41 protein-coding genes and 3 pseudogenes are annotated in these 45,565 nt (G+C 46.9%); 11 read left to right on the top strand and 33 right to left on the bottom strand.

The window, feature by feature from the left end:
• Nucleotides 1-481 precede the first annotated feature (481 nt).
• The 3 genes from L691_RS0114935 to L691_RS0114925 form a co-directional block, all read right to left on the bottom strand.
• Entirely contained in the window at nt 482-1,966 is a 1,485-nt protein-coding gene (locus L691_RS0114935) for an Lsa family ABC-F type ribosomal protection protein (RefSeq protein ID WP_025691285.1), read from the bottom strand.
• Between the two features lie 586 nt (nt 1,967-2,552).
• Nucleotides 2,553-3,320 (bottom strand): SDR family oxidoreductase, encoded by a 768-nt coding sequence (locus tag L691_RS0114930; RefSeq protein ID WP_025691284.1) that lies wholly within the window; start codon nt 3,318-3,320, stop codon nt 2,553-2,555.
• A 61-nt stretch (nt 3,321-3,381) separates the two neighbouring features.
• Nucleotides 3,382-4,821: an aldehyde dehydrogenase family protein gene (locus L691_RS0114925; RefSeq protein ID WP_036737162.1), complete on the bottom strand. Its 1,440-nt coding sequence runs from the start codon at nt 4,819-4,821 to the stop codon at nt 3,382-3,384.
• A gap of 211 nt (nt 4,822-5,032) precedes the next feature.
• Here L691_RS0114925 and L691_RS0114920 point away from each other — a divergent pair, with 211 nt between their 5' ends.
• Nucleotides 5,033-5,473 (top strand): MerR family transcriptional regulator, encoded by a 441-nt coding sequence (locus L691_RS0114920; protein WP_025691282.1) that lies wholly within the window; start codon nt 5,033-5,035, stop codon nt 5,471-5,473.
• An 83-nt stretch (nt 5,474-5,556) separates the two neighbouring features.
• On the opposite strand, the gene L691_RS0114915 is transcribed toward L691_RS0114920, so the two are convergent.
• The 17 genes and pseudogenes from L691_RS0114915 to L691_RS0114845 all read right to left on the bottom strand — a co-directional run bounded on the left by L691_RS0114915 (nt 5,557) and on the right by L691_RS0114845 (nt 22,031).
• A complete protein-coding gene (locus L691_RS0114915) occupies nt 5,557-6,495 on the bottom strand; it encodes a hypothetical protein (RefSeq protein ID WP_025691281.1) in 939 nt (312 codons plus the stop codon).
• A 124-nt stretch (nt 6,496-6,619) separates the two neighbouring features.
• Complete coding sequence (locus L691_RS0114910) at nt 6,620-7,369, bottom strand: ABC transporter permease (RefSeq protein ID WP_025691280.1); 750 nt, start codon at nt 7,367-7,369, stop codon at nt 6,620-6,622.
• Entirely contained in the window at nt 7,344-8,099 is a 756-nt protein-coding gene (locus L691_RS0114905; protein ID WP_025691279.1) for an ABC transporter ATP-binding protein, read from the bottom strand. The genes L691_RS0114910 and L691_RS0114905 overlap by 26 nt, the downstream gene beginning before the upstream one ends.
• Nucleotides 8,100-8,177: 78 nt before the next feature.
• Complete coding sequence (locus L691_RS0114900) at nt 8,178-8,867, bottom strand: response regulator transcription factor (protein ID WP_025691278.1); 690 nt, start codon at nt 8,865-8,867, stop codon at nt 8,178-8,180.
• A 2-nt stretch (nt 8,868-8,869) separates the two neighbouring features.
• Nucleotides 8,870-9,808 (bottom strand): sensor histidine kinase, encoded by a 939-nt coding sequence (locus L691_RS33600; protein WP_232229195.1) that lies wholly within the window; start codon nt 9,806-9,808, stop codon nt 8,870-8,872.
• 958 nt (nt 9,809-10,766) lie between these two features.
• The gene (locus L691_RS33595) at nt 10,767-11,147 is read right to left on the bottom strand and encodes a hypothetical protein (protein ID WP_232229194.1); all 381 of its coding nucleotides are present in this window, start codon (nt 11,145-11,147) and stop codon (nt 10,767-10,769) included.
• Complete coding sequence (locus L691_RS33590; protein ID WP_232229193.1) at nt 11,113-11,685, bottom strand: hypothetical protein; 573 nt, start codon at nt 11,683-11,685, stop codon at nt 11,113-11,115. Before L691_RS33590 ends, L691_RS33595 begins: the two co-directional genes overlap by 35 nt.
• Nucleotides 11,682-12,452, bottom strand: a complete 771-nt coding sequence (gene murI / locus L691_RS0114885) for a glutamate racemase (RefSeq protein WP_025691276.1) — start codon at nt 12,450-12,452, stop codon at nt 11,682-11,684. Before murI ends, L691_RS33590 begins: the two co-directional genes overlap by 4 nt.
• A gap of 217 nt (nt 12,453-12,669) precedes the next feature.
• Nucleotides 12,670-13,245, bottom strand: a complete 576-nt coding sequence (locus L691_RS0114880) for an NAD(P)H-dependent oxidoreductase (RefSeq protein ID WP_025691275.1) — start codon at nt 13,243-13,245, stop codon at nt 12,670-12,672.
• A gap of 219 nt (nt 13,246-13,464) precedes the next feature.
• Nucleotides 13,465-13,767, bottom strand: a complete 303-nt coding sequence (locus tag L691_RS0114875) for an ArsR/SmtB family transcription factor (protein ID WP_036639383.1) — start codon at nt 13,765-13,767, stop codon at nt 13,465-13,467.
• Between the two features lie 17 nt (nt 13,768-13,784).
• On the bottom strand, nt 13,785-14,720 hold the full coding sequence (locus tag L691_RS0114870; RefSeq protein ID WP_198023047.1) for a bile acid:sodium symporter family protein: 936 nt from the start codon (nt 14,718-14,720) through the stop codon (nt 13,785-13,787).
• A 246-nt stretch (nt 14,721-14,966) separates the two neighbouring features.
• Nucleotides 14,967-15,698: a Stf0 family sulfotransferase gene (locus tag L691_RS0114865; protein ID WP_025691272.1), complete on the bottom strand. Its 732-nt coding sequence runs from the start codon at nt 15,696-15,698 to the stop codon at nt 14,967-14,969.
• The gene (gene cysC / locus L691_RS0114860) at nt 15,698-16,315 is read right to left on the bottom strand and encodes an adenylyl-sulfate kinase (protein WP_036737160.1); all 618 of its coding nucleotides are present in this window, start codon (nt 16,313-16,315) and stop codon (nt 15,698-15,700) included. The genes L691_RS0114865 and cysC overlap by 1 nt, the downstream gene beginning before the upstream one ends.
• A 111-nt stretch (nt 16,316-16,426) precedes the next feature.
• Nucleotides 16,427-16,688, bottom strand: a pseudogene (locus tag L691_RS32845) (CD3324 family protein).
• A 206-nt stretch (nt 16,689-16,894) separates the two neighbouring features.
• Nucleotides 16,895-17,236 carry a hypothetical protein gene (locus L691_RS0114855; RefSeq protein WP_025691270.1) on the bottom strand — a complete coding sequence of 114 codons (342 nt, stop codon included), beginning with the start codon at nt 17,234-17,236 and terminating at the stop codon, nt 16,895-16,897.
• 202 nt (nt 17,237-17,438) lie between these two features.
• The gene (locus L691_RS0114850) at nt 17,439-19,832 is read right to left on the bottom strand and encodes a polyprenyl synthetase family protein (RefSeq protein ID WP_025691269.1); all 2,394 of its coding nucleotides are present in this window, start codon (nt 19,830-19,832) and stop codon (nt 17,439-17,441) included.
• 129 nt (nt 19,833-19,961) lie between these two features.
• The gene (locus tag L691_RS0114845) at nt 19,962-22,031 is read right to left on the bottom strand and encodes a serine hydrolase domain-containing protein (RefSeq protein WP_025691268.1); all 2,070 of its coding nucleotides are present in this window, start codon (nt 22,029-22,031) and stop codon (nt 19,962-19,964) included.
• A 182-nt stretch (nt 22,032-22,213) separates the two neighbouring features.
• Here L691_RS0114845 and L691_RS0114840 point away from each other — a divergent pair.
• A pseudogene (locus L691_RS0114840) lies at nt 22,214-22,777 on the top strand (cation diffusion facilitator family transporter); the annotation flags it as partial.
• A 136-nt stretch (nt 22,778-22,913) separates the two neighbouring features.
• On the opposite strand, the gene L691_RS0114835 reads toward L691_RS0114840, so the two are convergent.
• The 7 genes from L691_RS0114835 to L691_RS0114805 all read right to left on the bottom strand — a co-directional run bounded on the left by L691_RS0114835 (nt 22,914) and on the right by L691_RS0114805 (nt 30,096).
• Nucleotides 22,914-23,600 (bottom strand): transaldolase family protein, encoded by a 687-nt coding sequence (locus tag L691_RS0114835; protein WP_025691266.1) that lies wholly within the window; start codon nt 23,598-23,600, stop codon nt 22,914-22,916.
• 25 nt (nt 23,601-23,625) lie between these two features.
• Nucleotides 23,626-24,555: a glycyl-radical enzyme activating protein gene (locus L691_RS0114830; RefSeq protein WP_025691265.1), complete on the bottom strand. Its 930-nt coding sequence runs from the start codon at nt 24,553-24,555 to the stop codon at nt 23,626-23,628.
• Nucleotides 24,556-24,607: 52 nt separating this feature from the next.
• Nucleotides 24,608-26,974 carry a glycyl radical protein gene (locus L691_RS0114825; protein ID WP_025691264.1) on the bottom strand — a complete coding sequence of 789 codons (2,367 nt, stop codon included), beginning with the start codon at nt 26,972-26,974 and terminating at the stop codon, nt 24,608-24,610.
• A 70-nt stretch (nt 26,975-27,044) separates the two neighbouring features.
• The gene (locus tag L691_RS0114820; protein ID WP_025691263.1) at nt 27,045-28,004 is read right to left on the bottom strand and encodes a LacI family DNA-binding transcriptional regulator; all 960 of its coding nucleotides are present in this window, start codon (nt 28,002-28,004) and stop codon (nt 27,045-27,047) included.
• A 295-nt stretch (nt 28,005-28,299) separates the two neighbouring features.
• Nucleotides 28,300-28,692: a VanZ family protein gene (locus tag L691_RS33970; protein WP_025691262.1), complete on the bottom strand. Its 393-nt coding sequence runs from the start codon at nt 28,690-28,692 to the stop codon at nt 28,300-28,302.
• A 16-nt stretch (nt 28,693-28,708) separates the two neighbouring features.
• Nucleotides 28,709-29,836: a DUF4179 domain-containing protein gene (locus L691_RS29015; protein WP_036737158.1), complete on the bottom strand. Its 1,128-nt coding sequence runs from the start codon at nt 29,834-29,836 to the stop codon at nt 28,709-28,711.
• A complete protein-coding gene (locus L691_RS0114805) occupies nt 29,833-30,096 on the bottom strand; it encodes a sigma factor (RefSeq protein ID WP_025691261.1) in 264 nt (87 codons plus the stop codon). Before L691_RS0114805 ends, L691_RS29015 begins: the two co-directional genes overlap by 4 nt.
• 282 nt (nt 30,097-30,378) lie before the next feature.
• Here L691_RS0114805 and L691_RS0114800 point away from each other — a divergent pair, with 282 nt between their 5' ends.
• From L691_RS0114800 to L691_RS0114790, 3 genes are all read left to right on the top strand, one after another.
• Nucleotides 30,379-30,960, top strand: coding sequence for an RNA polymerase sigma factor (locus L691_RS0114800; RefSeq protein WP_025691260.1), 582 nt, complete (start codon nt 30,379-30,381; stop codon nt 30,958-30,960).
• Entirely contained in the window at nt 30,929-32,527 is a 1,599-nt protein-coding gene (locus L691_RS0114795) for a DUF4179 domain-containing protein (RefSeq protein ID WP_025691259.1), read from the top strand. The genes L691_RS0114800 and L691_RS0114795 overlap by 32 nt, the downstream gene beginning before the upstream one ends.
• Before the next feature lie 267 nt (nt 32,528-32,794).
• Nucleotides 32,795-33,655: an alkaline phosphatase family protein gene (locus L691_RS0114790; protein WP_025691258.1), complete on the top strand. Its 861-nt coding sequence runs from the start codon at nt 32,795-32,797 to the stop codon at nt 33,653-33,655.
• 98 nt (nt 33,656-33,753) lie between these two features.
• Here L691_RS0114790 and bacA read toward each other — a convergent pair whose 3' ends face one another.
• Complete coding sequence (bacA, locus tag L691_RS0114785; protein ID WP_025691257.1) at nt 33,754-34,572, bottom strand: undecaprenyl-diphosphate phosphatase; 819 nt, start codon at nt 34,570-34,572, stop codon at nt 33,754-33,756.
• Between the two features lie 477 nt (nt 34,573-35,049).
• Between bacA and L691_RS29010 the strand changes: the two are divergent.
• A pseudogene (locus tag L691_RS29010) lies at nt 35,050-35,544 on the top strand (C40 family peptidase); the annotation flags it as partial.
• Between the two features lie 185 nt (nt 35,545-35,729).
• On the opposite strand, the gene L691_RS0114775 reads toward L691_RS29010, so the two are convergent.
• Both L691_RS0114775 and L691_RS0114770 read right to left on the bottom strand, forming a co-directional pair.
• On the bottom strand, nt 35,730-37,094 hold the full coding sequence (locus tag L691_RS0114775) for a sensor histidine kinase (protein ID WP_025691255.1): 1,365 nt from the start codon (nt 37,092-37,094) through the stop codon (nt 35,730-35,732).
• Nucleotides 37,091-37,789, bottom strand: coding sequence for a response regulator transcription factor (locus tag L691_RS0114770; RefSeq protein ID WP_025691254.1), 699 nt, complete (start codon nt 37,787-37,789; stop codon nt 37,091-37,093). The genes L691_RS0114775 and L691_RS0114770 overlap by 4 nt, the downstream gene beginning before the upstream one ends.
• A 337-nt stretch (nt 37,790-38,126) precedes the next feature.
• Here L691_RS0114770 and L691_RS0114760 point away from each other — a divergent pair, with 337 nt between their 5' ends.
• Nucleotides 38,127-38,702, top strand: coding sequence for an undecaprenyl-diphosphatase (locus tag L691_RS0114760; RefSeq protein ID WP_025691253.1), 576 nt, complete (start codon nt 38,127-38,129; stop codon nt 38,700-38,702).
• Between the two features lie 467 nt (nt 38,703-39,169).
• On the opposite strand, the gene L691_RS0114755 is transcribed toward L691_RS0114760, so the two are convergent.
• Nucleotides 39,170-40,063 (bottom strand): cation diffusion facilitator family transporter, encoded by an 894-nt coding sequence (locus L691_RS0114755; RefSeq protein ID WP_036737155.1) that lies wholly within the window; start codon nt 40,061-40,063, stop codon nt 39,170-39,172.
• 229 nt (nt 40,064-40,292) lie between these two features.
• Here L691_RS0114755 and L691_RS31355 point away from each other — a divergent pair, with 229 nt between their 5' ends.
• The gene (locus tag L691_RS31355) at nt 40,293-40,679 is read left to right on the top strand and encodes a YmaF family protein (RefSeq protein ID WP_084654165.1); all 387 of its coding nucleotides are present in this window, start codon (nt 40,293-40,295) and stop codon (nt 40,677-40,679) included.
• 116 nt (nt 40,680-40,795) lie between these two features.
• Nucleotides 40,796-41,581 carry a polysaccharide deacetylase family protein gene (locus L691_RS0114750; protein ID WP_025691251.1) on the top strand — a complete coding sequence of 262 codons (786 nt, stop codon included), beginning with the start codon at nt 40,796-40,798 and terminating at the stop codon, nt 41,579-41,581.
• Between the two features lie 16 nt (nt 41,582-41,597).
• On the opposite strand, the gene L691_RS33580 is transcribed toward L691_RS0114750, so the two are convergent.
• Together L691_RS33580 and L691_RS0114740 are read right to left on the bottom strand one after the other, a co-directional pair.
• Nucleotides 41,598-41,702 carry a YjcZ family sporulation protein gene (locus tag L691_RS33580; protein WP_232229192.1) on the bottom strand — a complete coding sequence of 35 codons (105 nt, stop codon included), beginning with the start codon at nt 41,700-41,702 and terminating at the stop codon, nt 41,598-41,600.
• Between the two features lie 68 nt (nt 41,703-41,770).
• Nucleotides 41,771-42,937, bottom strand: coding sequence for a DUF116 domain-containing protein (locus L691_RS0114740; protein ID WP_036737164.1), 1,167 nt, complete (start codon nt 42,935-42,937; stop codon nt 41,771-41,773).
• A 535-nt stretch (nt 42,938-43,472) separates the two neighbouring features.
• Here L691_RS0114740 and L691_RS0114735 point away from each other — a divergent pair.
• The gene (locus L691_RS0114735) at nt 43,473-44,705 is read left to right on the top strand and encodes a nitrate/nitrite transporter (RefSeq protein ID WP_025691249.1); all 1,233 of its coding nucleotides are present in this window, start codon (nt 43,473-43,475) and stop codon (nt 44,703-44,705) included.
• 34 nt (nt 44,706-44,739) lie between these two features.
• On the top strand, nt 44,740-45,565 hold an 826-nt coding region (locus L691_RS29005; protein ID WP_036737154.1), incomplete at its 3' end, for a molybdopterin-dependent oxidoreductase.

Genomic DNA, 45,565 nt, shown 5'->3' with positions numbered 1-45,565 from the left:
GGTAACCGAAATAAGCGGAGCCACGAAAGTTCATTCATCTAAGGTCAGCAATCCTCATAATTTAATAACGCCTTATTTCGGATTAGACCGCTCCTCGGCTGGGGCGGTCTTATTCTATATCGCCTCAGACCGTACCCTTAGCTCCTTGTTGAATCACAAGGTCTATCGCCATCTTTGGCGCACTTAAAATAAAAAAGCCGCTTTTTTACACGGACTCGTACCGATTATATGTTGTTGTCCTTCGACAGAAATGTATATACAAAAAAGCAACAATCATCCGATGCTTTAATGCGTCATTAACCAACTACGCAGAAAAAACACGATGCGCTTGTTGGATGTAATCGCTACGTGCATCTGCCGATAGATTGGTAAACCTCCGGCAACAGATTTATTTTTTTGTGAACCGGGTCAACCGGTAAGAACCGGTTCACATAATCATCTACAACCTCAATAATCATCGCTTTCATCCTCCTAGAGTGAGTTAAATTTTCAGTTCCACAATTTTTGTTGCGATATGTTTGCAAAACTCGCTGTCGTGCTCCACAAAAAGGATAGTCGGCGAATGCTCCAGCAGCAGCTCTTCGATTTGCATCCTGGAAATGACGTCGACAAAATTGAGCGGTTCGTCCCAAACATGCAAATGAGCGCGTTCGCAGAGGCTTTTCGCGATCAGAACCTTCTTCTTCTGACCGCCGCTAAAAGAAGCGATGTCCTTTTCGAATTGCAAGCGCGAAAAATCGAGTTTTCTCAAAATCGCTTTGAACAAGCTTTCGTCAATCCCGCTGGATCTGGCGAATTCCGTCAAATTGCCCCGCAACTGCGAGGTGTCCTGTGAAACGTAGGAAATTTTCATCTGGCTCCCTTTTCGAATCACGCCGGAATAAGGTATCTCCTCGCCGCAAATCAGTTTGAGCAAACTGGATTTGCCTGAGCCGTTCGGACCGGAGAGCACGATACGGTCCCCTTGCTCGACAGTAAAGCTGATGTCGCGGCAAACGTTCTTATCGCCATAATGAATCGAAACGCGGTCAAGCTCGACCAATTGGTGTTTATGATAAGTCATCTGCGTTATTTTCAGGCTTTCCGAGCTATCGACGTTTTTCAGAAGCTGGGATCTTTCCTCGATCGTGGATTGCTGTCTTTGCTCGATCGACTTGGACCGCTTCATCATTTTGGCGGCCTTGTGACCGATGTACCCTTTGTCGACCTTGGAGCCGGAGTTACGGGTGCCGTTTTTCGTTTTTTCTACTTCGTGCGACCAGCTGCTCGTTCGCTTGGCCGCTTCGGACAGCCGTTTAATGTCCTTCCTCAGTTTATCGTTCTCGGCCAGTTCGAAATTGTCCTGTCGTTGTTTATTCTCCCACCAGTCTGAAAAATTTCCTTTCTGGATTTCGATATTGGTCTTATTGACCGAAATAATGTGGTCCACACAATTGTCGAGAAACGCCCGATCATGTGACACCAAAATAAACCCGTTCTTGTCATTCAAATAATCACTTACCAGCTTCCGAGCATGCAGATCCAGATGATTTGTCGGCTCGTCGATAAGCAAAAAGCTGTTTTCCTTCAAAAACAGGACCGCCAGCATCACCTTCGTTTGTTCTCCGCTCGACAACGAGTCGAACGGTCGGTACAACACATCTTCTGACAGCTTCAGCAGCGAAAACTCGCGCATGAGTTGCCAGTGCTCATAGTCCGGATAGATGTCGGCGACTACATCGAATGTATAGTTCTCCTTGTGTTCGACGTGGAACGGGAAATACTCGAAACTGACGTTAGAGGAAATCGTTCCGCTGTATTCATACCTGCCGAGCAGCAGATTGAGAAACGTAGTCTTGCCCCGGCCGTTCCTCCCCGTAAAGCCCAATTTCCAGTTGGTATCGATTTGTAAACTTACATGCTCAAAAATGTTGTCGTAACTGCCGTCATAGGCAAACGTCAGGTTAGTTACTTTGATCAATGACATTCCAGAAAACTCCTTTCTTCTCAAATAAAAAAGAGCTGCAAGAAAGTTGACCTTTCTTGTAGCTCAAAAAAATAAAGCAAATCCAACCCTGCGTAGAGTCAGATTAGGATATATTTTTTGAGTGAAAAGAATAAGGTAACTTTCTTGCAAATAAAGAATAAAACAGAGCAAACAGAACTTGTTTTATTCTTTAAACTTAAGCAAGAAATATTACATTATCCTCTTCAACTCCTATCGTCAGTGTTAGCGTAATCTTAACATACCCAATATTTTCATTGCAACCCCTGGTATTCTTGAATCGTGGGGTCACCTGAAACAGCATCATGAAGCCAAAACAGAGGCGCAGCACTTCTTGCGAGGTGCTGCGCCTCTGTTTTTTTAACGGGCTAGCGGTACACCGGTAGCCCGTGATGCTGTCTCAGGATTTTGCCGGACGCTGGCCGGCTGCTGGTCGAGAGGTACCGCCCACGCATACCGCTCCCCACTGGAGGTGCGGCTGGTCGGGCGTCTGGCGTCCCGCGCGGCAGTAATCCGCACACCGCCCGACCAGCCAGCAGGGGGCCTTCAGACCGTGAAGTTTTGCACATCACCAGGGCACTGGGCCGTTTACGTCGAAGAAACCGCCCGTCGGGGCTTCGTCGCCGACGGTGGCCCAGTGCACTGAGGCGCGTGCTCCCTCCTCCGTGGTGAGTACACCACGGAAACCGTTCAAGTCGGTTGCGACGTATCCGGGCGTCACAGCATTGATCTTCACATGCGCCAGCGCAGGGTCGTCGAGGAAGGCGTTGGCGTACTTGACGGTCAACATGTTCAATGCTACTTTCGACGCCGAGTAGGAGAACGATTCGTGGGAGCGGGCGAACATGGACCCCGTCTCTGTGGCCCTGGCGAACATGGCTGAGTCGCTGGAGACGTTGACGATCCTTGGCGACTTGGATTCGCGCAGCAGCGGAAGCATCGCGTGGATAACGCGGACCGTACCGAAGACGTTGGTCTCGAACTCCGTATGCATGCCCTCGGCGGTCACCTCGGTCGCCTGCTTGCGCACGATAACGCCCGCATTGTTCACGAGCACGTCCAAGCGCCCGAAAGTGCTGCGGACGTATTCGGCTGCGGTCGTGACTGAGGTGTCGTCCGTGATGTCGATCTGGAGGGGTTTCACCATGAGGCCGGCCTCGGCGAGTTCCTGGGCCGCGTCGGCGCCGAGCCGGGCGTCTCGGCTGCCGAGCAGGACGGTCATGCCTCGCTCGGCCAGCTGGCGCACCGTGGCCAGCCCCACCCCCTTGTTGCCCCCCGTGACCAGGGCGTACTTGGCATCATTCATCTTAGCATCATTCATCTTAGCGTCATTCATGGATGTCACTCCTCGTATTAGTAGAATAAGGAACCGTAAGTGTATTCACATCATACATTGCTTAATTAGAAATCATTATGGTTTTAGGCTCAAGATATTCTTCGAGGCCATATATGCCACCCTCACGCCCGATTCCAGATTGTTTAAAACCGCCATAGGGAGCTCTCATTTCGAAAATAACATCATTAATGAGAACTGTTCCGGCAATAAGCTGAGAAGCAATGCGGTTCGCTTTTTCTATATTAGAAGAACTGATATATGCACCTAATCCATACTCTGTGTCATTTGCAATTTCTACCGCTTCTTCCTCCGTTCGATACGTTAAAATAGATAGTACGGGTCCAAATATTTCTTCTCTGGCAATCGTCATATCTCTGGTTACATTTGCAAAAACGGTCGGTTTTACAAAATAACCCTTCTCTAAACCTTCAGGGTGTCCTTCTCCGCCAATTACTAATTCCGCACCTTCCTCCATACCCATTTTGATATATCGCTGAACTCTTTTGTATTGATTTTCATTCATCAGTGGGCCAATAAATGTGTCATTTTCCCATGGATAACCCACCTTGGTATTCTCAACCGCAACTTTGATGAGTTCTTTTACTTCATCTAGTCGATGCTCTGGTACCAATAATCTGCTGCCGGCAATGCACATCTGCCCGTGATTTCCAAAAGCACTCGTAACGGCACGAGGGATCGCTTTTGTAAAGTCTGCATCATCCAGAATGATATTTGCTGATTTGCCCCCCAATTCCAGAACGACTCTTTTCATTGTATCAACAGCACTATGCTGTATAGCCTTTGCAGTATTCGCAGAGCCTGTAAAAGAAATCATCGCGATATCCGGATTACGGGATAATTCAGCGCCAACTGAAGTTCCCAATCCATATACAATATTAACTACACCGGCAGGCAGTCCGGCGTCATGGAAGCACTCAGCCAATATTTGAGTCTGAATGGAGGAAAATTCACTAGCCTTTACAACGATCGTGCAGCCTGCTGATATGGCTGTAGCCACTTTTATAGCAATCTGGGAATTGTTTGCATTCCAAGGCGTAATCGCAGCAGCGACACCCAACGGTTCAAAAACAACCTTTGCTTTCCCAATATGCCTGGTAAATTCAAAAGCCTCCATTGCTTCTTTTGCTAAAAGGAAGCTATCAGCCGAAATCTGAGTTCTAATGTCTGCTGCCTTAGCTGTCGCACCATATTCCTCCATGCATGCCCGGTTTAAATCAGCAGCCCTTGACAGAATTGCATCATGTATCCGTTGCAGCATTTGACCCCGTTCTTGAATTGATGTTCGTGAGAAAGTTTTTAATGCTTCTTTCGCGGCTGCGATCGCCTTTCTGGTATCTGTTTCATTTCCCAACAGCACCTGCCCAATTAATTCTTCTGTCGACGGATTGATAATATCCATTCGCTCCGTTCCGTCCGGTTTTACAAATTCTCCATTGATATATACCTTGTCAATAAGTTTCATTTCTGCATTCCTGTTCATTCATTTGCCTCCTATGCGATATTTATGATTACTTGCTTCATGAATCACTATAATCAGTTCAAGTAACTTGAAGTCAAATATTATTAAAAATAATTTTTGTGGAAACGATCTATTTAACTCTAATGACCATGACTTGTTCTTCTTCCGCTCATATGTTATCGTAATTTTTATACATTCAAGTAACTTGAACAAAGTGATATAGGAGGGAACTATGGAAGAATTTATTTATGGAACCGAACCCAAATACACAATTAAGGAAGTATCAAAAATAACTAACCTACCCAAACCAACAATCCGCTATTATGAAGATATCGGTTTACTGCAAGATGTAGCGCGAGATAAGAATAACATCCGCGTGTTCTGTGATGATCAAATCATGAGATTGAGAATGATTCAATGTATGAGAAGCACAGGAATGGGAATTGACATGATTTTCCATTATATCGGCCTCTCAAGGGAAGATAAAATGGAACTGAAAGAGAAGTACTCCATCGTCTTAAACCAAGAAGAAATACTTTTAGCCAAAAAACACGAGATTGAGGCACAACTGGCTCTTATTGAGCACAAAAAAGCTAATTATGAAAAAGATTTAAATGAAGCAGAGAATGCAGTGCCAATAGGACTAGGAACGGCTTCTTTTTTGACAAAATGAAAAAGGGCGATCCCTAAGTCACGTGCGATGACTTTTGGGACTGCCCCGTTTGAAATTCATGCAAACTTCAATTTCCGCTTCGTTTATTCGTGATGTCTGCCTTCATGATCGTCCTTCAATTGCTGTACTTGTTTACCACTTAAGTCAATAGAATCAGGGGTTGTTCCATTAAAAGCAGACAACTGAACATCCAAGCTTGCAGTCAATGTATGGGCTACTCCCTGAGCATCTTGGCCGGTAAATGTGATATCGAATTGTTGGCTCTGAATTTCATTAGCTGGATTGACCACCGCATTCAAGCTGATGCTTTGAATTTGCACACCATCCGTCAGAGCAATATCCTTGGCGTTTAACAGACCTTGTTGAAACAGCTCTTCCGGATCGCTTCCCTCTGCTGCTGTCCCGCTGTCGCCAGGTCGATTCCATTCTGATTGATACGCTAGATGTTTGAAGGCGACTGGCGCGAGAGCTTGCACAACAGCCGGAATTTGTGCGCTCTCAAGCTGAAGCGAAATTTTCTTGGAGCCGTCACTTTCTGAGGTGGAAGTGAATTCATTCTTTAAATTTCCGATCAGCGCATCAATTACCGTCTCTTCCTGACTGCTAAGCCAAGCCGCATCCTTGGTCACCTTACCTGCTTCCTGATCATTCTTCTCTGCCTTATCCTGCTTCACATAGTAAATATCCGAAGCATCGCTTTTCCATACTAATCCTTCAGGCTGTCTGTAGAGGCTGATGTTCTGCGAACCAACCTTCCCGTTAATCTTGAGGGTTCCACTCACTGCTTCATTTTTCAGGCTTGCCTTCAAATTGCTCTGTGCCTGGCTAAGCAGGGTGCCGTTGTCCTTAAGAACTGCATCAGCCTGTACCGTAACACTTTCCAGATTCTGCGCCGTATTCTTAAGGGCAGCCTTGTAATCTTCATAACCTGAGGTTCCTGCAAACGCGGTAAGTCCGGTGGCTAACATAATAGCACCGCTAATTCCAATTGCGCTTCCACTCAACAGCCACTTCTTCTTCATCCTTGTATCTTCCCTTCACTCTAATTTTATCTTGCAAGCTAATCCTAAGTGATAATCCTAAATTCACCATGAAGAGACTATTAAATAAATCTTAATATTGTGCTTTGCCTGCGGCAATTCCCTGTTAAACCTCCTTCCGATCAAAGAGGATATAGCCTATCGTTAAAAACATAAGCAAACTAGACAGCAGGAACAGGGATGTGGTCACGAGTCTGCCTGTGGAGACGGTATGGCTTAACCATAGTGAATACCAGTCTGTATATGAAGTTATGGAAAAAAAGGAGAAGCCGTTTATAAAGTAAGGAACCGCTTTGGCCCCGGTGTATAACAGAATGGAAAATACCAGAAATCCGCCGGCGCTGCGAAAAAATTGAGCGATGAATATGAACAAGGCCGCAAGAGACAACATAGACAGGAAAGCTGCTGCGTAGGCTTTTAGCAATCCGAAGATGTCTAGGTTTCCTGTACCTGGTATTCCGAATAAAATATTGCACAGTGTGCTTACCGTCCCCAAGAGCAGCAGCAATATGCCGATTGCCACACCAAGGGCAAGAAATTTAGCCAAATAAGCACCTAATCTCGTGATAGGCCGCAGCAGCGCCAGTTTCAATGTGCGTGATGATATTTCCTGCGGAAATAAATCGGCAATCTCCACAAACATGAACAGGGGAATTAAGAATACCGTATAGATCTCCAGCATTTGAACCGGATAGGAAGGACTGACCGCAATCCGTCCCAGAATAGGGTGAAGAGCATGGAATAACAAGATGAACAGAACTGGAATTAAGACGGAAACTAGGAAAAAGAACATTGTTTTTTTGCGATAAATCATAAGCAGCAATTCGTTTTTAAGTCCTGCTCTCAAGCCGTCCATTTTCCATCAACTCCTTTCCTTTTTGTAGTTCAGCAATGTAATACTGCTCCAGGGATATATTGTCCGTCAGCAGTTCCTGCACGTTTCCTTCACGAATCAGAACGCCTTGATGCAAAATGCCTACTCTATTGCAAAGCTGCTCCAATTCATGAATCATGTGGCTGGAAATCAGGAAGGTGATCCCCTGGTCAGCGGATAATTGTTTAACCAGACTGCGAAAATGAACCACTCCTTCGACATCCAGTCCGTTTGTCGGCTCATCCCAGATCACGAGTTCCGGGTTATGCAGGATGGACGAGGCCATTGCTAGCTTTTGCTTCATGCCGGTGGAGTAGTGCCTAATTTTTTCTTTGGCAAAAGAGGCAAGACCAACCGCCTCAAGCACCTCAGCAATCCGCTGCGGCCGGATATCCGGATAAAAGTTGGCATTCAGCTTCAAATATTGGACCGCTGTGACATAATCATAAAAATCAGCCGATTCGATCATGCAGCCCACCTTCCTCATACTCGCTGAGAAAGATTGCTCAAGATTTTGCCCAAACAATGAAATGCTTCCAAAGCTCGGAGAAATCAGGCCGGTCAGCATTTTCAGAAGTGTTGTTTTGCCGGCACCGTTGGGTCCGAGCAACCCGTATATATCACCTTTTTGCAGCACCAAATTCACACCTCTGATGCCCCTGCCGTTTCGGAATTCTTTACTCACTCCAGTTAGCTTGGCTATACTCTCCATGCCTTCTCCCCCTTGGCGTTTACTTAAGACCTTTTTTACGGATCTTTCCTGCAATATTAGATTAATGGGTAAATCTATTCAGGAACGAAAACGATAGCCGGCTCCCCATAGAGTCTCGATATATATCGGATTGGCGGAATCCTCTTCGATTTTTTCCCGGAGCTTGCGGATGTGCACAGTTACCGTCTGAGTATCTCCCAAAGAGTCAATGCCCCATAACCGCTCAAAGAGCTGATCCTTGCTGAATACATGATTGGGATGCAGCGCCAGAAAATGAAGCAGATCAAATTCCTTGGTTGTCAGCGTAACCTCCTCATCCCTGACAAAAGCGCGGCGGGAGTCGGGGTTCAGCCTTAAACCCCTAATTTCCAGTTCATTCGTGGATGATCCGTGCCCCTTCAGACGGTCATAGCGGGACAAATGAGCTTTCACTCTGGCGACCAGTTCCGCAGGCTTGAAAGGTTTGGTCATATAATCATCCGCACCAAGACCCAGCCCGCGCACAATATCAATATCCTCCCGTCTGGCGGTGACCATAAGGATGGGAATATCCAACTCGTCGCGAATTCTTTTGCATACCTCGAAGCCATTCAGCTTAGGCAGCATGACATCCAGCACAATTAACTCGAATTTGCCGCTAAGACCAAGCTCCAAACCGTGTTCTCCGTCTATGGCGATTTCAGTTTGATATCCGTTCAACTCCAGGTAATCCCGCTGGAGCTCGGCTATCGAAGGCTCATCTTCTACAATCAGTATCGTTCGCTTCATTCTCATTCGGCTCCTCTCTCAATCGGTAATACAATACGAATCACCGTTCCCTCGCCTTCTTTGCTGTCCGCATAAATAGCTCCCCCATGCTCCTCAATAATCTGCTTGGCGATGGCAAGACCAAGGCCGCTGCCGCCGGTATTCGTATTTCTGGACTGCTCTGCCCGGTAAAATCGTTCGAAAATATGCCCGGCCGCTTCCGGAGGAATTCCTGGTCCGTTATCTCCGATGGCCAGAGTGAAGCTCTGCGCCTCTACCCAGGTGTGGACGGTGATTCTCTTTTCAGGCTTATCCATATACTTCAGGCTGTTCTGAATGATATTGCCAAGCACGCGTTTAAACGATTCGCGGTCTACAGATACCCGAGCTGCTTCCCCGCTATTCATCGCGATGTGCAGATCTACCTCCTGTTTTTCCAGATCCAACTTCAGCTCCTCCACCCAATCATTCAGGAAAGGCAGAATAGGTACAGACTCAAAAGAAAACGGCAGCTTCTGCATGTCCAGCTTCGAGTACAGAAACAATTCATCAATCAGGTGATCCATTTCACCGGCCTTAGCGGCAATCGTACGCATGTATTTTTCATTTTTTTCGGGCGAATCAGCCACGCCTTCCAATATCCCATCCACATAGCCTTTAATGGCAGTGATTGGCGTCTTTAAATCATGGGAAATATTCGTGATGAGCTCTTTTCGGTTCGTTTCATATTGCTGCTGGACAAGAATAGACTGCTGAAGTTTGGACCTCATCTCTTCAAAGGCCATCCCAAGCTGCCCCAGTTCATCTTTGCCGCTAATCTTCACCTGGAAATCCAAATCCCCCTCGGTCACCCGCTTCGCCGCTTTGCGCAGTTCAAGCAAAGGACGGATAATTGTTCTCGACATATAGGTAGTAAGCAGGATATGCGTCAGCAGGAGAACGACTACTGTGGACTGAGACAAAATTGGAAAAAAAGTCCTTAAGGAATAAACCAATGGATCAATTTTGCTCACTAGGAAAATACTAACCGGCTTTGAATTCTTGGATAATAAATCAAATTGGGCTATCTGATACCATTCATTGTTGTATTTCTTTTGAAAAGGTTCATTTTGAGATCCCGCTTGTTTGAAAGCCGGAAAATGATCGGTTAACCCATGTTTAAGCAGAAGATCGTCTGAGGCATATAGTGCCGTGTTCTCAGAACGAATATATAGAGAGATATTTTTTTTGAGCATATCTGCCGATAAATCGTTCAGAAAAACGGTATCCGTGAGTAGATCTGTATTTTGCATGAAGGTATGTTTGATGAGATTACGCGTTTCGCTATCTTCTAATCGTTCAAATTTACTCTCATAAATACTTCTAAGGCTTTGGACATCCCCCTGGTAGACGACTGTCATCAGCATGGCTGTTATAATAAGCAGAAACAATGGTACCACCAGCATTGCCGCGTACGACAGCAGAAATTTCAAACGAATGGACATATTTGATCAATCACCCTACCTCTTTTTGTTTCTCTGTCGGTAAGCCTCCTACTATCAACTTGGTCCGTCTACTCCAATGTAAGCCCCAAGTATAAACTGGTCATGAAACAATTCTTAACGAATTATTAATTTAGCATTACGCCGCCTCAAGTTAGAATAAGTAACATGCGGTAATTATCACTGATTGTCTTAAGATGTTCTGTATCGTAAGATACAGACATTTTTTACATGAGGGGGATACTCATGGGGAGAAGTAAATGGGTGAATGGATATGGCTGTGGGTGGATTTTCTGGGCACCCGGCCGTTTGTTGACAGGGATCGGATTGGTGCTATCGGGATTTGTGGCAGCAGGAGCTTTGTTATAGATTGCTCTAAGTTTTTTTCGTTGTCAACCAGATAGTTACCGGTATTCCATAGCCCCTTGCCTAGCCATTATCAATTTGCTTGATGACCTTTAAGTTGAGTCTCACGAGGAAGCTCGCCTGTTATCGCAATTGTTACCGGGTTAATAATGGCAATGATTGAGGTTAGTGTATTCATAGCCAACCGGACAAAGCCATCATCGGTCTGCAGTTGCCGCAGCTGCTCCTCGCGTGTAATTCCAAAAGGCAGAAAAGAAACCTCGCCGCCGAATTTCGTGTTCCCGGATAATATTCGTCCATCTACGATAAAACCCGCACCGGGAAAATGGTTTTTTGGAAAGTTAACGACGGCAAACGTTTTTTCTTCTTCAAAATTTTGCAAATGGTAAAAACCGTAGACTGTCAAGTTCATATCGTTTTCAATGATGACTGACACTTCGTTTTTTTTCTTCAAAATAAGGTCCTAACGATTTGCCTGCAAGGTCCGGAACATCGCAAACGCCGACTACTCCGTGATGGACAACGCCGGGTATTCCGATACCGATTGCCTGTACATTACCGTTTTCGCCTACAAGTTGTTCGATCAGCCGATCAATCGCATCGACGTCTATATGTTCAAGTTCTAGAATTGTCTCTTTGACGGTCTCGCTGACCAGATTCACGATACTGTAACGGATAGAGTGAATGTCTCCTTCCGTCTTTACAAGCAAACAAACGGCGCAGCCAAAATCGGCGTTATACTTATACTGTTTGGCGGGCCTGCCGCCGTTTGGTCCATCCGGCTCCATCTCGATAACTTCGCCGGCAGCGACAAGTTCGTTTAATATGGTACCGCATGTGGCTACGCTTAGCTCGGTTAGGCTTGAAATCGACGCTTTGGTTCCGATCGCCTGCGCTTTTAACGCGTTTTTTACTAGCTCTACGTTCATTTTTTTGACTTGAAAATAAGCAGTCGATCTCAGACCAGCTGCTTTCTTTCTTTTACTAATCATCCTTCTCCAAGTAAATTCAGCAAACGCCGATATTTGCTCAACTTGGGCTCGTCCAGAATAGGTCGACCGGACTCAAAGAACGTAATTGTGCCATTCCCTTCTTCGAGTCGGTTACCTAGTAAGCGCTGCAGTTGTTTTGCGGTACCGACGCTTCCGTCAATAAGTTCAGCCTGATTGCCGAAAACTTTACGAAGCGCGGCCCGGAAATATGGGAAATGCGTGCAACCCAAAACGACGGTTCCGTACTGCTTTACATCAATGTCTTCCAATTGCTCGCGCAAGTACGGCAGCACCACTTCGTCTGCGAACTCAAGCGTTTCCGCCAGCTCCACAAGTCCAGGAAGAGGCAAGCTTTCGACCATATTGCCGCTGTCATGACTTCTCACCAGGTTCCTATATTTTTCCTCCTGAAGTGTAAGGCGAGTAGCTAGAACCAAAACCTTCTTTTGCTGCTTCTTACTCTCCAGAATGGCGGGTTTCACAGCAGGTTCAATACCCAATATAGGAAAATTATACTTATGGCGCAGCTCCTCGATCACAATGCTGGTTGCAGTATTGCATGCAATAACTATCGCCTTCACGCCTTGTTGAGCAATAAATTCAACGGCTTCGGTTACATATTGTTTGACCTTTTCCTTCGGCTTCTCGCCGTATGGAACATGATCCGTATCCGCATAGAAAAGGTAATCCTCTTTCGGCATCAGCTCAAGAGCTTGATAAAGGACAGTAAGTCCACCTACCCCCGAATCGAAAAATCCAATTTTCACGATGTAAACACCATCCCTCGTTGCCAAACATAATCGAATATATATGTCTCCAATGTGTATGTACTTAGTTATAGGTACCTGGTCATTACTTATTGGCCCTATTTATTATAGCAAAAGAATTTGCTGGATGTGCAATTGACGAATCCAGCCCCTTCCGGCCGCTGTCTGCAGCAAGAAGGGGCTGGCGCGTTGTTGTCTTCGGTGTATGCGGCTGCGGTTAACCTCGCGTGCGAGAGAGGGCGGGCCGTCCCTCCACATAGTCGGCGTAATCCGCCGCATACTTCTCCAGCTGTTCATTGCTCACTTCGCGAATTCCGCTCACTACAAAGTGCGGACGATAGATCATTCCGGCCAGGTTGGCGGTCTGCTGGAACGGCCGCAGCAGCTCGCTGTAAGAGTAATTATGAAAGCCTCCGGCTTGGTACATGCTTTGCGCGCCTCCCGAAGAGGTGGCAATGAGCAGTTCCTTGCCATTCAGCTTATCGCCGCCTCTGCCGTGCGCGAAGCCGAGCTCGAATACTTCATCCATCCATTTCTTCAGCAAGGAAGGCGAGCTGTACCAGAAAAATGGGAATTGAAGCACGATGCGGTCATGAGACATCAACAGCGCCTGCTCGCGGGCGACGTCGATCTTTTCGTCCGGATACGTCTCGTACAGGCGGTGTACAGTAACATTGCCTCTTCGTTCAATCTCGGCCGTGAGGCGTTTGTTAATCCGGGACGTCTCCAAATCCGGATGCGCAACGATAACGAGCGTTGCGGCGCTGCCGGACGGGTTGGAAGGGTTGGACATGTGGAACAGCTCCTTTTTTAGGGCGAATTTAGGCTTGCACTTTCTGTACGGGTTTTCGCAAGCCGGGTCGATCAATCGAAAAAAATATCACCGCCTTCATTAATACAATTCGAGAAATGTCGATTCTTTGGGTAAAAAAATTAAGTTACAAATCTCGAATTATCGATTTGTTTTTTATATAAAAACTGAATTCAATGGTTTGAATCCAGTCTTTATGATTTAAAGGTCTTGCTGAATGTAGGAAGCAATTTGTTTAATTGCCTCTTCATCTCTTCTGTAATATGTCCATTTTCCCAGCCGAGTCGCATGGACAAGTCCCGCCCGCTGCAGGACGGACAAATATTGAGATGTTGTGGATTGGGTCATATTGAGTTTTGTTGTAATCTGGCTGACGCATACCCCAACCTCGATAAGATCAACGCCTCCCTGGGGTCCAAAATGGGCTTTAGGATCTTTTAACCACTCCAAGATTTGAAGACGCGCTTCATTAGACAGGGCCTTGAATACTTCAATGGGGTCTATTGGTTTCATGCAAACTATTATATCGATGTTTCTCGATATGTCAACCCATTGATGTCAGTCCATTTGCTTAGCACGCTGCTTACCATGGATGCCATCAATTGTTGTACAAGCATGGCGAGAACAACGGGCAGCGCCGCAGCAGCGGGCAGGAACGTAGTCGCAATTACCGCTCCCGCGCTTATATTTCGCATACCAACCGTATAAGTTAGCGAAATCGTGACTCCGGCTTCCTTCCTCCATCCCCATCGGCCTGTCGAATAGCCAAATAGGTAGGCGATGAGTGTCAGAAGAATCACGGTGGCGAGAATACCGACAAGCTTCCACTCAAAATGCAGGAAGAACGGGGCAACGAATGCCCCGTTCAGCGCAACAACTCCCCCGAGCGCGATCTTGGAAAATGGTGCGAGACGGGGCCTCCATACCCGCTCCGCCTCTCCCCGGCTCACATGATTGATGAACATGCCAAGCAGTGAAGGAAACACAATCATGAGCAAGAGCTTCCATACCATCCCCAGCGCATTGATGTGCACCTCTGAAGCGAACAGGAAAGACAGCATTCCTGGAACGACGAACGGGGCAAGAAGCGTATCCAGCAGGATGACCGCAATGGTCAAAGTCACGTCTCCCCCTTTGTGCGCTACCCAGAACAAGGTCGTAACGCCTGTCGGAATAGCGGTTCCGAGCACCAGGCCGGTAATTGTCTCAACATCCCCGCTAAAGAGCGCCTTCCCGAGCAGCCATGCAACGAGCGGCATGACAAAATGCAGAAGAATTAGAGCGCAAATCATCGGCGACGGTCTCCGGAACACACGGACGAAATCTCTGGAGCTCGTCCCCAAACTTCCTGCCAGCGTCATAAAGGCAAACAACCAGGTGGATAAAAAACCATAGGGCTTTAACCAAACGGTGAACAGCATACCGGTAATCAGACTTGTGGGGGTAATCCATGGCATGATTCGGTCAAACATCCGGTTTATGGTGGTTAGCATGGGTTCGTTCCGATTGTCATTATTTGTTGCCTCCTACCCTGCCGGGTGCGGATCACCCGGCTTACATCTCTTGGCTTATCCTAGTAGTACATTCTCTCATAATTGTAATGATATTTTCAATCCGAGATTTGGAAATAATGAGCGGCCGAGCGAGTACAATCGTATTTTTACCGCTGTATGTGACATAGCGGCATGAGTGCCCCTCCCCGATCACCATCTTCTGTTTTCCCATCCCCGCTGGCTCTCTTCCCGAAACCGCTGCACCCATTGCTCCGCAGTATCGTCTGCCAGTTTATCCAACGCTGGTGGAGCTACGCTAATGTTATCGGCCTGAATATCCAAAAACTCCAACACCTTCATAACCGTGCCTTCAAAGTCCTGAATAAAATCTTCGTAGACAATCGTCAGCGGGACGATACCGGACTCCGAGAAGAAGTCCTCAATTGCCGCTTCGCACATCGTGCTTTGAAGGAGCAGATATTGGATGGCTTCAAAATTATACTTATCCGAAATATCATGTTCCTGAGACTGTTCCCCGTAGTTTCGATGCCATTCTCCGGTAACGATCGCACGCCACCACGAGACAGCCAATCTAACTTTGTTGCGGCGCGTCATATAAATATGCTTGTAACAATTAGGGAAGGCGGCGCTCCACACCTCCGCCCGTGAAGCATTCTGCGGGAGCCCCGACATGGTGCGGAACGCGTCAATCCATCTCTGTTCAAACCCCGTTTTCACCCCGAAGACGCCATTAGGCGTTGTTCCACATTGCCATATTTGTTCCAGATCCTCACGCTTGAATGTGACGGGACTATTGTACTGAAAATGCAGCCACTCGCGGGGATCGCCCGCCACCCCTGTTGAGGCCAACGCATAATTGAGCAGTGTGCTTCCCGTCCGCTGCGAGAACCAGATCGTATAACTTAATTTAGGCCGTGTCATCAAGCTTCCTCTCTTTCTGACTTAATATCGAACTTTCGGATGATGAACTCAACAAGTTGCTGCGTACAGTTCTCGATAGAGGTGTCTTCCGTGTCTACAGTTAACTCAGGTAGTATTGGTGCTTCATAAAGGGAATCGACTCCTGTGAAATAACGGAGTTCACCCTTTCTGGCTTTCTGGTAAAGTCCTTTAGGGTCGCGTCTTTCACACATTTCGATTGAACATTTCACATAGACTTCTGCAAAATCCTTGGGATCAAAACGATGTCTAACCTTATCTCTAGCTTCTCTTGCGGGTGAAATCATCGGAACGAGAACGACAAAACCAACATTCAAGAACATGGCTGCCACTTCCGCAGCACGCCGCAAATTTTCCTCACGGTCTTCTTCAGAAAACCCGAGGTCGCGATTTAATCTAGCTCTAAGCTCATCTCCATCCAACACAACGCATTTGAAGCCCCGTTTGAACAAGGTTTCCTCGACATGTTGACTTAGCGTCGTTTTACCTGAACCGGACAACCCAGTGAACCATACGACTCCGCCCCGATGTCCGTTCATACGTTCAATAGCTTTTCTGCGGATCGCTGATCCCTCCCCTTTTATGCTTCCGAGGATCATTCTAACAACTGGAAACGCCTGGATATATAGAGCAAATACTTAGGAATTATTCTCTACATAAAAAAGCCACATCAGAAATGAATCCAATGTGACTTGAGGTATGGTAATGAATTATTTTAATTTCGAATAAACAATTTTCTTAATGCTTTCCAGCGAAAGAAAATATTGCTCCGAAAGCTGATCCATCGTCACGCCTTCCGAGAATCTTTGGCGGATTTCAAGATTTCGCTCCTAGATATATTTTCGACTGCCGGATTTTACGCCCCATCCCTCGCGTACTCCTTCAGGTTTAGGAACGTACACCATAGCACCACAAATGTTGTACTTCCTTTAGTAACTCCTCTGGTAAAATCTCAGCATTGACATATTTCATGATCACTCTACTCCTTAAAATAAATTTCATTTCAAGGCAGCAAAGTCTCATTATAAACGGATTTCACCATAAAAGGATGTAAGGCGGTCTGCCTTTATTCGCTCTACACAAACAACCGCCGTTGTTCATAATGTAGACTTTGCATAGAGCGGATTCTCTACTTGGTCATCATACATGGCTTGTGTCACCCCCCCGGCCACTAATGATTAATAAACCATCCAAATCCGTCCATTCTCATAGATCTGAACATCCTGGGACGAATGAATGAAGTCCGATCCGCTCACATATCCGGTCTCTTTCATCTTTCGCGTGCCCTCTTCCCAACCGGGGCGGTCATGGACAATGGTGTAACAATATACGATTTGATCGTCCTCTTCGTCTTCTTGCGATCCCAGGTATACCAAATCTTCGCCAAACAGCGATTTCAGATATTCCCTGGCATTCGCATGCGAGTGAAACCTCGGAAGCGCCTCTTCGAACTGCCGGGACAGCATCTTGCGTTTGCCCGAAAGGGTGTAATAGCGGTCTAACTCCTCTTTATTGATCACAACATTCGACTCCTTTACCAAGTATGGTTTTTAACAAAATATCACTTGGCGCTGCGGCGCGCAATCCATGAGCGCAGAATGTCGTTACAGCTCAATCACTTTTGTGGCAATATTGTTGCAAAATTCCCGGTCATGCTCCACAAAAGAAGGGTTGGCGAATGTTCAAGCATACCCTATCTGCAATCTCAACCATGTAACTTTTTTAACGGTCCCGGTTCACCAAATAATCCAGCAAATGCTTCAAAAACGCAGTATTCCGGGGAACCTCTCTCAAAGCCTCAGCAGCCAGGCAGTAGTGCTCCCACATCTCTTTTCTGGCGCCACCCAGTCCAAGGACGGATACAAAGGTTGAACTGTTGTTTTGGGTATCCTTTCGCGTAGGTTTGCCGAGCACGTGCCGATCGCCTTCCACATCAAGCAAATCATCCTTAATCTGAAAGGCAATGCCCGCATGATAGGCGAACTTCTTCAATGCCGCGATTTCATAATTCTCTACCTGAGCAAGAATAGCAGGCATCACCAGCGAGGCTTCAAAGGCGGCGCCGGTTTTGTAAAAGCACAGCAGGTTCAACTGCTCCTGTGTCAATGTTTTGCCTTTGGATTGCAGGTCCATCGCCTGCCCCCTGCAGATTTCTTCCGCCTTCCCGGCCGAATATTGCATCAAGGCAAGCACGGTCCTCGCGTCGAACCGGTCAAGCGACGCTTGCTCTTTGATCGCCCGCTGGATCAGAAACAGGCCGGTTAATTCCGCTGTTGCGCTGTCATACACCTCATGCAGGGTTGGACGCCCTCTGCGGGTGGACGCATTATCCTGGGACGGCAGATCGTCGAAGATCAGGGATGCGGTATGCATGTATTCGAGTGATCTCAACAGGGGCGTGATGGCTGAAGCGTTCAGTCCATATTCGTTAACGCCCATAACCCAGGTCAAAATCGGCCGCAGCCGCTTCCCGTCCCCTTCGAGACTGTAATTTGCGGCATCAATAAGCGGATCTTTCATCGGAAGGGTCCCGGTATTTGGGGGAATCTGCAATAGGTTGTTGATCTGCTCGCGGACTGTTTTGACCGTATTCTGGAAGTCTTCCTTTTCCTGCCGGTCATTTTTCAAAAAGGAATTCATCTGGTCCCGCAGCAGCTTATCGAAGAAATCCACGTCCTCTGCCTTTCGGACCATCTTTTGGATGAGACGATTGAATTCGGGATCGCCGGAAGCAAAAATATTCATAACTTCGTTATACTTATCATCGCCCAAGCGTTCTTTGCAGCGTTTCAGGACATTGATGGCGCGATCCAGAATCACCTCACGGGTCTTGGTGTCAGAGCGGTAGACGTTATGGATCAGATGGCTGATGACTGTCCAGTATAATTCATAAGGGTTGATCAGATCAGGACGCTGGTTATGGTACTTTAAATAATACGTATAAGGCGTTACCGCGCCGTCCCTCATATCGTCGAACATATCCGCAAAATCGTCGGCCAACTGGTTGTAAATGCCATAATAAAACGTACGATGATCAAAGCCATCATCCACGGAAGCATGGATTACGGAACGGACGATCAGCCTGGAGGATGCGGATTTTATAATGACGGGGATATACAGCTCTTCGTTGGTGTAATTGGCGCAGGACAGATCCTTTTCGCGGTCGATATCCTGGGATTGAAAAAACACATACGACTGCTCGAAAAATGTGCTCACCGTCTCCGGACGCTGAAGGCCCTTAATATATTCAAAAGCATCCCGGAGCTCGGAATGGACGTATCGAATGAATTCCACATTTTCTCCGGTCCACCCGCCAATCTCCGGCACGATCCCAGTGAGAAGCGCGGTCCTTATCATACGGGAATACCGTTCTTTCTCCCCGGTAGTCAAGAGCTGAGAATCGAGCAGATCGTCAATAAAAGGATAGGTCAGTCCGTAGGAAAACCCTAGCCGGATGGCTTCATCCAGTCTCCTTGAACGTTCCGCAGGCGGCGTTTCCTCCCCCATCTCATCAATCACATGCAGAACAACCCCGACAATAATTTTGATCAGTTTACGTTGGGCTTGCTCGGCATTCAGTTCTTTCGGAATATGGACCGCCATGTTCTTAAGTTTGTCGATTACCCAAATAGCGGCGGTCTCGACGCCTTCCTTCTGCGCCCATCGGTAAAACCCGGCCAGGCTCATATACTCGGGCGGGTCTCCCCGATTCGTTCCGGCTGAATGAAGCAAATGGTTTTTGATGCCGGCAACCACCTGCCGAATCCGCGCCTTCGTACCGGGGGAATCGAGAGCTTTGCCGAGATCTCTCATGTAAATGTAAGAAACGCTGCGATCCAGATAATCGTCCAGTTTGCCCGTATAATTCAGCCATCCGATATACCGGTGATAATCCCGGGTGCCCGGTTTTTGCTTTCCCCGCGAAAAATAAGACCACCACGACCGATGACGAACATGGTTTCGTTTCCATACTTCAATATCTTGGGTCAAGACAGGAACATACGTCTTCTCCTTCACCTGCCCGTAAAGGGAGGCAAAATACTGAGCCGCCTTCTGCTCTGCCATCCGGTACCATGTATCGGAAAAATCTGAAAATCCCTCATTTATGCGATTCATTGCCATACGATTTACCTCTGCTTCTCAGTTTGTTAACTCATGTTGTTTCTTTATACGGGAAAGAAGCTTGTTGGTTACCAAATCGTTAGGAGGGAGTATCTCCGAAACTAAGATCAGTCCGTAAGCAAACTACTTCTCCAAGGTAATGCGGAATACAGTGCCGGCATCGCCTGCAAATACAATCGTTCCATTTTCAGGCAAAACCACTTTATTATTACTGCTGATTACGGTGTAGCTCACGCATTTTCCCTGGGCGTCATACACTGCAAAAGCACCTTTCGCTGGCGTTGCGACAGTTATCTTTTTACCGGCTGCGGCAGAGGGAACTCTGTACCATTTTGCGTTGCCATCGGCTTGTACAGTAACCGCTGAATGTTTCCCCGCAAATAGCGGCTTTACGATATCCTCACTGACATACAAGCTTCCAGCGGCTTCAAGGTACTCAATTCCGTCTTTTGTGTAAAAACGGTATTCAGCCGTATCCCGGCTTCCTATCGCAGGAATTTGATGCTGGCTCACAGCCGTATTCGGGCCTGTAATTTTTTTATCCATTAAATAACCCTGCAGATCGTCGGCCCGGGTGATCTTAAGCGTTGGCATAATCATGTAAATGACCGAACTGAACTTCTCGCTCACAGGGTAATAGGTTTTACCTTCCCGCTTCGCCCATGCCTCTGCTGTCTCTGTGGATATTGGATTAGATTCGAGCTTCTCGGCTAAATAATGAGATAAGGCCAGTTGTCCCAAACCCGGAATGGTCGTATATTCTCTGACCCAGAGGTAGGTGCGTCCATTTTTTTCCGTTACAAAACGAGCCTTAGCACTGCCTTCCTGGTTAACAAAAGCCCCCTCCGATGTATACACAAACTTCTGCTCCGGATATCCAGGAATGCTCGGCACCGCTATGGACAGAACCCCATCCTTGACATCAATTTTAACCAGTTGGTTGAGGGTACCATAATAGCCTGCATACTTCATGACGTCGTTTGGCATATCGGCTTTTACCGGCGTACCGAATGATTTCTCGGGTTTGATGTCTTTAATCGTGCCCTTCTCTTTCAATGCTTCAAGAAGCAGCTCACTCGCCAGCAACTCGTTGAGCGAGCTGCTGCCGCCCGAGGACACCACTGCCGCAGCCATGTTCTGCTCGGGAAGGACAACAAAAGAAGTATGATACAAAATCGTATCTCCGCCTTTGCTTAAACCCTTTATTCCATAATCGTTAAACGGAAACAACCTTACGCTGTCCCACCCAAGCCCAAAGTCAATCGAGTTGTCGGCATCTTGGGGCCACAATCCTCTTTTGTACTCCTCTTGCTCCATTGCACGGACCGCCTCGTTCGAGAGAATACCGTCCTTTTGTCCCGTGAATATTTGTGAGAATTGTACCAAATCTTCTGCGGTGGAATAAATTCCGCCAGCTCCAATGGCATTGACCGTTTCATTCGGCAGCTGCTTCTCAAAAGGCGGGAAATAAAGAGCGGCGAACTTGCCTGGTTCCAGTACATCCTGCGGCGTCTTCGTATGGTTCATTTCTAGCGGTCCGGTAAAATATTGATGGATAAATGCGGTAAAATCCATGCCGCTGACTCTCTCAACAAGAATTTCGGCCAGCGTGAATCCGTCATTACAATACACGGAAAAGGCGCCCGGGTCCGCTTTTAAGCTCTGGGTAGACAGTTGCTCCAACAGCGTATCGTGCGCATAGGTGTCTGGATCATTGAACAGAAAAGAATTTCTCAGGCTGCTTCCTTGCAGGCCAGAAGAATGGTTCAGCAGCATACGCGGGGTAATCTGCTTATATCGTTCATCCTTCATCTTGAAATTGGTTATGTACTGCACCAAAGGGGTATCCAGATTGATCTTCCCTTCATCTGCCAATTTCATGACAGCGGCGGCCGTAAACATTTTGCTCGTCGATCCAATTCCATACATGGTATCCTTGCTAAGCGGGATTTTCCCTGCCTTATCGTTTACCCCCGTCTGTCCCGATACCTTAATCTCGCCGTTATCAATTAGTGCATACTGGACGCTGACCGTGCCGTAATTTTTGGTTAACAGCGCCGCCTTTTCAGAAGCGAACTTCTCTAGTGCCTGATTCGTATCGACGACTTTGCTGCTGGACGCTATCGCCTCCGTTGGGACAAGCGGAGTCATTGCAATTACCGCCGTTAGTAACCAAACCAACCTTTTTTTCATTGAAATACCTCCTTTGATGGTAAACTATGATATAGTACGAATTAATAGAAGAAATGGTTCAGTTTACCACGAAAAAAGAATATTCCTTCCTGAATAAAAAATATCATCTTGCCTTTCTGTGGGAAGTAATCGTATATTATATATGAACAATTGCTCATATGTTTATATCAAGGAGGATTTTTATGGGACAACATCAGCACGCTCCCCATCATCATGAACATAACCATGACCACGCAAAAAATCACTCTGCTCATGATCATCCCCACGGTCCCGGGCATCATCATGGCCCCAACAATAAAGCAGGACAAATGATCGCATTTATTATTACAACCGGTATCATGCTGTTAGAGTTTTTTGGAGGATTGATTTCCAGCAGCTTGGCGCTTGTTTCGGATTCGGGCCATATGTTAAGTGATTCGGCCGCTCTGGCGATGAGCCTGTTGGCAATGTGGCTTGCAGCGAAACCCGCCTCTTCCAATAAGTCATACGGTTTCCTTCGGTTAGAGATTTTAGCTGCGCTATTTAACGGTGTGAGTTTGTTTGTCATTTCGGGGTTTATTAATGCTCTGCTTATTCTCAAAAGCGCCTGGGGCGTCATCCGGTGGTCAGTACATATATTGATGGAAGGCACGCCGATCGTTATTGATGCGGGTAAAGTGAAACAAACGCTGTTGACAATCCAAGGGGTACGTGATGTGCATGACCTTCACATTTGGACGATGACTTCAGGGCGGGATTCGCTAACTCAAAAGTTTCCGTCCTAAGCCATCTATATATCGAAAGAGCTGCCGATTGACCCGGCAGCTCTTTCAGTTCATCGAACTCACGGGCAGCAGCGGAACGAATCAGGCGGTTCAAGCCTCGTAATGAACCTAACCCGGTCTAGATTCCCTGCAGCTCCAGCATCGTTTTGTTTTTCCCGAAGGCCTCAGCAAAATCATTGTTAAATGCGGTAATCGCATGATCCGTGGCGGGATGCTTGATTAAGGCCTCCAACACGTCTGGAGCGGCAGTCACCGAACCAATGCCATGCCGGCATAGTTCCAGAATTTGCTGCGAGTTTTTGAAGCTTGCCGCCAAAACCTCGCTGTCAAGTTTATGCATTCGGAGCATATCATGAATATCCATCGCCGCTTTCACGCCGTCCGCACCCATATTGTCTATCCGGTTAACATAAGGAGCCGTGAATTTTGCCCCCGCTTTTGCCGCCATAAAAGCCTGCATCGGAGTATAGATTGCGGTTGCCGTCACGTGTATACCCTCTTTGGATAGAATGCTGATTGCCTTAAGTCCTTGAGCGGAGACCGGAACTTTTACATATAATCCCTCCCCCAGCCGCTTGACCATATAGTGCGCCTCCTCCACCATCTCTTCGGCGGTCTCGGAAATCACCTGCGCATGCAGCGCCGAACCGGCAGGCAAAAACTCCCGAATCCGAAGCAATTGCTTCATCGGATCATTTTTTTCATTTTTCAATATCGTTGGATTGGTGGTAACGCCGTCATATGGAAACAGATCATACATCCGGGTAATCGCTTCAAAATTTGCGGTATCAAGCAATATAAGCATTTTTCTCTCTCCTTTGCAGATTCATTTATTTGATCAAATTCGTAATGCCTGCATCCAACGCGATGGTGTGGAAGTGTGTCATTTCTTCATCGCTGTACATTCGGGGATTTCTGTCAAAGCAAAATTTCTGTTCGACATGGTAATATTTGGCCTGTGCCAAGGGATTATAATTCAACAGCTCGTATTTAACGTCAGGCCGGATGGCAGATATAAAAGAAGAAATGCTGCGGATATTATCGTCAAAAGCCGTATATTCAGGAATCAGGGGAGTACGGACAATCACTTCAGCTTGGGTATTACCTGTGAGCAGCCATTTCAGATTTTCTTTAATCCGGGCATTGGACACGCCTGTATGCCTCTTATGCAGTTCAGTATCAAAAATTTTAAAATCCGCGTAGATCAAATCCAGCATTCCAGCCGCTTGTTCCAGTATGGCCGGGGACGTCTGCAAGCTGCTCTCGATCGCTGTATGAAGGCCTGCTTGTTTCAAGTCCATTAACAGCTGTAAAGCAAATTCGTGCTGAAACAGAGGTTCCCCGCCGGAAAGGGTCACTCCACCGTTATACTTGAAAAAGCGGCGATCCTTCATCACTTCTGTGACAACCTCGTTTATCGTCATAACCTGGCAGTCCAAGGACAGCGCTCCGGCAGGACACACGTCGATGCATGCCTCACAATCTTCGATCTGATCCCGCCCAAGCTTGATCCGTGTTCGGTTCTCGAAGGCGGAAGCGCCGTACAGACTATTCCGGGCGCACAAACCGCACCGGATGCATTTATTGCGGAAATAGACCAAATGGGTCTGAAATGCAATCCCTTCCGGATTCTGGCACCAACGGCAAGCAAGAGGACAGCCTTTCAGAAATATGTTGGTACGGATTCCGTGGCCGTCATGGGTGGAGAATCTTCGGATATCGAAAATCTTCCCGGATGTCATTTCCGCTGCATGTTCCATAGCTGTCTCCTCCTGTATCGCCGTCTCCCCTGCCCGCTGTGCGGCTTTCAACTCAAATCTCCCCGTAGCTGGTTCTTGCGATAATTTCATTTTGCAGCTCATCCGCAAGTTCCGTGAAATAGGCGGTATATCCCGCTACTCTAACCGTAAGTCCGCGGTAATCCTCGGGAGACGCTTTCGCCGCGATCAGATCTTCTTTTTTTAATACATTGAACTGGATATGAGGAATTTCAAGATCGACAAAGGTCCGTAGGAACTGGGAAAACTTGTTGATCCCACTCTCTGTTTTGAAAAATTCCGGCAAAAACTTCATGTTCAGCAGACCGCCGTTGCTCGTCAAGTGGTTGTCAAGCCTTGATACGGAATTCAGCACAGCGGTCGGTCCGTTCAGATCCCTGCCGTATACCGGGGACATTCCGCCGTCCGCCAACGGTTCCCGCGAATATCTTCCGTCCGGCGAAGCGCCGACATTTTCCCCCATAGGGATATGCGCTGAAACGGTATACATTCCCGTATGATAGAGTCCTCCACGGTAATTCCGGTAGTGCGACAGGCATTCGTTGAAGGTTCTGGCCCACTTGGCTCCTAGCTCATCAACCCAGACGATGTCGTTGCCATATTTGGGAGCTCTGTTCAGCAGCATAGCCCGAGTAACCTCATGGCCAGCAAAGTTGGCGCGAAGCGCCCTGAGCAATTCTCCGGACGTAATCCGCTTCTCGTCAAACACAAGCTTCTTAATCGCCGCCAAGCTGTCCGCCAGGTTTGCGATTTGAATCATTTGAATTCCCGAGAAGTTGTATTTGGCCCCGCCTGCGGTAACATCCTTGCCCAGCTCCACGCAGTTGTCAATGACCGAAGAAAGGAACGGTGAAGGAAGAGTATCGATATGAGCTTTCTCCACTGCTTCACAAGCCGCAATCATTTTGCCGATAAAATAATGGATTTGCTTCGCGAATGCAGCCTCAAGCTGTTCGAACGATTCGTAGGTTTCGATATTACCAAGATCGGGAGCCAGCGCCTTGCCCGTAATGAGACATTTGCCGTTGTTAAGCGTAAGCTCAAGCACCTTGTTGAGATTGAACATCGCGGCGTCGCTCCAGCCTAAATTATTGCCCGGTGTTGTAAGCTCTACGCAACCGACGATCGCATAATTGTTGGCGTCCTCCTGGCTAATGCCAAGGCGAGTCATGGCGGGAATAACCGATTCATCGTTAAAAAATTGCGGCATTCCGCTTCCCAGAGATACAACCCGGATGCTCTCCTTAAGCAGCTCCTCCGGTGTGTTCGTGTGAAGTCTCACCGAGAGATTGGGCTGCGGGAGCAGCAGATGCTCCTGCGCCTTCAGAAGAATGAAGGATAACTCGTTGGTTGCGTCTTTGCCATCCGGAGTCTGACCGCCAACCGCAATGTTGAACCCGATCGGGAACCCCGCGAAGAATTTGGCGCTGTGGGAATTTCTCAAATAGACAATCTGATTGAATTTCAGCCAGAGGCATTCAATGATTTCAAGCGCTCTTTGTTCGTCAATCGTCCCGCGTTCCAAGTCTTTCTTGAAGTAGGGGTACAGATACTGGTCCATCCGTCCAGGAGAGAAAGAAGAAGCGTTCGATTCCAAATGCAGGATGGCGAAGAGGAACCAAAGCGACTGAACGGCTTCATGAAAGCTCTCGGCGGGACGCTGGGACAGATTACGGCAGTTGTCGGCGGTCGCTCTCATATCCTGGCGGATGGCAGGATCGCTCTCTGACTCCAGCTTCTCCAGAATCAGACGATGATAGCGAAGCATAAATTCTTGCGCGCCTTCCATCACTAAAATGACGCTTTCATAGAACTCCCTGCTTTCTCCCTCGCATACGGCCAGCCTTGCGGATGCTTCCTGCTTAATGCCTTCCGGCCCGAGTTTCAGCCATTTCTCGGTGTTTGGGCAGATATGCCCTTGGGCATGATCTTTTTGATTAATCTTCACCACTAGAGCGATTTCATCAATTTCGCTGCCGTATCGTTCCCGAATAACATCCTCCAGCGAGCGGGATTTCCAGTACGGTCTAATGTCCTGCCTGAACATCTCAATATCCTCCTGGCGGACTTGAAACTTATCCTGCGGACGTGTGGGAAGGCTTTCAAATTCTCTGTCGATCCAGGAAGTCCCGCTCTCCGGAAAAACAATGCCCTGCCGTACTCCCCTGCTCCGGTTTCCTACAATAAGCTCTTCATTGTGGGTATCGATTGAGAGATGAAGAAGTGCGTTTTTGAGCGATAAGGCACGTTTTACAATGGCGGACCGATCCGGATGCCGTTTATACGTATCGGTAATTATTCGGGCCTGTTCAATTGAAACATACCGCTTCTCATCCAGCATTTTCTTTTTTAGCGTTTCCACTCTTTCCGGCTTCTTCAGTCCTGCTAACGTTCGGTTCATACCTTTCTGCCTCCAGTCTTTGATTGTTCACAAATTCACATATGACTGCAGCAAATGCGTACATTCCGGATCAAACCGTTCCTCTTTCAATGAGTTTAGCGGGTAATTCCTCATTTGATAAATCACCATTTACGGCTTGAAGGAAAAGGTTTTTTCCCATATCCTCAAGAGGGATTTCTATTGTCGTAATATTCATCATCTTGGCTATTGGCTGATTATCGAACCCAATGATTGCAAGTTCATCTGGTATAGAAATAAGCCGATTCTTACAACAGGTAACAATTCCTGCCGCGACTTGATCGCTAGTGACCAACAATGCCGTTGGCGGAGCATCCATTTCTTGTATTTGCTTAATGACCTTGTCTCCGTCCTCAAAATAGAAGCATTCATCGAGAGTATAATCAGGCTTATATAGTAAATTATATTTCTTAACAAAATCCCTATATGCCATTTCCCGCTCATGGCTATTTGTCCCCGACCTTCTGCCAATACAATATCCAATTTTGTTATGACCTTTACGATACAAATATTCTAAGGCTTCAACAAAAATGTTGTAGTGGTTGACAAAAGTGGTTGACACCTCGTTCCCCTTAATATTTTCACATAAAACAATGGGTCCAAATGGCAAATGTTCTTCTATCGTTGATAAATCACAGGTTCTCGAACAAATGATTAACGAATCAATCTGTTTTTGCTGTAACATTTGTAAAGCTTCCAGTTCCCTGCTCTCCATATAATCGGTTTGAAATAAGACTAACTTATAGTTGTATTCCAATGCTTGCTTGGCTATCCCTTTTAGCAACAAACCGAAGTAGGGATGATCCGAGAACGGGAGAACCACACCCATCAACAACGTTTTCCCTGTACTTAAATGAACAGCATTTATGTTCTTATGATAATTACTGACCTTAACCGCCTCTAGAACAGCATTCTTTTTTTCTTCGCTGACATAGGGGTGATTATTTAATACACGGGAGACCGTTGTGACAGATACTCCAGCCATCTTTGCCAAATCTTTAATATTTGTCATGCGCTCACCTTTTCAACCGAAATAATCATCAAAGGATTTAATGGATCTCACTTCCATCTGTTGTCCGGATACTTTTAAATAAAAATACGCCGCCGCATATATAATTAAGCAAGGTACCATCAATATTAAACAAAGCCCAATTAATCCAAACATTAGATTCTCCCCTCGCTTTCTGATCTTCGTTATGAGTGTAAGTTATGAAATGCGTTCCATGTCAAATATAAAAACCACTTCCCAATGGAAGTGGCTGCTCGAATTCTCCTTCATTCAAGGCGCATCTTCAATCAACTAACAGTTAACGAGAGGAAGCTTTACCGTCTTGCAGCAAAGGCCGGAATGCATTTGCTTTTAATATCAGCGACAGCACCGCGTACCCGGCGATCCCCCCAAACGTGTTGGCAATCAAATCATTAATATCCGAGCTTCGGGCACTGCCAAGCGTCTGAGCGATGATAAACTGTACCAGCTCGATGGTTCCGCTCAGAATAAGAGTCGCCTTCCCGGCATCCTTCCAGCTGTTCGTTCTCCCCGAAACAAGCGGCCACAAAAAGCCAAACGGCAGCATCATGGTTATGTTCAACATAAACGATTTTAGATCAGCCGTCAGAAACGGAATCCAATTGATGGACTTATACCAAGCGTTCTGCGATGCGTATATTCCAATGTTGATTGTAAACCTGATATCCATTTCGAATTCACCTTCTTTATTTATTCGTAAGGTCAATCCGGATTTCCAGGCCGTCCACAAATTGGCTGTTTTTGATTTCCTTCGGGAAGCCTCCGTCATTGTTCTTGAATGGTTTCAGGATCAAATATTTAGTTCCGCTGCTTGCGGAAGCATAATGCGCTCTCGTTGTGAATTTGTTGCCTTGAATAACGCCTTGGCCGCTCAGACGGTCCAGCAGATGGCCCTGATCGTCGTAAACCGCCACATTCGTATAGATCAGATCATGCTCATCCTGCTTAGAGAGCAGCGTTTCCGACATTTTTTCCAGAGAGTATTCCAGCGTTGTGGTGATCGGTGTAACATCAACCGCATTTGCGGTAAAGGTCAGGTCGCCCGCGGTTTTGGCCGCATTCGGTTTGAGGCTGGTGACATCATCGGTCTTCTTCGTAAAGGGAACATTGAGCGTAAAGGTATGATCGATACCGGCCAGCTTCACTTCTACTTCCGCGTCAAAAGCGTCCGGGGCCGTGAACTTCGTTCCTTGGGCCGAAGGGTTGATGCTTTGCTCGACAATAATCGTATTCGGGTGGTCTTCTCCTGCGCCCCAGTATTGGCCTCCTCCGCCTAAAGAGTCAAACTCTCCGCCATTCCCCTTAAAGGTAATAGAGTCAATCGCACTGCTAAGCTTTACGGGACCTTTGACCGTATCGTACATTCCGTCTTTCAGATTCGGCGCCGCCACAGTCAGTGCGTATACAGCACGGCTTCCGTCGAACACGGTTTCTGTAACTTCCAGCTTCACATCTTTATAGGACACGTTGCTGTTAACCTGTGTAGTCAAGCCTTCGTTGGCCGCGTTCTGCAGTCCAAGATCACGTTCTATAGAGCTGAACAGGCTGCCGATCAGCGGTATTTGCCGAATGGAATCAGCCATAGCGGGCGAAGCGAAGCCCGAGGCGAACAAGGTTACACCAAGGACGGCTGCCACGGCGCCGGTTCCAAGAAAACGCCGTCTCCCGGAGCGTTCGGGACGCGCCCCGACGTTCATCTTCCCGCCGGAAATTGAAGCATAGGTCTCCTCCAAACGTCCGCGAACGAAATCGGACATTGGCAGCTCGTTAGCCTTTTCTGCTTTCAACTGTTTATCCAGATCAAATTGATTCATGGTTCATCTTCCCTTCTTCTGTTGCATTCATTAATCAGAATCCGGTAGACCCAAGTTTTGAAAAATCCGGGTTCCCGGAGCGTATCCAGTGATTTATAGGCTTTCAGAATCGTCTCCTGCAGCGCGTCGGCGATATCCTCGTCCTTTTTAACCATTGCGCGTGCGGTATTGTACAGGCCATTTTCAATCTGCCGCGTCAAGCGGATAAATGCTTCACGGTCCCCCTGCTTGGCCAGCTTCACCTCTTGCTCCATACTCATGGTGCCACTCCACCTCCCTCCGTTGCCCTCTGTGTTTATTTTGTTTACATGAATTAGACTGTACAAGTGCCTGAACGGTCACATCACAATCAAAAAAATTTCAAAAAAACAAAAACCGCGCTCAGCGTGGTATCCTCTGACAGGATGCAGTTTGAAAATCACTCAAATGATAACCGCCGGGTCCACATGTTAAGCCATTTTTATAATTTTTTGCAGAAAAGTTAGAAGCGGTTAACCTCCGCCTCGTCTTATAAGTAAAATAAATAAGTTTGGAGGCACTTAATGACGGATAAGGTTAACGATGAAATCATTATCGGCAAGGTGCTGGAAGGGGACCGTGAAGCATTTGCGGCGCTGGTGGATAAATACAAGTCCGGGTTATACATTCTGTTGCTAGGAATGGGCGCGAGCCATCAGGATGCTCAGGATTTAGCCCAAGAGACTTTTATCAACGCCTACCGGAAGCTCAGCGGTCACAACAGCCAATCAAGCTTTGCCGCTTGGCTGTATACCATTGCAGTCAACCGCTTCAGGGATGTTAAGCGGCGGAAAACCTTTAGTGTTGCAAGTAACCCGCCGAAGGCGCAAATCGATGGGACACCCACTCCGGAAGAGATGTACATGCGCAAGGAAAGTGAGCTTGAGCTGCATAAGCTGCTATCCAGATTGCCGGGCCGGTACAGGATCGTACTGCTGCTGCATTATACCAATGATCTGAGCTACGAGGAAATATCGGCAGTTACAGGCATCTCTCTGCATCAAGTCAAAAACCGGCTCTACCGAGCCCGCCAAAAGCTGAGAAAATTATGGCTGCAGCCAAAGGAGGCTTCTCATGAAAAATCGGCATTACACGAGCTTAGATAACATAGTCGAAGATGAACTTCCACTACGCAGAATGTATGCATCCACCGGGATTTCCGATCAATTTACGGAGCAAGTGATGGAGCAACTGCGGCATGTGGAGATGCTGCCTGCTTCCCGCAGATCGCGGAATTGGCAGAGAATGCGCATCAATCATCGTTTGCGGCATGGCTTTCTCTGGGGCAGTGCGGCTCTGGCGACAGGTGCAGCTGCAATGCTCATTATTTCAATACTGTCCGCCCTCGGGACGACTCCACCTATTTCCTCTGTCCCGCAGCCCGTGTCTGAGTTGTCTCAGAGACCTCCTCTGCAAGCCAGTCAATGGGCAGATAGCAGCTTTCGGGAAGCGCAGGCGCTCGGATTAGTACAACAGCCGAGTGTGAAAGTAAGCGACAAGGGCTACACCCTGTCCTTGCAAGAAGTCATTGCCGACTCCTCAAGACTAGTGCTGTCTCTACAGGTTACTGATGAATCGGGACAGCCGGACGATGAGTGGATAAAAAATAGGTTCGTCAATCAGCAATTGCATATTCTAAATGAAGACGGCGAAGAAATAGGATATTTTCTTTCTAGACTTCCATTGGAACATGGATCCAACACTGAGAAATCCCAAAAGTTGTGGTTAACTTACGTATTTTCCCGGCCGCCGGGGGATACCGTAATCATCAAGGGGAACGTTCATAAGCTGTATGTCGGTGACGCTGGTACGGAGCCGCTTTCGGGAAACTGGAGTTTTGCCTACACGGCCGATATGACCAAGTCGAAGAAGTTGACTGTAACGAATGCTCTGGATGAATCTTATACCACCCCAGCCGGACTAAAAATAAACATGCGGCAGCTTATTCGCACTCCTATCGGGGCCCAATTGCAATTCGACACCTCGCTTACAGATGAAGCGGCTGCCCTCCCGCCCAAGGCTCTCCGCAAGCAACTCATGCTTAACTACCATTTTGAAGATGAGAACGGGCGTATTCTCGCCAAAGTGGACGGCCCAGGAAACTATACCGGTTCCCCCCCTAATGTCTACCTGGAGCACTTTATGACAGAAGATACACAGACTAGGACACAGCATTGGACCTATTCCTTCTCGTATCTTCCGTACGACAGCATGAAAGTTCGATTCGTATTGGATAGTTATTCTATCCCTGTGCAATCTGAGGATTCTATTACTTTCCGTCCGGAGAAGCTGAAAGAGCAGTCTATTATGTTTGAAGCGCAAGGCGATATCCTCAAAATCCATGCAATGGATATTGAAAAAAGCTCGAATGAGCCGGGACTCTCGGGCCATATGACAGTCAGCGGGGAAATTGTTAACAGCTTTAATGAGGATCGCTGGATCGCACGGGATGAATCCGGTAAGGAATATAATGTTTACTTTGTTGGAAATGTTAGGAACGGTAACACTATAACCATTGATGAACCGAATGAAGGAGTAAACTCTAAGTCTTATCTCGATGTTTTAGGCATGACTGCTATGCCGCAGGAGCTAACGCTCATCCGCACCGTAACCGACAAGAAGTATACCAATGTGGACTGGAGCTTCGAGTTGCCGCAAATCGAGCGGCATTAGGCGTTAAAAGATATCTAGATTTCCACTTCCACGTTTAGTGCGACATGACATTTGGACTCAAGTAAAAAATGGGCTGTGCCTAGTCAGTTGCATCTGGCTGGGACAGCTCGTTTTTTCTAATAAAGTTTTGAGCATGTAACACCGATAGCTAGTTGGTTTTGTCGATAATTATGTTAGGCAGCGGTGACGACATTCTTTAGAAGATTTTAATAAATGGGGTTTAGAATATAACATGTTCCCAAGTCTATATGCGAAAGAGGAGGAAATATGTTTAAATCCAAAATAATGATGGCGTCCATTGCGATATGTACTTTATGGGCAAACTCGCTGGCGTACCCTACTATTGGAAATGTTGCTCTTGCAGCTCCTGATTCACAATCTGCCAGTGAGCATATTGTGATTGTCGTCGAAGAGAACCATTCCTCACAGAGCATTCTAAATAATCCCAAGGCTCCGTACATAAACAGCTTGGCCAAGCAAGGGCTCAGTCTTACCAATCATTATGCGATTCAGCATCCGAGCCAGCCGAATTATCTTGAATTGTTCTCCGGCTCCAATCAAGGTGTAAATGATGACTTGTCTCATAAGCCAACTAACCATGCCAACTTAGGCTCTGAGCTCATTAATCACGGATATACCTTTGGAGGCTACTCCGAAGGTTTACCCAAAGCAGGATACACTGGTCCTTATGATCTAAAAACAAAATATGCAAGAAAGCATAACCCCTGGGTAAATTTCACCAACCTGCCAGCCAGCATCAACATGCCTTTAACCAGCTTCCCCAAGGATTACAATCAACTGCCGACCGTCTCATTTGTCATTCCTAATCTGAACAATGATATGCATGACGGCAGCATCAAGACAGCGGATCAGTGGCTTAAAAATCATTTGTCTTCCTATGTTACCTGGGCTTCCAGCCATAATAGTATTCTCATCGTAACTTGGGATGAAGACGATATGAGCAAGCATAACAAAATACCGACAATCATTGTCGGCGCCAATGTAAAGAAAGGATCTTACACGGTGAAGACGAATCATTACTCTGTACTGCGAACTATTGAAACCATGTATGGTCTGAATGCTCTCGGAAAAAACCGGAATGCTCAGCCCATTAACATCTGGGAGTGAAAATCTCTTTAAAATAAAACGGCTGATCCTCAGGCAATGTGAGTGATCAGCCGTTATGTTTATCCGCGCAGGCATCAGACGCTGCACAACATTAGAGTTTAACTCATCAACAAGTAGATCAAGAATACTACAGCGAGTCCAAACCGGTAATAGGCAAATGGTGCGAGCTTTAGCCGATCGAGCAGCTTCAAGAAGGTGATAACAGCCAGAAGCGCAACGATAAAAGATACGAGAAATCCAGTAATGAAGACCCCGGCATCGGCTGCCGTTAAGGTATGGTAGCTCTTCAGCAGTTCATAACCGCTCGCGGCAAACATCATCGGGATGGCAATTAGGAAGGAAAAATTGGTTGCGGCTTTGTAGCTTGCTCCAGCCAGCAGCCCTCCCGCAATTGTCGCTCCGGAACGTGAGAATCCCGGCCACAGAGACAAGCATTGGAATAAACCAATGGCGATGGCCTGTCTATAGGATAGCTGATCAATGCTCTTTGCCCGCACCGTGGTCTTCTTCTTTTGACCTAGCAGCATAAAGAATCCGCCCAGCACAAGTCCCGCAAGCACAGTATAAGGAGAAAATAAATACGTTTTGATAAAGGAATGCAGGATGAGCCCTAGCGCCATCGCCGGCAAGCAGGCAAGTATGATATGGATCAGATTCAGTTTCTGCTTTCCTGCCGTATCTTCATTGTTCGATTCGAAATTGCTTAAACCCAGTAAGCCGAGAATCCGCCGCCAGTAAATGACGGCCACAGCAAGAATAGCTCCCAGCTGGATAATGATTTCGAAAGTGTCGGCTTTTTCACCTTTGAATCCGAGAAGTTCTCCAGTCAAGATGAGATGGCCCGTGGAGGATACCGGCAGAAATTCCGTGATCCCCTCCACAATGCCTTGAATAATAGCAATAATGTAATCGTGCATATTATATGTAGCTCCTCTCTGCTAATGATGAATAAACCGCTTCATATCCTTCCCTTCGCCACAAATTCCATATCTACTCCCCCCGCAATATAGACTAAATCGTAAATCTAAATTGCCTGTGAACAGACCCTTAAATAATTCTTAACTCCTCGTCTGGGCATAAAAAAAGCCAAAGCAAAATCGGCGAACCTCTGCTCTGGCTTTCTATTTGACTTTCTTTATCGTATGCCTCGGATATCCAAGTTCGTATACTCTAATGTAAAGCCCAAGTATAAACTGGTCATGAATCAATTCTTAACGATTTATTAATTTAGACACTGTCAATAAGAAATAGATATAAAAATTCTCATCGTACTCTAAAAAAGGCAGAGAACCCTTGCCCGCACAGCAATACTCCAACTCTTGGAAATTTATGTGAAATTTTAATGTGCTAAGGTATGTTCAGGTGATCACCCAGATAACAACAGGAGGTAACATATGAATAAAATTCACAGCAAAAGACGTTTACGCAACTTGAGTATTGGAGTCACCCTGGGTGTAGCTCTGCTCTCAGCGGGGACAGGCTTTTTGGATAACACCAATACAGTTTATGCAGCTACAGCTGCGGCTTCTGCTACTGCGGATCAAGTCATCTCAACCGGCCTGAAATATCAGGGCGTTCCTTATCAATTCGGGGCCAAGTCCGGAAGAACCGATGCATTCGACTGCTCCTCTTTTACACAGTTTGTATTTAAAGAGAACGGAGTGTCCATTCCCCGTTCTTCCAGACAGCAGTCCACTGTCGGAACGTTCGTACCAAGGGATCAGCTTCAGCCTGGGGACCTTGTATTCTTCTATTCCCCTATTCACCATGTAGCCATTTACATGGGCGATGGAAAATTGCTGCATACGTTCGGAAAAGGGGGCGTTACCATCACGCCGCTTAATACAGGCTGGTGGAATTCCCAATACACAACCGCGCGCCGGGTCTTACCGGACGGACAAGCTGCCGTGAATCCTGTACAGGACAGCAGCACGGCAGCAGCTTCTCCCGCTGCTCCTGCCCCTGCACCATCCGTTAATCCTCCTTCCGATCAAGGGGACAATAATGGAGAGCAAAACGAAAATTAATAGTCCAATAGACAAGCCGCTTCTGGTATATTGCAGAGGCGGCTTGTTTATTCCCAGACGGGATGTAATATCGGCAGTTCCACAATAACCTCAGTTCCTGTACCCTCGCGGCTCTCAATCCGAATCCGTCCCTGATGCTCCTCCACAATCGACTTGGCAATGGGCAGGCCAAGACCTGTTCCCCCAGTCTTTCGGTGACGAGAGCTATCGACACGGTAAAAACGTTCAAACACATGCTTCACCTCTTCCGGGGGAATTCCGATTCCGTAATCCTTAACGATCAACTGAACATTACCGTCCTGTTGGGTTATATGTAATTCGATTGGGGCTGTGCTGTATTTCAAAGCATTGTCCAGCAAAATAGTCAACAACTGCTTTATTTTACTGTGATCCGCTTGGATCACCATTTCTTTTTCCCTTGCATGTAGGATTAATTTTCTCGTGCTTAACTGCCTGAAGTGGGCAATCACCTGTTTACAGGTTTGTATGAGGTCGACCGAATCCAACATGAATTGCCTGCCTTGCTGGGAGGAAGCCAGGTTCAGCAGCTGCTGGGTCATCACTCTCATTCGTTTGGTTTCCTCGTATATGGACTTCACGGCTTCCTCCTGCACCTTAGTATCATAGGCTCCCCAGCGTCTGAGCATGTTCGAGTACCCCTCTATAATCATTAGAGTCGTATTGAGTTCATGGGAGGCATCGGAGACAAACTGCTGTTGATTCCAAAAGCTCTCCTCCAGCCTGTCCATCATCCGGTTAAACGTCCCGGTCATTTCATAGAGCTCATCTGCACTTTTTCCTTTATAGGGGATCTTCTTAAAGTTGAGACTGCGTTCAATCTCCTTCATCGTTCTTATGCTGGTCGAAATCGGCTTAACGACTGTGCGGGACAGCAGGCTTCCACCCAACATACAGACCATGACGGCTCCGAAGGTGGTGAAGGTCAATATCGTCACAAGAATATGAATGTTGGTCTCCAAATCATCTAATCTCTCTGCGATTTCAAAGCCGAACCTGGTCCCGCCCGCAGTCTCCATCGGAATATAGACCATAAGTATTCTTTCATCGTCATGCTTGAACAGTCTAGCGCTTGTAGTTCGGCTATAAATAACCGGCACCCCGTTCAAATTAAAATCAGCGCCATTTGAGATGATGCGTATGGAATCGGAACCGGGGACGGAAATTCGAATGAGCGTATCTTCTGTTAATGAATTGTAAAGCAGAGCGTTCCGGGCCTCACTGCTCATAGATTTCGCGTGTTCGATAATAGACTCCCATTTGCTTAGGAGCAATTCCCCCGCATTTTGGCCGGCAATCTTAATGAATAACGAATACACTATAATGTCTACGCACAATAAAATGACGATCAGCAAAAGAGAGGTCAGTAAGGTGATTTTCGTTCCAAGCTTCAATCTTCCTCCTCCTTGATGCAATATCCGATACCGCGCACCGTTTTGATCAGCTTGTTCTTGAAACCGGAATCAACCTTTTTTCGAACATAAAGAATATAAACATCGACTACATTCGTATCCCCGACAAAATCAAAACCCCAGACATGATTAATAATTTGTTCCCGGCTCAGTACATGGTTTTTGTTCTCTGTCAAAAAAACCAAAAGATCGAACTCTTTGGGGGTAAGCTCGATCTTTTGTCCTTCTCGGGTCACCTCTCTTGTATATTTATTAATGACCAGATCATCGATTTGGATAAGAGACGGTTCCTGTACCGGATTTGGCATATTGCTGCGAAGCCTGATATTTGCTCTAATTCTAGCCAGCAGCTCCTCTATTTCAAACGGCTTCGTAATGTAATCATTAGCCCCCTGATCTAATCCTGCTACGATTTCGGAAGTGGTATTCCGGGCGGTTACCAGAATTACCGGAGTAAATGCATCTACTTTTCTCAGTCTTCGTAAGACTTCCACACCGCTCAGTTCCGGAAGCATGATATCCAGAATAATGAGGTTCCAGGTCTGACTAAGTGCTTTCTCCAATCCCTCTCTGCCGGTTTCGGCAATCTCAACATGGTAGCCCTCATAAGTAAGCTCCAACTCCAGAAGCCGTGAAATTTTGGTTTCATCATCAACGACCAGTATGGACTGTTCCACCTTCACTTCTCCTTTTCACCCGTGCTTACCTAAAAAATGGACAGAAAACTACCCGTTTTGGAGTAGTATCCTGTCCACGTTCATTTATTATTCATGAGCCGTTTCCGCATCCTGCTCCTGATGGTTGTTGTCTGTATCCGAAGCATCGGATTTCGTTTGCTCTTGACCATCCGCAACTTCGCCGTCCCCGTTCGACACGGCTTGCCCGGTTGTCAGTGCAGCGGATTTAACTGGATCAGTGGTTCACGAAGCACTTCTTAACAATTTATTAATTTAAGAAATCATTAATATTTGCGGACTATAATACTGAAATATTAATAGTAAGGGTGAGAGACTTATGAACTATCAGTTATTTCAGATTATTAACGGGTTTGCCGGGCAATGGGATTGGATTGATGATTTAATGGAGTTTTTTGCACAGGATATTGTATGGCTAATGATCGTTATGCTTGGCGTTTTATGGTTTACCCATAAGGAACAACATCAGCGGTCCGTATTCTACGCTTGTCTGTCCGCCGTGATAGCCCTATTATTAGCAGCTATTTTGATATCTCCCGAAGTCAATGAACCACGTCCATTTGCAAACCATATTGTGCATCAGTTGATTCCGCATAGTGCGGATACTTCCTTTCCAAGCGATCATTCCACGCTCGCCTTTTCACTCGCGTTCAGCCTCTTTTTCGTAAACCGGAAATGGGGAGCAATTTCCTTAGCAATGGCGTGCTTGACTGGATTCGCTCGTGTGTATGTCGGTGTACATTATCCCGGAGATATTGCAGGCGCAGCCGTACTATCCGCTCTTACCAGCTTTTTGGTTTATGAAATGCGCTCCCGCCTAGATCCCGTTCCCAACTTGTTAATCCGAATTTATGACAAAATCATATCCGTACTGCCTATCTTATCCCGAAAATAATTTGACCTCGATCGGTTCAACAAACCCGCCCCGCGGACCGCGCACAACGGCTGCTGAGGCGGGTTCCTTTTTTTGGTGGTGATGACCGAATCCCGGAGCAGTACACATAATAGTAATTTGGATAGTGATGCGCAGTTGTCCCTTTCAAGTTCTATAATCCGAGAATAATATATTGCGTACCTATATTAATGGTAGAAAGGGGAAATTGAAGATCATGTCATCATTCCGGAAAAAAGCCAAATTACTTCGGGGAAAATCCGTACTGGTTTCAACCACGGGCAGTACTTTTACAGGAACTCTTCTGTCGGTTGGTACGGATTTTCTTATCCTTAGCAGCATCATTAGAGGGCGCAGAAGAAGACTCATCATTCGGTTGGCAGAGATTATTCTGCTTTCTAGATTACTCCGCTAACGAGATCCGCACACAAAAGCCAGGGGAGAATTCCCCTGGCTTATTTGGTGTATCCTTACCTGCTGTAATGTTCTATGCTCTTACCCGCCAGCCGTTCGTGCTCGGGCTCGACATGAATTAATACTTGGGCATGATCAAATTTCATTTTGATAGCCTGTTCAATCTCATCGCACAGGTGATGCGCGGCTTCGATCTCCATAATGGAGGGTACCACAAGATGAAAGTCTACATATTCCTCCGGACCTGACCGCCGCGTGCGAAAATCATGAACTTCAATGTATTTTTCTTTATATGAGTGGATGACACGCAGAATTTCTTTTTCTTCTTCTTCGGTCAAACTGGCATCAAGCAAAGGAGGGAATGATTCCTTCAGCAGCTTATATGCTTCTCTCATAATATAAAGGGCCAGAATCATTCCGATAATAGGGTCTAAAATGGTCCAGCCTGTTACGGTAACCAATAATAAACTGACTGCAACCCCCAAGGATGTGAACACATCAGTGAGCAGATGTAAGGAATTAGATTTCATAGCGACAGAATGATTCTCTATTGCTGCCTTCTGTACTCTTCTTGCAACCATATAATTAATCCCCGCCCCCACAACCATTACGATGATTCCCAAAAAAGGAAGTTCAATAGCTGTAGGGTTTAATATTTTATGGACACACTCATAAATAATCCATATCCCTGCTGCAAAAATAAGCAAGGTTTCAATGGTTCCCGAAATATTCTCCATTTTTCCATGTCCATAAGGGTGGGTTTTATCTGCGGAACGGCTAGAAAAACGAACCGAGAAAAAAGCAATCAAAGAAGCAGCCAAATCTAAGGATGAGTGGATCGCTTCAGAAACGACTGCTACAGAGCCCGTTACAATACCAACAATGAGCTTTAGTACGACGATAAAAGTGTTGCTAAGCACAGATAAAAAAGCAGTTTTTGAACCATTCAAACCTAACACAACCTTTTTTCATATTTGGCGGATTGTACAACTTAGCATGACCAATCCGTCGTTTTATAGATATTACCAAACGAATACGCTGTGGGTCTAGGGCAACCTTTTTACCGGCTATCAGTAAATTGTTGTTTCGTTTTATTTTATGGGTATCAGCCGTTTCATGGTTCCTGATTCACCATAAACTAATTTCATAACTATACTTCGCTTGACGAAAGGAGCCGCAATGAAAATTCCTGTTACTGGATTTGTAGTGGATTCTGGAGATGACGATGATCAACATTCACACAAGCTTTATATAACCTCTTGGAATGGCTGTCCAATCCATGTCCATGCCTTTTCTGGTGAAACCTCTATAGATGACGGACATTGTCATGAATATGCCGGTTGTACTTCTCCTGCCCCTACTGGTGTGCCTCATGTACACAAATATCATACCGTTACATCAGTAAATCAACATCATACCCACCTCATTCAGGGAGTAACCGGACCAGCCATTGATCTTCCTGGTGGCGGACACTATCATAAGTTTGAGGGATACACGACAATCAACGGCAGTCGTCCTCATTGTCATGCCTATTGCGGGAAGACGGGTAACGAAATTAGCAGGTAATAAAAAATGCTCAAAATAAAGGACGTACCCTGATACTCTTTCAGTACGTCCTTTAACGCATTTATGAATAATTCACCTTGTCCATAAGCACTCTAATAATAAAAAAGGTGAATCGAATGAGAACAGGCTTGCGAATGGTTGCCGCATCACTTGCGCTTCTACTATGCTTAACCAATACCGCTTTAGGCCATCCCGCCGTAAAAAAGAACCGGCAGTACTACGAACAACGGGGAGACATGATCTGGGAGGTACATACCAACCAAAAAGTCATCGCATTGACCTTTGATGACGGCCCGGACCCCTTGGAGACGGAGCAAATTCTGGACGTGCTGAACCAGTATGATGCCAAATGCACCTTTTTTGCCATTGGAAAGCGTCTTGCCTCTTACCCTGACGTAGCTAGACGGGTTATTGCCGAGGGGCATGAACTGGCGAACCATACTTACAATCATGTTTACTTTAAAAAGCCTATTTCCCGGAAGCAGGTTCAGAAGGAACTGGAATTAACGGAAAATGAGATTATTAAAATCACGAGCAGACACAGCAAGCTGTTCCGTCCGCCGGGAGGAATGTACGATGAAACCTTGATAAACATCTCCAACAGCATGGGCCTAAAGCCGATTTTATGGTCCTGGCATCAGGATACGAAAGACTGGAACTGCCCGGGGGTGTACAAGATTGTGAACAAGGTACTACGCAATACGCATAATGGCGACATCGTGCTTTTCCATGACCATGTCCACGGACAATCACAAACCAGACAAGCTCTCAAGCTTATTTTACCTGAGTTAAAAAAGAGGGGCTACCGTTTTGTTACGGTATCGGAATTGATACGCTTATCTGAGCATTCGATTTCCGCCGATTGTGAAAAAATCCGCCAGCTTGCATGCCGGCGGAAGTGATACGGGAGTAGAGCAATTAGAAAATGCAGGCTTTCAAAATAATAACCAACAGGATAAAGAGAACCAAGATCGCATTTGCCGACGTAAAGCCGCCATAGCCTTTGACTCCATAATCGCTCATGGATTAACCCTCCTTTGTAATTTGATACAATTTTAGGATATGCAAGCTTTTTATGAATTCTTGGGTATTCAGGAATCGAAGTACTGCCCGGTCTTCAGAATTTCTTCTAAACGGTTCAGATCAATAGTCGTCCTGATACCCTTTGGATGCCAATGCTGGATGCAGCCCGAATAATGGAGCAGCACACACTGGGGCTCATATCCCATTTCTTTCGCTTTATATCCTCCTGAGATGAGATTCAGCACGCAAGCAATGCCAACAATCCCCACCTCCCCCTCCCGGATGCGCCGATGTCCGAACGCCGTGGAGGCATGCGGGATGATCACCACTTTACAGCCGTACTTTTTAGCCATAGCCGTGATGAGATTAACCTGACACACCTTGGAACAGCTTCTGCACAGATACCCCTCTCCTTCTTTTACCGCTTTGCAGGCTTCACTTGATTTATGCCGCATGCAGACGGGAAGGAACACTCTCTTGTCTTTGGTTGCCGAGAAGCCGCTGCGAAACGCCCGGTTCATGATCTCCGCGCCCACCATATTCAAATGATATTCCACCCGTTCACGGCTGCAGAAGATCCGGTTTTCTTTCCATTTCAGCCGTTGACGGTTGTTGACAATATAAGCATCTACCCCAGGCGTGTAGCATCCCAGCCGCTCCCTGCTCCTCCGTTCAAACCAGAAGCCGAGCCGTTCAGCTCTTAACAGCATGTTTTCGCTTTCACTTGGCAGCTTACTGTTCAAAAACTCCAACCAGACCGCCAAGCGTTTGCTCACCGGCCCAAATTCTCCGCTTGCCCGCAGCCAGCCGATCAGCCTCCTAAATAGGCTTAAATTAATCGAGCCTGCAAGCCTTCTGCTTCTTGCCAAGACGGTTGTTCCGGCAATCCCCTTCAACCGGTCTACCGCGATTTTTGCACCTGCACTTCGGTTTCTCATACTGTAAAGGGAGGATAGCAGCTTGCCCATACATACACTTCCTGCCGCTGCCCTTCGTCCGTATACTCTCCACAGCACACCAATCATAAGGAACTCCAGCGCATACACTGCAGAGTCGAACGGCTTCAGATTATTTTCTGCAACGTAACGGCCAAAATCTTCAATAGTCTGTTCTTCTTCTTGCATCCTTTCCATGACCTCATCGGTAAAAGCGGCCGCATCCGCATAATATTTATCCGTATCCCCACTGTCGCCGAATAAGGAGTAGGTTAACGTCTCTGTAGTTGTCCCACTCACCCGGATCACCCCCAGCTTATATATAGTCAGTAACAATGTACACTGTTCCTACAAGCTAGTACGTGTGATTAAGGAATGCGTTTCCAGATAATGCATGTCAGTTTACATACCGTATGGATTTCGAAAATATAATAAAACAACATGGACATTAATTATTTAAAATTTTTATGTTATTATTATTGACATTGCTTCAAAAGCAAATTATATTGGCATTATAAGATTTTTAGGCGGCACAATAGTGTGTCAACTCAGGTGCAGAACAGTCGATCCGCACAATGCTGTGGCCGGATGGATTGTCGTACTGCTATTCTTACAATTTATATGTCAGTCACAATGATGTGGCTGCATTGGCAACGGGGCCGATTAACGAAATCCGCAGTTTTGCGGGTTCTGTCAGTCGGCCCTTTTTTGCCATGCATGTACTCTTACAAGGAGGCGATGTTAGCAGCAACAGCAGCAAAACTCGAACAATCCGCGCCAACCCGCAAGTCCCCAACAAATCAGCGGTTTATCCATTAAAAGGAGGAAGTTACAGATGGAAGCAAAAGGTTTTCGCAAGGCCGGTCATTCCCCGAGTTTATTGTCAGCTTTTTTATATTTTGATGTAAGCTTTATGATTTGGGTGCTGTGCGGAGCTTTATCGCTCTACATAACCAAGGATTTCGGTCTAACGGATACCCAAAAAGCTACGATGGTTGCGATTCCGATTCTGGGCGGTTCGGTGTTCCGGATCCCGATGGGAATATTGGCAGACCGTATTGGCTGTAAAAAAGCAGGCCTTACCGGAATGGGCCTTACCCTTATTCCTCTTCTGTGGGGGTGGCTCGGCGGAACCAGCCTGCAGGAGATTCATATGATCGGCTTCCTGCTCGGCTTCGCGGGCGCAAGCTTTGCCGTATCGCTCTCCCTGGCCAGCCGCTGGTACCCCCCGCAGTATCAGGGACTTGCAATGGGCATTGCCGGAGCGGGCAACAGCGGAACGGCCTTGGCCACCTTTTTCGGGCCGCAGATCGCCCAGGCTTACGGGTGGCACAATGTTTTTGGCATCGCCATGATTCCGCTCATTCTGGTTATGATCGTGTACGCTATTTTGGTTAAAGACGCTCCGAATGCCCCTGCGCCTAAACCATTGAAGAATTACCTCAGTGTCTTCAAGCATGCGGATACGTGGTGGTTCTCGATGTTCTATGCCATTACCTTTGGCGGTTTTGTGGGCTTTGCCAACTATGCGAGCATTTTCTTCTATGATGTGTACGGCGATGGCGCGCATCCCGGCGGTTTAACCAAAGTACAGGTAGGTTACCTGGTTACCATTACCGTCGTTGCTGGCAGCTTCTTCCGGCCTCTCGGCGGATGGATCGCGGACAAAATTGGCGGCATGCGTCTCCTCGTGATTTTGTACAGTGTGATTTCCGTGTGCGCCTTTGCTATTGCTACCATGCCTTCTTCATTCCTTGTGATGCTTCTTTATACCAGTGTGATGATGGCCTGCCTTGGTATGGGGAACGGATCGGTATTCCAGATTATCCCTCAGCGTTTCTCCAGTGAAATTGGAGTTATTACGGGAATCGTCGGCGCCGCCGGAGGTTTGGGAGGATATTTACTGCCTACGTACGTTCTCGGCCCGCTGAAGCAATCCACAGGCTCCCAGGTCACAGGATTTCTCGTTGTAGGTTCCATCGTATTATTGACGACGCTTATTTTTTACGCGGTAACACGTTCCTGGAGAAAAACTTGGGCCAAAGCGGAATCCGGGGTCAATTTCTAAAGATTAAAGAAAACTTCGGTGGGGGTGAATGTACATGACAACGAAAAAAGTAAAAAGTGTCTGCCCTTACTGCGGCGTCGGCTGCGGAATCATACTTGAAGTATCCGGTAACCGCGTTGTCAAGCTCACCGGAGATAAAGAGCATCCTACCAATTTCGGCAGACTGTGTACGAAAGGCAGCACTGCCGCCTTAGCTATCACTGAATCGGGGCGTATGGAATATGCCTACAGCCGCCAGGTCCGAAAGGCTCAGCCAGTTAAAGTCGGTATGAATGAGGCCATCAGCGATACGGCCAAGCGGCTCCGTGCGATTCTTGACGAACACGGCCCGGACGGGCTCTCCTTCTATGTCTCGGGTCAAATGTCGCTGGAGGCCCAATATCTGATCAACAAGCTCGCTAAGGGCTTCATCCGGACCAATAACATCGAATCCAATTCTCGTCTTTGCATGGCGAGCGCGGGCATCGGCTACAAGCTTTCACTTGGAGCGGATGGGCCTCCGGGATCTTATCAGGATATGGATACCACCGATTTGTTCTTCGTGATCGGAGCCAATATGGCCGACTGTCATCCGATTCTGTTCCTCCGGCTGATGGACCGGGTTAAAGCGGGAGCGAAGCTGATTGTCGTCGACCCCCGCCGTACCGCTACCGCTGAGAAAGCGCATCTTTTCATGCAAATCAGGCCCGGAACGGACCTCGCCCTGCTTAACGGCCTGCTGCATCTGCTTGTAAAGAACGGCCATACAGACCCGGCCTTCATCGCCGAGTTCACATCGGGCTTTGAGAGCATGCCTGAATTTCTGGAAGATTATCCGCCGGACAAGGTGGCCGAGATTACGGGTATCCCGGAGGCGGATA

It is taken from the genome of Paenibacillus zanthoxyli JH29 (assembly GCF_000520715.1).
In the GTDB taxonomy this organism is placed as follows: domain Bacteria; phylum Bacillota; class Bacilli; order Paenibacillales; family Paenibacillaceae; genus Paenibacillus_AQ; species Paenibacillus_AQ zanthoxyli.
The sequence above is the reverse complement of the archived record's forward strand: the minus strand, read 5'-3'. Positions and strand labels throughout refer to the sequence as shown.

Bases quoted from the DNA above. Each gene is read 5' to 3' on its own strand.
- L691_RS0114935 (WP_025691285.1), bottom strand. From the start codon at position 1,966: ATGTCATTGATCAAAGTAACTAACCTGACGTTTGCCTATGACGGCAGT.
- L691_RS0114930 (WP_025691284.1), bottom strand. From the start codon at position 3,320: ATGAATGACGCTAAGATGAATGATGCTAAGATGAATGATGCCAAGTAC.
- L691_RS0114925 (WP_036737162.1), bottom strand. From the start codon at position 4,821: ATGAACAGGAATGCAGAAATGAAACTTATTGACAAGGTATATATCAAT.
- L691_RS0114920 (WP_025691282.1), top strand. From the start codon at position 5,033: ATGGAAGAATTTATTTATGGAACCGAACCCAAATACACAATTAAGGAA.
- L691_RS0114915 (WP_025691281.1), bottom strand. From the start codon at position 6,495: ATGAAGAAGAAGTGGCTGTTGAGTGGAAGCGCAATTGGAATTAGCGGT.
- L691_RS0114910 (WP_025691280.1), bottom strand. From the start codon at position 7,369: ATGGACGGCTTGAGAGCAGGACTTAAAAACGAATTGCTGCTTATGATT.
- L691_RS0114905 (WP_025691279.1), bottom strand. From the start codon at position 8,099: ATGGAGAGTATAGCCAAGCTAACTGGAGTGAGTAAAGAATTCCGAAAC.
- L691_RS0114900 (WP_025691278.1), bottom strand. From the start codon at position 8,867: ATGAAGCGAACGATACTGATTGTAGAAGATGAGCCTTCGATAGCCGAG.
- L691_RS33590 (WP_232229193.1), bottom strand. From the start codon at position 11,685: ATGATTAGTAAAAGAAAGAAAGCAGCTGGTCTGAGATCGACTGCTTAT.
- L691_RS0114880 (WP_025691275.1), bottom strand. From the start codon at position 13,245: ATGTCCAACCCTTCCAACCCGTCCGGCAGCGCCGCAACGCTCGTTATC.
- L691_RS0114870 (WP_198023047.1), bottom strand. From the start codon at position 14,720: ATGCCATGGATTACCCCCACAAGTCTGATTACCGGTATGCTGTTCACC.
- L691_RS0114865 (WP_025691272.1), bottom strand. From the start codon at position 15,698: ATGACACGGCCTAAATTAAGTTATACGATCTGGTTCTCGCAGCGGACG.
- cysC (WP_036737160.1), bottom strand. From the start codon at position 16,315: ATGATCCTCGGAAGCATAAAAGGGGAGGGATCAGCGATCCGCAGAAAA.
- L691_RS0114850 (WP_025691269.1), bottom strand. From the start codon at position 19,832: ATGAATCGCATAAATGAGGGATTTTCAGATTTTTCCGATACATGGTAC.
- L691_RS0114845 (WP_025691268.1), bottom strand. From the start codon at position 22,031: ATGAAAAAAAGGTTGGTTTGGTTACTAACGGCGGTAATTGCAATGACT.
- L691_RS0114835 (WP_025691266.1), bottom strand. From the start codon at position 23,600: ATGCTTATATTGCTTGATACCGCAAATTTTGAAGCGATTACCCGGATG.
- L691_RS0114830 (WP_025691265.1), bottom strand. From the start codon at position 24,555: ATGGAACATGCAGCGGAAATGACATCCGGGAAGATTTTCGATATCCGA.
- L691_RS0114825 (WP_025691264.1), bottom strand. From the start codon at position 26,974: ATGAACCGAACGTTAGCAGGACTGAAGAAGCCGGAAAGAGTGGAAACG.
- L691_RS0114820 (WP_025691263.1), bottom strand. From the start codon at position 28,004: ATGACAAATATTAAAGATTTGGCAAAGATGGCTGGAGTATCTGTCACA.
- L691_RS33970 (WP_025691262.1), bottom strand. From the start codon at position 28,692: ATGGATATCAGGTTTACAATCAACATTGGAATATACGCATCGCAGAAC.
- L691_RS29015 (WP_036737158.1), bottom strand. From the start codon at position 29,836: ATGAATCAATTTGATCTGGATAAACAGTTGAAAGCAGAAAAGGCTAAC.
- L691_RS0114805 (WP_025691261.1), bottom strand. From the start codon at position 30,096: ATGAGTATGGAGCAAGAGGTGAAGCTGGCCAAGCAGGGGGACCGTGAA.
- L691_RS0114800 (WP_025691260.1), top strand. From the start codon at position 30,379: ATGACGGATAAGGTTAACGATGAAATCATTATCGGCAAGGTGCTGGAA.
- L691_RS0114795 (WP_025691259.1), top strand. From the start codon at position 30,929: ATGAAAAATCGGCATTACACGAGCTTAGATAACATAGTCGAAGATGAA.
- L691_RS0114790 (WP_025691258.1), top strand. From the start codon at position 32,795: ATGTTTAAATCCAAAATAATGATGGCGTCCATTGCGATATGTACTTTA.
- bacA (WP_025691257.1), bottom strand. From the start codon at position 34,572: ATGCACGATTACATTATTGCTATTATTCAAGGCATTGTGGAGGGGATC.
- L691_RS0114760 (WP_025691253.1), top strand. From the start codon at position 38,127: ATGAACTATCAGTTATTTCAGATTATTAACGGGTTTGCCGGGCAATGG.
- L691_RS31355 (WP_084654165.1), top strand. From the start codon at position 40,293: ATGAAAATTCCTGTTACTGGATTTGTAGTGGATTCTGGAGATGACGAT.
- L691_RS0114750 (WP_025691251.1), top strand. From the start codon at position 40,796: ATGAGAACAGGCTTGCGAATGGTTGCCGCATCACTTGCGCTTCTACTA.
- L691_RS33580 (WP_232229192.1), bottom strand. From the start codon at position 41,702: ATGAGCGATTATGGAGTCAAAGGCTATGGCGGCTTTACGTCGGCAAAT.
- L691_RS0114735 (WP_025691249.1), top strand. From the start codon at position 43,473: ATGGAAGCAAAAGGTTTTCGCAAGGCCGGTCATTCCCCGAGTTTATTG.